Annotated in this window: 49 protein-coding genes (2 of these 49 cut by a window edge); 24 read left to right on the top strand and 25 right to left on the bottom strand. The window is 69.6% G+C overall.

Features of this window, described 5'->3' with window-relative positions:
• On the top strand, positions 1-1,338 hold the 3' portion of the coding sequence (locus OG734_RS33530; RefSeq protein ID WP_330291173.1) for an ABC transporter ATP-binding protein. It extends 396 nt beyond the left edge of the window; 1,338 of the gene's 1,734 nt are visible here — the last part of the coding sequence; the start codon falls outside the window, past its left edge; its stop codon occupies positions 1,336-1,338.
• Entirely contained in the window at positions 1,338-3,272 is a 1,935-nt protein-coding gene (locus OG734_RS33525; protein ID WP_330291172.1) for an ABC transporter ATP-binding protein, read from the top strand. The genes OG734_RS33530 and OG734_RS33525 overlap by 1 nt, the downstream gene beginning before the upstream one ends.
• Positions 3,273-3,408: 136 nt before the next feature.
• On the opposite strand, the gene OG734_RS33520 is transcribed toward OG734_RS33525, so the two are convergent.
• Positions 3,409-4,797: an RNA polymerase sigma factor gene (locus OG734_RS33520; RefSeq protein ID WP_330291171.1), complete on the bottom strand. Its 1,389-nt coding sequence runs from the start codon at positions 4,795-4,797 to the stop codon at positions 3,409-3,411.
• A 165-nt stretch (positions 4,798-4,962) separates the two neighbouring features.
• Here OG734_RS33520 and OG734_RS33515 point away from each other — a divergent pair, with 165 nt between their 5' ends.
• Together OG734_RS33515 and OG734_RS33510 are read left to right on the top strand one after the other, a co-directional pair.
• Positions 4,963-5,640: a hypothetical protein gene (locus tag OG734_RS33515; protein WP_330291170.1), complete on the top strand. Its 678-nt coding sequence runs from the start codon at positions 4,963-4,965 to the stop codon at positions 5,638-5,640.
• Complete coding sequence (locus OG734_RS33510; RefSeq protein WP_330291169.1) at positions 5,637-6,629, top strand: nucleotidyl transferase AbiEii/AbiGii toxin family protein; 993 nt, start codon at positions 5,637-5,639, stop codon at positions 6,627-6,629. Before OG734_RS33515 ends, OG734_RS33510 begins: the two co-directional genes overlap by 4 nt.
• 28 nt (positions 6,630-6,657) lie before the next feature.
• On the opposite strand, the gene dnaG is transcribed toward OG734_RS33510, so the two are convergent.
• From dnaG to OG734_RS33490, 4 genes are all read right to left on the bottom strand, one after another.
• Positions 6,658-8,571, bottom strand: a complete 1,914-nt coding sequence (gene dnaG / locus OG734_RS33505; RefSeq protein ID WP_330291168.1) for a DNA primase — start codon at positions 8,569-8,571, stop codon at positions 6,658-6,660.
• 58 nt (positions 8,572-8,629) lie between these two features.
• The gene (locus OG734_RS33500) at positions 8,630-9,895 is read right to left on the bottom strand and encodes an NAD(P)/FAD-dependent oxidoreductase (protein WP_330291167.1); all 1,266 of its coding nucleotides are present in this window, start codon (positions 9,893-9,895) and stop codon (positions 8,630-8,632) included.
• 183 nt (positions 9,896-10,078) lie between these two features.
• Positions 10,079-11,458, bottom strand: coding sequence for a deoxyguanosinetriphosphate triphosphohydrolase (locus OG734_RS33495; protein ID WP_330291166.1), 1,380 nt, complete (start codon positions 11,456-11,458; stop codon positions 10,079-10,081).
• A gap of 147 nt (positions 11,459-11,605) precedes the next feature.
• On the bottom strand, positions 11,606-12,508 hold the full coding sequence (locus OG734_RS33490; protein ID WP_443064968.1) for a sirohydrochlorin chelatase: 903 nt from the start codon (positions 12,506-12,508) through the stop codon (positions 11,606-11,608).
• 222 nt (positions 12,509-12,730) lie between these two features.
• On the opposite strand from OG734_RS33490, the gene OG734_RS33485 reads away from it, so the two are divergent.
• The gene (locus OG734_RS33485) at positions 12,731-13,435 is read left to right on the top strand and encodes a SanA/YdcF family protein (protein WP_330291165.1); all 705 of its coding nucleotides are present in this window, start codon (positions 12,731-12,733) and stop codon (positions 13,433-13,435) included.
• Between the two features lie 241 nt (positions 13,436-13,676).
• Positions 13,677-15,779: a molybdopterin oxidoreductase family protein gene (locus tag OG734_RS33480; protein ID WP_330291164.1), complete on the top strand. Its 2,103-nt coding sequence runs from the start codon at positions 13,677-13,679 to the stop codon at positions 15,777-15,779.
• Between the two features lie 7 nt (positions 15,780-15,786).
• Here OG734_RS33480 and OG734_RS33475 read toward each other — a convergent pair whose 3' ends face one another.
• The 7 genes from OG734_RS33475 to OG734_RS33445 form a co-directional block, all read right to left on the bottom strand.
• The gene (locus OG734_RS33475) at positions 15,787-16,278 is read right to left on the bottom strand and encodes a GAF domain-containing protein (protein WP_330291163.1); all 492 of its coding nucleotides are present in this window, start codon (positions 16,276-16,278) and stop codon (positions 15,787-15,789) included.
• Between the two features lie 94 nt (positions 16,279-16,372).
• Positions 16,373-17,776, bottom strand: coding sequence for an alkaline phosphatase family protein (locus OG734_RS33470; protein WP_330291162.1), 1,404 nt, complete (start codon positions 17,774-17,776; stop codon positions 16,373-16,375).
• Between the two features lie 20 nt (positions 17,777-17,796).
• Positions 17,797-18,963, bottom strand: a complete 1,167-nt coding sequence (gene eboE / locus OG734_RS33465; protein ID WP_330291161.1) for a metabolite traffic protein EboE — start codon at positions 18,961-18,963, stop codon at positions 17,797-17,799.
• 7 nt (positions 18,964-18,970) lie between these two features.
• A complete protein-coding gene (locus OG734_RS33460; RefSeq protein WP_330291160.1) occupies positions 18,971-19,837 on the bottom strand; it encodes a TatD family hydrolase in 867 nt (288 codons plus the stop codon).
• 2 nt (positions 19,838-19,839) lie between these two features.
• Positions 19,840-20,475, bottom strand: coding sequence for an EboA domain-containing protein (locus tag OG734_RS33455; RefSeq protein ID WP_330291159.1), 636 nt, complete (start codon positions 20,473-20,475; stop codon positions 19,840-19,842).
• Positions 20,476-20,581: 106 nt separating this feature from the next.
• Positions 20,582-21,430, bottom strand: coding sequence for a sugar phosphate isomerase/epimerase family protein (locus OG734_RS33450; protein WP_330291158.1), 849 nt, complete (start codon positions 21,428-21,430; stop codon positions 20,582-20,584).
• Between the two features lie 61 nt (positions 21,431-21,491).
• Complete coding sequence (locus tag OG734_RS33445) at positions 21,492-22,421, bottom strand: SCO3242 family prenyltransferase (RefSeq protein ID WP_330291157.1); 930 nt, start codon at positions 22,419-22,421, stop codon at positions 21,492-21,494.
• A 356-nt stretch (positions 22,422-22,777) separates the two neighbouring features.
• On the opposite strand from OG734_RS33445, the gene OG734_RS33440 reads away from it, so the two are divergent.
• Together OG734_RS33440 and OG734_RS33435 are read left to right on the top strand one after the other, a co-directional pair.
• Entirely contained in the window at positions 22,778-24,400 is a 1,623-nt protein-coding gene (locus tag OG734_RS33440; RefSeq protein WP_330291156.1) for a M4 family metallopeptidase, read from the top strand.
• A 196-nt stretch (positions 24,401-24,596) separates the two neighbouring features.
• On the top strand, positions 24,597-25,394 hold the full coding sequence (locus tag OG734_RS33435) for an SAM-dependent methyltransferase (RefSeq protein ID WP_330291155.1): 798 nt from the start codon (positions 24,597-24,599) through the stop codon (positions 25,392-25,394).
• Positions 25,395-25,472: 78 nt separating this feature from the next.
• Here OG734_RS33435 and OG734_RS33430 read toward each other — a convergent pair whose 3' ends face one another.
• Positions 25,473-25,802, bottom strand: coding sequence for an antibiotic biosynthesis monooxygenase family protein (locus tag OG734_RS33430; RefSeq protein WP_330291154.1), 330 nt, complete (start codon positions 25,800-25,802; stop codon positions 25,473-25,475).
• A gap of 51 nt (positions 25,803-25,853) precedes the next feature.
• On the opposite strand from OG734_RS33430, the gene OG734_RS33425 reads away from it, so the two are divergent.
• Complete coding sequence (locus tag OG734_RS33425; protein ID WP_330291153.1) at positions 25,854-27,491, top strand: recombinase family protein; 1,638 nt, start codon at positions 25,854-25,856, stop codon at positions 27,489-27,491.
• Between the two features lie 315 nt (positions 27,492-27,806).
• On the opposite strand, the gene OG734_RS33420 is transcribed toward OG734_RS33425, so the two are convergent.
• Positions 27,807-28,322, bottom strand: coding sequence for a hypothetical protein (locus OG734_RS33420; RefSeq protein ID WP_330291152.1), 516 nt, complete (start codon positions 28,320-28,322; stop codon positions 27,807-27,809).
• A gap of 201 nt (positions 28,323-28,523) precedes the next feature.
• Here OG734_RS33420 and OG734_RS33415 point away from each other — a divergent pair, with 201 nt between their 5' ends.
• Positions 28,524-29,246, top strand: a complete 723-nt coding sequence (locus OG734_RS33415) for a hypothetical protein (protein WP_330291151.1) — start codon at positions 28,524-28,526, stop codon at positions 29,244-29,246.
• 120 nt (positions 29,247-29,366) lie between these two features.
• Here the strand turns inward: OG734_RS33415 and OG734_RS33410 are convergent, their stop codons facing one another.
• The 3 genes from OG734_RS33410 to OG734_RS33400 form a co-directional block, all read right to left on the bottom strand.
• On the bottom strand, positions 29,367-29,687 hold the full coding sequence (locus OG734_RS33410) for a hypothetical protein (RefSeq protein ID WP_330293887.1): 321 nt from the start codon (positions 29,685-29,687) through the stop codon (positions 29,367-29,369).
• Between the two features lie 130 nt (positions 29,688-29,817).
• The gene (locus tag OG734_RS33405; protein ID WP_330291150.1) at positions 29,818-30,093 is read right to left on the bottom strand and encodes an ArsR/SmtB family transcription factor; all 276 of its coding nucleotides are present in this window, start codon (positions 30,091-30,093) and stop codon (positions 29,818-29,820) included.
• Between the two features lie 170 nt (positions 30,094-30,263).
• On the bottom strand, positions 30,264-30,920 hold the full coding sequence (locus OG734_RS33400; RefSeq protein ID WP_330291149.1) for an NADPH-dependent FMN reductase: 657 nt from the start codon (positions 30,918-30,920) through the stop codon (positions 30,264-30,266).
• Between the two features lie 293 nt (positions 30,921-31,213).
• Between OG734_RS33400 and OG734_RS33395 the strand changes: the two genes are divergently transcribed.
• Both OG734_RS33395 and OG734_RS33390 read left to right on the top strand, forming a co-directional pair.
• Positions 31,214-31,780 (top strand): hypothetical protein, encoded by a 567-nt coding sequence (locus OG734_RS33395; protein ID WP_330291148.1) that lies wholly within the window; start codon positions 31,214-31,216, stop codon positions 31,778-31,780.
• 176 nt (positions 31,781-31,956) lie between these two features.
• Positions 31,957-32,592 carry a class F sortase gene (locus tag OG734_RS33390; RefSeq protein WP_330291147.1) on the top strand — a complete coding sequence of 212 codons (636 nt, stop codon included), beginning with the start codon at positions 31,957-31,959 and terminating at the stop codon, positions 32,590-32,592.
• A 46-nt stretch (positions 32,593-32,638) separates the two neighbouring features.
• Here the strand turns inward: OG734_RS33390 and OG734_RS33385 are convergent, their stop codons facing one another.
• Entirely contained in the window at positions 32,639-33,424 is a 786-nt protein-coding gene (locus OG734_RS33385; protein ID WP_330291146.1) for a sulfite exporter TauE/SafE family protein, read from the bottom strand.
• 305 nt (positions 33,425-33,729) lie between these two features.
• Here OG734_RS33385 and OG734_RS33380 point away from each other — a divergent pair, with 305 nt between their 5' ends.
• The 3 genes from OG734_RS33380 to nirD are packed head-to-tail and all read left to right on the top strand — an operon-like array spanning position 33,730 to position 37,993.
• Positions 33,730-35,004, top strand: coding sequence for an NAD(P)/FAD-dependent oxidoreductase (locus tag OG734_RS33380; RefSeq protein WP_330291145.1), 1,275 nt, complete (start codon positions 33,730-33,732; stop codon positions 35,002-35,004).
• On the top strand, positions 35,004-37,622 hold the full coding sequence (nirB, locus tag OG734_RS33375; RefSeq protein WP_330291144.1) for a nitrite reductase large subunit NirB: 2,619 nt from the start codon (positions 35,004-35,006) through the stop codon (positions 37,620-37,622). The genes OG734_RS33380 and nirB overlap by 1 nt, the downstream gene beginning before the upstream one ends.
• Positions 37,619-37,993 carry a nitrite reductase small subunit NirD gene (gene nirD, locus OG734_RS33370; protein WP_330291143.1) on the top strand — a complete coding sequence of 125 codons (375 nt, stop codon included), beginning with the start codon at positions 37,619-37,621 and terminating at the stop codon, positions 37,991-37,993. Before nirB ends, nirD begins: the two co-directional genes overlap by 4 nt.
• 84 nt (positions 37,994-38,077) lie before the next feature.
• Here nirD and OG734_RS33365 read toward each other — a convergent pair whose 3' ends face one another.
• The 4 genes from OG734_RS33365 to OG734_RS33350 all read right to left on the bottom strand — a co-directional run bounded on the left by OG734_RS33365 (position 38,078) and on the right by OG734_RS33350 (position 42,521).
• The gene (locus OG734_RS33365) at positions 38,078-39,004 is read right to left on the bottom strand and encodes an oxidoreductase (RefSeq protein WP_330291142.1); all 927 of its coding nucleotides are present in this window, start codon (positions 39,002-39,004) and stop codon (positions 38,078-38,080) included.
• A gap of 181 nt (positions 39,005-39,185) precedes the next feature.
• The gene (locus OG734_RS33360; RefSeq protein WP_330291141.1) at positions 39,186-40,028 is read right to left on the bottom strand and encodes an SAM-dependent methyltransferase; all 843 of its coding nucleotides are present in this window, start codon (positions 40,026-40,028) and stop codon (positions 39,186-39,188) included.
• 121 nt (positions 40,029-40,149) lie between these two features.
• On the bottom strand, positions 40,150-41,913 hold the full coding sequence (locus OG734_RS33355) for a SulP family inorganic anion transporter (RefSeq protein WP_330291140.1): 1,764 nt from the start codon (positions 41,911-41,913) through the stop codon (positions 40,150-40,152).
• Positions 41,910-42,521: a carbonic anhydrase gene (locus tag OG734_RS33350; protein ID WP_330291139.1), complete on the bottom strand. Its 612-nt coding sequence runs from the start codon at positions 42,519-42,521 to the stop codon at positions 41,910-41,912. Before OG734_RS33350 ends, OG734_RS33355 begins: the two co-directional genes overlap by 4 nt.
• 282 nt (positions 42,522-42,803) lie before the next feature.
• On the opposite strand from OG734_RS33350, the gene OG734_RS33345 reads away from it, so the two are divergent.
• The 4 genes from OG734_RS33345 (at position 42,804) to OG734_RS33330 (ending at position 47,186) form a co-directional block, all read left to right on the top strand.
• Positions 42,804-43,682, top strand: a complete 879-nt coding sequence (locus tag OG734_RS33345; protein WP_330291138.1) for a response regulator transcription factor — start codon at positions 42,804-42,806, stop codon at positions 43,680-43,682.
• Positions 43,679-45,223 carry a sensor histidine kinase gene (locus tag OG734_RS33340; protein WP_330291137.1) on the top strand — a complete coding sequence of 515 codons (1,545 nt, stop codon included), beginning with the start codon at positions 43,679-43,681 and terminating at the stop codon, positions 45,221-45,223. Before OG734_RS33345 ends, OG734_RS33340 begins: the two co-directional genes overlap by 4 nt.
• A gap of 153 nt (positions 45,224-45,376) precedes the next feature.
• Positions 45,377-46,537, top strand: coding sequence for an alkaline phosphatase PhoX (locus tag OG734_RS33335; RefSeq protein WP_330293886.1), 1,161 nt, complete (start codon positions 45,377-45,379; stop codon positions 46,535-46,537).
• 61 nt (positions 46,538-46,598) lie between these two features.
• The gene (locus OG734_RS33330) at positions 46,599-47,186 is read left to right on the top strand and encodes a hypothetical protein (RefSeq protein WP_330291136.1); all 588 of its coding nucleotides are present in this window, start codon (positions 46,599-46,601) and stop codon (positions 47,184-47,186) included.
• 44 nt (positions 47,187-47,230) lie between these two features.
• Here the strand turns inward: OG734_RS33330 and OG734_RS33325 are convergent, their stop codons facing one another.
• Positions 47,231-47,974 (bottom strand): hypothetical protein, encoded by a 744-nt coding sequence (locus tag OG734_RS33325; protein WP_330291135.1) that lies wholly within the window; start codon positions 47,972-47,974, stop codon positions 47,231-47,233.
• A 434-nt stretch (positions 47,975-48,408) separates the two neighbouring features.
• Between OG734_RS33325 and OG734_RS33320 the strand changes: the two genes are divergently transcribed.
• The 3 genes from OG734_RS33320 (at position 48,409) to OG734_RS33310 (ending at position 50,265) form a co-directional block, all read left to right on the top strand.
• On the top strand, positions 48,409-48,759 hold the full coding sequence (locus OG734_RS33320; protein ID WP_330291134.1) for a VOC family protein: 351 nt from the start codon (positions 48,409-48,411) through the stop codon (positions 48,757-48,759).
• Between the two features lie 76 nt (positions 48,760-48,835).
• Complete coding sequence (locus tag OG734_RS33315) at positions 48,836-49,261, top strand: hypothetical protein (RefSeq protein ID WP_330291133.1); 426 nt, start codon at positions 48,836-48,838, stop codon at positions 49,259-49,261.
• A 95-nt stretch (positions 49,262-49,356) separates the two neighbouring features.
• Complete coding sequence (locus OG734_RS33310) at positions 49,357-50,265, top strand: class I SAM-dependent methyltransferase (RefSeq protein WP_330291132.1); 909 nt, start codon at positions 49,357-49,359, stop codon at positions 50,263-50,265.
• A gap of 228 nt (positions 50,266-50,493) precedes the next feature.
• Here the strand turns inward: OG734_RS33310 and ppdK are convergent, their stop codons facing one another.
• Complete coding sequence (ppdK, locus tag OG734_RS33305) at positions 50,494-53,241, bottom strand: pyruvate, phosphate dikinase (protein ID WP_443064966.1); 2,748 nt, start codon at positions 53,239-53,241, stop codon at positions 50,494-50,496.
• A 429-nt stretch (positions 53,242-53,670) separates the two neighbouring features.
• Positions 53,671-54,882 carry an ROK family protein gene (locus OG734_RS33300; RefSeq protein WP_330291130.1) on the bottom strand — a complete coding sequence of 404 codons (1,212 nt, stop codon included), beginning with the start codon at positions 54,880-54,882 and terminating at the stop codon, positions 53,671-53,673.
• Between the two features lie 119 nt (positions 54,883-55,001).
• Here OG734_RS33300 and OG734_RS33295 point away from each other — a divergent pair, with 119 nt between their 5' ends.
• Together OG734_RS33295 and OG734_RS33290 are read left to right on the top strand one after the other, a co-directional pair.
• A complete protein-coding gene (locus OG734_RS33295) occupies positions 55,002-56,501 on the top strand; it encodes an amylo-alpha-1,6-glucosidase (protein WP_443064965.1) in 1,500 nt (499 codons plus the stop codon).
• Positions 56,498-57,671, top strand: the 5' portion of a protein-coding gene (locus tag OG734_RS33290) for an amylo-alpha-1,6-glucosidase (protein WP_330291129.1). 764 nt of this gene lie beyond the right edge of the window; the window shows 1,174 of its 1,938 coding nt (coding positions 1-1,174); it begins with the start codon at positions 56,498-56,500; its stop codon lies off the right edge, out of view. The genes OG734_RS33295 and OG734_RS33290 overlap by 4 nt, the downstream gene beginning before the upstream one ends.

The raw sequence follows: 57,671 nt of genomic DNA, 5'->3' as shown, positions 1-57,671 counted from the left end.
TTCACGCTGATGGTGTCGGCGCCGATCATGTGCGTGGGCGGCATCGTGCTCGCGCTGGGGCTGGATGTGCCGCTGTCGGGCGTGCTGATCGCCGTCGTGCCGGTGCTGGGCATCTGTGTGACGTTGATCGTGCGGCGGCTGCGGCCGCTGTTCCGGACGATGCAGGTACGGCTCGACACGGTCAACCGGGTGCTGCGCGAGCAGATCACCGGCAACCGGGTGATTCGCGCCTTTGTGCGCGACCAGTACGAGAAGGACCGGTTCGGGAAGGCGAACCACGAGCTGACCGAGGTGTCGCTGGGCACCGGGCGGCTGCTCGCACTGATGTTCCCGATCGTCATGACGGTCGTCAATATCTCGTCGATCGCCGTGGTGTGGTTCGGCGCTCATCGCATCGACAGCGGCGGTATGGAGATCGGCGCGCTGACCGCGTTCCTCGCCTATCTGATGCAGATCGTCATGTCCGTGATGATGGCCACCTTCATGTTCATGATGGTGCCGCGCGCGGAGGTGTGCGCCGAGCGCATCGAGGAGGTCCTCGGTACGTCGTCGAGCGTCGTACCACCGACCGCTCCCGTGACGGAGCTGCGGCGGCACGGGCATCTGGAGGTCCGGGGCGCCGGGTTCCGCTATCCGGGCGCCGAGGAGCCGGTGCTGAGGGCCGTCGACCTGGTGGCCCGGCCCGGTGAGGTGACCGCGGTGATCGGGTCCACGGGCAGTGGGAAGTCGACGCTGCTGGGGCTCGTACCGCGACTGTTCGACGCGACGGACGGGGAGGTGCTCGTCGACGGCGTGGACGTCGCCACCGTAGAGCCGAAGTTGCTGGCCAGGACGGTGGGGCTGGTGCCGCAGAAGCCGTATCTGTTCGCGGGGACCGTGGCGAGCAATCTGCGGTACGGGAATCCGGACGCCACGGACGAGGAGCTCTGGCGCGCTCTGGAGGTTGCTCAGGGCAAGGGGTTCGTCGAGCGGCTGGAGGGCGGGCTCGACGCGCCGATCGCGCAGGGCGGGACGAATGTGTCGGGCGGTCAGCGGCAGCGGCTCGCGATCGCGCGGACGCTCGTCCAGCGGCCCGAGATCTACCTCTTCGACGACTCCTTCTCCGCGCTCGACTACGCCACGGACGCGGCCCTGCGGACGGCGCTCGCGCGTGAGACCGCCGAGGCGACCGTCGTGATCGTCGCCCAGCGCGTGTCCACGATCAGGGACGCCGACCGGATCATCGTCCTCGACGAGGGCAGGGTCGTCGGCACCGGCAGCCACCATGAACTGATGGCGGACAACCAGACCTACCGGGAGATCGTCCTCTCCCAGCTCACGGAAGCGGAGGCTGCCTGATGGCCGGGCCCATGGGGCGCATGATGGCCGGAGGCGGCCCCGACCAGCACTCGCTGGACTTCAAGGAGTCCGGCAAACGGCTCCTCTCCCAGTTCAGGCCCGAACGGGCCACGATGTACGTGATGCTGCTCGCGGTGTTCGTGAGCGTGAGCCTGTCGGTGGTGGGCCCGAAGATCCTGGGGCGGGCGACCGACCTGGTCTTCTCCGGCATCATCGGACGACAGTTCGAGAGCGGTGCCTCGAAGGCCGAGGTCCTCGCCGCCATGCGCAGGCAAGGCCGCAACGGCATGGCCGACATGCTCTCCGGTACGGACTTCACGCCGGGCAAGGGGATCGACTTCGACGCGGTGGGCGAGGTGCTGGGGCTCGCTCTGGTGGTGTTCGTGTTCGCCGGGCTGCTGATGCTGGTGGCCACGCGGCTGGTGAACCGGGCGGTCAACCGGACCGTGTACCGGATGCGCGAGGACCTGCAGGCGAAGCTGTCGCGGCTGCCGCTGTCGTACTTCGACAAGCGGCAGCGGGGTGAGGTCCTGTCCCGCGCGACGAACGACATCGACAACATCGGGCAGACGCTCCAGCAGTCGATGGGGCAGCTCATCAACTCGCTGCTCACGATCATCGGCGTGCTGGCGATGATGTTCTGGGTGTCCTGGCTGCTGGCGCTGGTCGCGCTGGTGACCGTACCGCTGTCGTTCTACATCGCCACGCGCGTCGGCAAGCGGTCGCAGCCGCACTTCGTGCAGCAGTGGCGGACCACCGGCAAGCTGAACGCCCACATCGAGGAGATGTACACCGGGCACAATCTCGTGAAGGTGTTCGGGCGGCAGGACGAGTCGGCGCAGCAGTTCGCCGAGCAGAACGACGCGCTGTACGAGGCCGGGTTCAAGGCCCAGTTCAACAGCGGGATCATGCAGCCGCTGATGATGTTCGTATCGAACATCAACTACGTGCTGGTGGCCGTGGTGGGCGGGCTGCGGGTCGCTTCGGGTGCGCTGTCGATCGGTGACGTGCAGGCCTTCATCCAGTACTCGCGTCAGTTCTCGATGCCGCTGACGCAGGTCGCGTCGATGGCGAACCTGGTGCAGTCGGGTGTGGCTTCGGCCGAGCGGATCTTCGAACTGCTGGACGCGGAGGAGCAGCAGGCCGATCCGGTGCCCGGCGTACGGCCCGAGGAACTGCGGGGGCTGGTCTCTCTGGAGCACGTGTCGTTCCGGTACGAGCCGGAGAAGCCGCTGATCGAGGATCTGTCGCTGGCGGTGGAGCCGGGTCACACGGTCGCGATCGTCGGGCCCACCGGGGCCGGTAAAACGACCCTGGTGAATCTGCTGATGCGGTTCTACGAGGTTTCCGGGGGCCGGATCACTCTGGACGGGGTGGACATCGCGTCCATGTCCCGGGACGAACTCCGGGGCGGGATCGGGATGGTGCTCCAGGACACCTGGCTGTTCGGCGGGTCCATCGCGGAGAACATCGCGTACGGGGCCGCGGGTGAGCGTGAGGTGACGCGCGGGGAGATCGAGGAGGCGGCGCGGGCCGCGCACGCGGACCGTTTCATCCGTACGTTGCCGGACGGGTACGACACCGTGATCGACGACGAGGGGACGGGGGTGAGCGCGGGTGAGAAGCAGCTCATCACCATCGCGCGGGCGTTCCTGTCCGATCCGGTGATCCTGGTGCTGGACGAGGCGACGAGTTCCGTGGACACACGGACGGAGGTTCTCATCCAGAAGGCGATGGCCAAACTGGCGCACGGGCGGACGTCGTTCGTGATCGCGCATCGGCTGTCGACGATTCGGGACGCGGACACGATTCTGGTGATGGAGAACGGGGCGATCGTGGAACAGGGGGCGCACGAGGAGCTGTTGGGGGCGGACGGGGCTTATGCGCGGTTGTACAAGGCGCAGTTCGCGGAGGCGGTGGCTGAGGTGGAGTGAGTTCGCCCCCGCCGCCCCTGCCCGTCCCATCACTGGGGGCTGCCGTCCCCAGACCCCCGCTTCGGCCCTGAAGGGGCCTCGTCCTCAAACGCCGGACGGGCTGAAAACAGCCCGTCCGGCGTTTGGGAGCGGGGTCTCAGTCCAAGTAGCCCCGCAGTTGGTCCGCGAAGGCGTGGTCCCTCAGTTTGTTCAGGGTCTTGGACTCGATCTGGCGGATGCGTTCCCGTGTGACGCCGAAGATGCGGCCGATCTCCTCCAGCGTGCGGGGCCGTCCGTCCGCCAGGCCGTAACGCAGTTGGACGACCTTGCGTTCCCGCTCCCCCAGCGTCGACAGGACCGCCTCCAGGTGTTCCCTCAGCAGCAGGAACGCCGCCGACTCGACCGGCGATGTCGCGTCCCCGTCCTCGATGAGGTCGCCCAGCGCCACATCGTCCTCCTCGCCCACCGGCGCGTGCAGCGACACGGGCTCCTGGGCCAGGCGCAGCACCTCGCTGACCCGCTCGGGCAGGAGGTCCAGGTGGGCGGCGACCTCTTCGGGGGTCGGCTCGTAGCCGCGCTCCTGGAGCATCCGGCGCTGGACGCGGACGACCCGGTTGATCAGCTCGACCACGTGTACGGGGACGCGGATCGTACGGGCCTGGTCGGCGAGGGCGCGGGACATGGCCTGGCGGATCCACCAGGTCGCGTACGTCGAGAACTTGTAGCCGCGCGCGTAGTCGAACTTCTCGACGGCGCGGATCAGGCCCAGGTTTCCCTCCTGGACGAGGTCGAGCATCGTCAGGCCACGGCCCACGTACCGCTTCGCCACCGACACCACCAGGCGCAGGTTCGCCTCGATCAGGCGGCGCTTGGCCATACGGCCCATGACGACCAACTTGTCCAGATCCAGGGCCAGTTGACTGTCCAGGTCGGAGGCGAGTCGCAGTTTCTCCTCGGCGAACAGGCCGGCCTCGACCCGGCGGGCGAGTTCGACCTCCTCGGCGGCGGTGAGCAGCGGGATACGGCCGATCTCGCGCAGATACTGGCGGAACAGGTCGGAGGAGGGCCCGCTGGTGTCGGCGCGGGCGGGGGCCCGGCGCCGTGCGACCGGCTCAATGGACTCCACGGGCTCGATGGGTTCGAGGGGCTCGATGGGTTCGATGAGCTCGACCGGTTCCGTCGTCTCGACCGCGTCCGCCGTGGGTTCGTCCCGTTCGGGCGGGCTGTCGGCCTCGGCCGTCTCGGGGTGGTGCGCTGCGCGACTCTGTGGAGGCACGGCCGCGATGACCTCGGGGGCGTCGGTGACGTCCGAGGGATCGGTCTCTGCGTCGGGCTCCGTCACGGCGGTACTGCTGTCCGTCTGGGTGAGGGTCTGGGTCTGCACGGGGGCGGCCTCCAGGATGATCGCTGCTGAGGCGTACGGCAGCGGTACTCGGGGGGCGGAGTGGGCGGCCTCACCGCTGTCCGTCCCGTACGCGTTGAGCGGAACCGCGGGGGTGTCGGACCCGTTGGGGACGGGTCGGCCGCGCTCCGAGGACTCAGGCACCGGAACCCAGTGTGGAGTACGACACATCGCCGCCACGAGGGGCGTGCGACGACTTTTTGGGCCCGGTCCGTGACCACGTGGTTACCGTCGCGTCAAACCCGGGTGCTTGTTCGGGGTCCGACCTGGCACGATCGGCGCGTGTCCGGTTCCCTCTGCTCAACTCACGTGTACGAAACGCATATCACCGTTCTCTGTGGAACCTCCGCGGAGGCGGAACGGCTGGGCCGCTGGGCGACCGCGGCCGGGCTCAAGTTGACGCACATCGTCCTCGCCCGCGGTCGGATGCCGGCCCAGCCGATGCTCACTCTGACGGGCTCTCCGTCGTACGCCGACGAGTCGGCTCGGGCGCGGGAAGTCTCGGCGCGGCTGCGGGCGGACGGGTTCGAGCCGGTGCGCGTCAAGATCGAGTCGTCGCCGTGGGCCGCCGAGGTGCCGCGTGAACCATGCGCGGACGAACGGTACTTCGAGCACCACGTGAAGCTGCGGCTGCCCGTGGACGCGGATCTCGACGCCCTGGCGGTACGGGTCGTCCCGTACGGCGCGCATCTGTCGTGGAACGCCCGTCGGGTGGCGCGGGGCGGCCGGTGGACCGAGCGGTTCGTGACGCAGCGATGCCGGGGCGTGGACGCGGCAGGGGCGGGAAGGGCGCTGGAGCAGCTGCTGACGGAACTGCGCGGGCACGAAGCGGCTGGGGCCGAAGCAGGCGGGGCCGAAGCAGTCCGGGTCGAAGTAATCGACGTGGAGCGGGAGTTCGTGCTGTACGACAGTGACCTGTCCGTCGATGACGGCTGGATCGAGGAGAGCGGAGGCGCGGTCGTGGCGGCGTCGGAGGTGCGGGGATGAGCAACAACTGGACGTGGCGGGAACGGGTGTGGGCAGGGCTCGACGCACCCAAGGACGGCCTGGACGACAGGACCCGGGAGACTCAGGGGCTGCCCCTGACGCTGCGTACCGTGCCGGGTAGGGACGTGGTGCAGCGGCTGGTCTTCGAACCTGCGCTGAAGCAGCACCACAACGCCTACCGCGCTGCCGACCCGGGCTTCGCCGACCCGGCCCGGGGTGAGGCCTGGCGGGTCGCGCGGCGCCGGGCGCTGGAGTTGGTGCTCGACGCGATCGCCGGGTCCGAGTGGGCACAGGCGCTGGTGCTGCGCGGGAGCGTGCTGATGGCGGCGTGGTTCGGCGAGGCCGCCCGGGAGCCCGGTGACCTGGACTTCGTCGTCGTACCGGACACCTTTGCGATCACGGACGCACGTGCGGGCCGGATGCTCGCCGGAATCGCGGCGGCGGCCGAGGCCGACGGCAACAGCGAGGTGGGGTTCTCCGCGCGCGACGCGGTGATCGAGGACATCTGGACCTACGACCGGGTGCCGGGCCGCCGTATGGTGCTGCCCTGGTCCGCGCCAGGGCTGCCCGGGGGCCATGTGCAGCTCGACTTCGTCTTCAACGAGCGGCTGGCCGAGCCGCCGGTGCCGGTGGAGCTGCCGGGCGGCACGTTGGTGTGGGCGGCGACGCCCGCGCTGTCGCTGGCCTGGAAACTGATGTGGCTGATCAACGACATGTACGCACAGGGCAAGGACCTGTACGACGCCGTGCTCCTGGCCGAGCGGTATCCGCTCCCCCACGAGCTGCTGCACGAGGTGTTCCGGCTCTCCGGCGAGTGGCCCCACGCCGAACGCGAGCACATCCTGCTGGCTGACGTGGTGCAGGCGGTGGGGTACGTCGAGTGGGATCACTTCGTCGTGGAGTACCCGCAACTCGCGGACAGGGAGCGGGAGTTCGTGGACCGGTTGGTACGCGCGGTGACGCCGGCGTTCGACGGGGAGAGGCTCTGAGGCCTCGCTGGGATCCCGGGCGCGGTCCTCAGAGCGCCGCCGCGCCCCGTTCCCGCAGTGCCTGGTCGTACTGCTGGAGTACCCACAGTTCGTTCTGTACGGCGGCCAGTTGGGCCGGGTCGCCTTGGGTGGCCAGGCGGGTGTGGGTTACCTGGACCTCCTGGATGCGGCGTTCCACCGCTCGGCGGCGCACCATGACCAACTGGTCGCTCGCGTACACGTCGTCGACCGTTCTGCGCATGATCGCCTCGACCGCCAGCTCGGTCACCATGGAGCGGACCGTGTTGTCCGGGGCGACCTCACGGACGCGGACCAGGTACTCCTGGGGGTCCTGGACGCCGTACTCCGCGCCGCCCGCTTCCATGATCGCCTGGCGGACCGCCGCGTAGGGGGTGGCCGTGAACTCGTCGATGCCGTAGGCGTCGAAGGCCGGGGAGACCAGGTCGGGGCGCTGGAGGGCGAGTTTGAGGAGTTCGCGTTCGGTGGCGTAGACCGGGTTGCGGAGATTCAGGGCTGGGCCCGAGGGGTTGTTCGCTCGCGTCGTGGTCGACTCGTACCCCTGGGGCCGGCCCTGTTGGCCGGTGGGGGCCGGGCCCTTGCCGCCGCGGTCGCGGGCCCAACGGGCCAGCTGGCCCACCCTCTTGACGACGAACTGGGTGTCCAGGATGCCGAGCATGCCGGCGAGCTGTACGGCCACCTCGTGCTGGGCGCCGCTGTTCTTGATGCGGGCCACGATCGGGGCCGCCTCGTCCAGCGCCGCGGCGCGGCCCGCCGGGGTTTCGAGGTCGTAGCGGGCGGCGATCTGGCGCAGGGCGAACTCGAAGAGGGGGGTGCGGGGTTCGGCGAGGTCGGCGACGGCCTGGTCGCCCTTCGCGAGGCGCAGATCGCAGGGGTCCATGCCGTCGGGCGCGATCGCGATGTAGGTCTCGGCGGCGAACTTCTGGTCGTCCTCGAAGGCGCGCAGCGCGGCCTTCTGGCCGGCCGCGTCGCCGTCGAAGGTGAAGATCACGCGGGCCGAGCCGTTGTCCATCAGCAGCCGGCGGAGGATCTTGATGTGGTCGGTGCCGAAAGCCGTGCCGCACGTCGCGATGGCGGTGGTGACCCCGGCGAGGTGGCAGGCCATGACGTCCGTGTAGCCCTCGACGACGACCGCGCGGCTCGCCTTCGCGATGTCCTTCTTGGCGAGGTCGATGCCGTACAGGACCTGGGATTTCCGGTAGATCGCCGTGTCGGGTGTGTTCAGGTACTTGGGGCCCGTGTCCGCCTCGTAGAGCTTTCGCGCGCCGAAGCCGACGACCTCGCCGCCGATGTCGCGGATCGGCCACATCAGGCGGCCCCGGAAGCGGTCGATGGGGCCGCGGCGGCCTTCCTGGGCGATACCGGACAGCAGGAGTTCCTTGTCCGAGAAGCCCTTGCCGCGGAGGTAGCGGGTGAGGTGGTCCCAGCCCTGGGGGCTGTAGCCGACGGAGAAGTGTTCGGCGGCCGACTGGTCGAAGCCTCGTTCCGCGAGGAACTTGCGGCCCGCGTCCGCCTCGGAGCTGGTGGCCAGCTGCTCCGCGTACCACTGTGCGGCGATCTTGTGGGCCTCGACCAGGCGAATGCGCTCGCCGCGCTGGTTGGCCGGGTTGTAGCCGCCCTCCTCGTACCGCAGGGTGATGCCGGCCTGGCCGGCCAGGCGCTCGACCACCTCGGAGAAGGAGAGGTGGTCGACCTTCATCACGAACGTGATGGTGTCGCCGCCTTCCTGGCAGCCGAAGCAGTGGAACAGTCCCTTGCTCGGGCTGACCTGGAAGGACGGTGACTTCTCGTCGTGGAAGGGGCACAGGCCCTTGAGGTTGCCGCCCCCCGCGTTGCGCAACTGGAGGTACTCGGACACGACGGCGTCGATCGGGACCGCGTCCCGAACCGCCTTCACGTCCTCGTCGTTGATCCTTCCGGCCACGCAGTGATTCTACGGGGGTGGACCGACACTCCTGACAGCCTCAGGGCAGTCGTGGCGGCTACGGGACGAGGCTGTCCAGTGGTACGTGCGGGTCCGCCAGGGCCTCCGTGTCCACCTGGGACCGGGAACGGATGAGCTGCTGGATGGGCTCTGTGACGTCCCACACGTTCACGTTCATCCCGGCCAGCACCCTGCCCTCCTTCACCCAGAAGGCGATGAACTCGCGCTTGCCCGCGTCTCCCCGGATCACCACCTGGTCGTACGAGCCCGGGGGCGCCCAGCCCGAGTACTCCATGCCCATGTCGTACTGGTCGGAGAAGAAATAGGGCACGCGGTCGTACGTCGATTCGCGGCCCAGCATCGCGCGGGCCGCCGCCGGGCCGCCGTTGAGAGCGTTGGCCCAGTGTTCGACGCGCAGCCTGGTGTCGAACAGGGCGTGGTGGAAGGCGGCAACGTCTCCGGCCGCGTAGATGTCGGGGTCGGAGGTGCGCAGACCTTCGTCGACCGCGATGCCGCCGCCGTACGCGCGGTCGGCGAGGGTCAGGCCGGCCGCCTCCGCCAGTGCCGTGCGCGGTGCGGCTCCGATGGCGGCCAGGACGTCGTGGGCCGGGTGCTCCTCGCCGTCGTCCGTACGGGCCGCGAGGACCATGCCGTCCTGGCCGACGATCTCCGTGAGCCGGGCCCCGAAGTGGAAGCGCACGCCGTGCTCGCGGTGCAGCTCGGCGAAGAGGTTGCCCAGCTCGGGGCCGAGCACCGAGTGCAGCGGGGTCGACTCCGGCTCGACGACGGTCACCTCGGCGCCGTACTCCCGCGCGGCCGCCGCGACCTCCAGGCCGATCCAGCCGGCGCCGGCGATCACGATGTGGCCGTTGTCGCGGCCCAGGGCGGCCAGGACGCCCTTGAGGCGCTCGGCGTGCGCGAGGCGGCGCAGATGGTGGACGCCGGCCAGGCCGGTGCCGGGGATGTCGAGACGGCGCGGCTCGGCGCCGGTGGCGATGAGCAGTTTGTCGTAGTGGACAAGGGTGCCGTCGTCGCCGAATCGGACCGTCTTCGCCGTACGGTCGATGGCGTCGACGGTCTGGCCGAGGTGGAGTTCGATGTCGTTGCGCGCGTACCAGGCGGGTTCGTGGACGAAGACGCTGTCGCGCTCCTCCTTGCCCAGGAGGTAGCCCTTGGAGAGCGGGGGACGCTCGTACGGGTGGTCGCGTTCGTCGCAGATCAGTATCACGCGGCCGGTGAAGCCCTCCGTCCGGAGCGTCTCCGCCGCCTTGGCGCCGGCCAGTCCGCCTCCGACGATGACGAATGTCTGATCCGCGTCGACCACTTCATGCCTCCTCGTAATAACGGGTGCCGCGTGTTGCTCGTGTTGCTCGTGTCGCGTGTTGCTCGTGCCTTGTGTACGGATGCCCCCTGGCGAGCGTCCCGCACGGAGTGTGATGGGGGAAGAGGGTGTGGCCCGATCAGGCCACGCAGGGTCACATCTGTGTCATATGCGGGCGCATACGGGTCATATACGGCCCTTCAGGTGCGCGTGCAGCGAACGCGCCGACGCGTCGGTGAGGGACGCGATCTGGTCGACGATCACCCGCTTGCGCGCACGGTCGTCGGCCGCCTCGTCGAACAGCGCGCGGAACTGGGGGTCCAGGCCGTCCGGGGCGCGGGCGGTGAGGGCCTCGGCGAGTTCGGCGACGATGATGCGCTGGTCCGCGCGGAGCCGTTCCTGTTCGGCGCGCTGCATCACGTACCGGTCGGCGACCGCCTTGAGGACCGCGCACTCCAGCCGCGCCGCGCGCGGGACGACCAGTTCCGCCACGTACCGCGTGAGCCGGCCGCTGCCGTACTCCGCGCGCGTGGCGCCCTCCGCGGCCAGGCAGAAGCGACCGATGAGCTGACTGGCGGCGTCCTTGAGGCGGGCCTGGGCGACGGCCGTGCCGTCGTAGCCGTGCGGCCACCACTCCTGGGCGAGGAGGCGGTCGAGGGCCTCGGCGAGTTCGGCGGGGTCGGTGTCCGCGGCCACGTACCGACCGGTGGCGACCTGGAAGATCTCCTGGCGCTCGAGCTCGGCTTGCAGGCAGTTGGGGTCGATGTGACCGGCGTGCAGCCCGTCCTCGACGTCGTGCACCGAGTACGCCACGTCGTCCGCCCAGTCCATGACCTGGGCCTCGAAGGTCGTCCGCGTACCCGGCGCGCCCTGGCGGACCCAGTCGAAGACCGGTCGGTCGTCGTCGTAGACACCGAACTTCGGGGAGGCGGGGTCGGTGGGGTGCGCGCCGCGCGGCCAGGGGTACTTGGTGGCGGCGTCGAGGGTGGCCCGGGTGAGGTTGAGGCCCACGCTGACCAGGTCACCGGCGGTTCCGAATTCGCCCGTGGTTTCGAATTCACCTGTGGCTTCGAGACGGCCACGAGGTACGAAGCGTTTCGGTTCGATCCGGGTGAGGAGCCGCAGGGACTGGGCGTTGCCCTCGAAGCCTCCGCAGTCCGCCGCGAACTCGTTGAGCGCCTGTTCGCCGTTGTGCCCGAAGGGCGGGTGGCCCAGGTCGTGGGAGAGGCAGGCCGCCTCGACGAGGTCGGGATCGCAGCCGAGGGCGGCGCCGAGTTCGCGGCCGACCTGGGCGCATTCCAGGGAGTGCGTGAGGCGGGTGCGGGGGCTGGCGTCCCAGACCTGGCTGCGGGTGCCGGGCGTCACCACCTGGGTTTTGCCGGCGAGCCTTCGCAGGGCGGAGGAGTGCAGTACGCGGGCGCGGTCGCGTTGGAAGGCGGTGCGGCCTGGGCGTTTGTCGGGTTCCGTTGCCCAGCGGGCGAGTGCCGTCGGGGCGTAGGGGGTGGGGGTGGTGTCGTTTTCGGGGGGTTGGGGGGTGGGGGTCGGGTTGGTGCGTGTGCCTTCCATGGTTCGACAGTAAGGGCAGGTACTGACAATTTGGGCGTGTGTGATTTCGCCTGCGCGTCTGCCGGGACTTGTTGTGGGCGGGTGCGGGCGCGTTGTGGCTGATCGCGCCCACGCGGCGGAGCCGCAAATCGATACAGCCCCGCGCCCCTATACAGCCGGGGCCAGTTCCCGGGGCAAGGACGTCTCGGGGGCCGCGATTGCCTGGTCGTAGCGGTGGAGGATCAGGCGGGCCATGGCCGGGTGGGCGCCCAGGGGGGCCGTGGCGATCCAGGGGGCCGCCTCGGCGCACTCCGTGGCGAAGCGGCCCGGGGCGGTGAAGTACGAGGCCACGGCGACCCGGTGGCGGCCACGGGCGGCCAGGGCGCGTACGGCGGCGGGGACGGTCGGCGCGGCGGTGGTGGCGTACGCGGGTACGACGGGCACGCCCAGGCGTTCGGCGAGAAGCTGAGCGGTGCGGCGGGTGTCGACGTCCGACTCCGGGTCGCGGGAACCCGCGGCGGCGAGGACGACCGCGCTAGACCGGCGCTGCTCGTCGGTCATCCGGGTGCGCCAGCCGGCCTCGACGAGGCGGGCGTACAGGGTTTCGACGAGCAGGGGGTGCGGGCCGAGCGGGGTCGCCACGCGCGTGCGTGCCGAGGCCGCCGCGGCCATCTCCGGGATGTCCTGCTTGATGTGGTAGCCGCGGCTGAGCAGCAGCGGTACGAGAACGGCCTCGGCGGTGCCGAGTCCCGCAAGCGTGTCCGGGAGCAGGGGCGCGTTCAGCTCGATGTGCCCCAGGCGCACGGGCAGGTCCGGGCGCAGTTCGCGCACGCGCTCGGCGAGCGCGCTCACGGTGCTCAGGGCACGCGGGTCGCGGCTGCCGTGGGCAACGAGGACGAGTGCGGGCGGGGCGGGGCGTCGGCTGCCGTCGAGCGAGACGAGGCTGAGCTGGCTGCCGAGCTGGCTGGTGATCCGGTCCATGATTTGCGCCGTACTTTCGAGGTGGGCGCCTCCGGTCGGCCGGGGGCTCTGCGGGAGCTGCTCGTCGTAAACAGGGGGCGACGCCGTCATGTACCGATCGTGACGGTACGAGGTTGCCATGCCGTTGCGCATTGGTGACGGGTCTTTTCCGGGGGTTCACGGTGGGATACAGGGGGTGTGTGAGGTGTCTTGACCTGCGGTTTTTTGTGTGGGAGTGAGGCTGGTCACGCCAGGGGCGGTGAACCGGGGCGGTGGCGGGGGCGTCTTTCTTGATCGAAGGCCGCCGAGGGCCACCTGGGAGGGACCCGTCCGATGAGCAGTCCGAAGGCGCGTGGATCGTGGGTGTCCTTGCGTTCGCGTGTGCGTCTGCCTCGTACGCGGGCTGGGCAGCGGCGGGCCGTGCAGGTCGTGATGGCGCTGTGCGTGCTGGCGTTGTTGCCGGCCACGTGGATGTTCGTCGCCGCCGGAGACCGGCTGCGCGATGTCTCGGACGCGCCGCGTACCGACGTCGCCGTCGTGTTCGGTGCCGGGTTGTGGGGCGGGGAGCCGTCTCCGTACCTCGCGCACCGGTTGGACGCGGCGGCGCAGCTGTATCGGGCCGGGCGGGTCCGGGTGGTGCTCGTCACCGGGGACAACAGCCGGGAGGACTACGACGAGCCGGATGCGATGCGGGCGTATCTGACACGGCACGGGGTGCCGGACGGGCGGATCGTGAGCGACTACGCCGGGTTCGACACATGGGACTCCTGTGTCCGCGCGAAGAAGATATTCGGGGTCGACCGGGCCGTGCTGATCAGTCAGGGGTTCCATATACGTCGTGCGGTCGCGTTGTGCGAGGCGGCGGGGGTGGAGTCGTACGGGGTCGGGGTCGAGGCTCGGCATGACGTGACGTGGTACTACGGCGGGGCGAGGGAGATCTTCGCAGCGGGGAAGGCTGCGTTGGATGCGGTGTTCAAGCCTGATCCGCGGTTTTTGGGGCCGGTGGAGGTGGGGGTGCAGCGGGCTTTGCGTGGGTGAACGCCCGGTTTGTTCGCCCCCGCCGCCCCTACCCGTCCCATCCCGTTCCTGGGGGCTGCGCCCCCAGACCCCCCTTTCGGCCCTGAAGGGGCCTCGTCCTCAAACTCCCCCAGAGGGGGCCCCTAGACGGGCTGGGAACCAAGGGACCTCACCGGCGGCTCCGGGCCCCCGGGAGGTCCCCGTGCCTGGTGTGTAACGGGGGGCGTTTCGGGGTGTAACACGGGCGTCGCACGCTGGCGGTATGGAGACCTCCGTGACGCCCACGCACTGCCCGTACTGCGCCCTGCAGTGCGGGATGAACCTCACGCCGGCAGCAGGCGGGGGCGTCACGGTCTCCGAGCGCGTCGACTTTCCGGTCAATCGTGGCGCGCTGTGCGGCAAGGGGCGTACCGCTCCCGCGCTGCTGTCGCCGGCGCTGCGGCTCACCGAGCCGCTCGTCCGGCGTGACGGGGTCCTCGTACCTGCCTCCTGGGAGGAGGCGCTGGACAGGGTCGCCGAGGGACTGACCCGCACGCGTACGGAGCATGGCCCGGACGCGTGCGGTGTCTTCGGCGGTGGCGGGCTGACCAACGAGAAGGCCTACGCGCTGGGCAAGTTCGCGCGGGTTGTTCTCGGGACCTCCCAGATCGACTACAACGGGCGTTTCTGTATGTCGTCCGCCGCCGCTGCCGGGAACAAGGCGTTCGGGCTCGACCGGGGGCTGCCCTTCCCTATGGAGGACATTCCCAAGACCGGGTGCGTCATCCTCGTCGGTTCCAATCTCGTCGAGACGATGCCGCCCGCCCTCCGCTATTTCACCGAACTCAAGGAGAACGGGGGGACGTTGATCGTCATCGATCCGCGTCGGACCCGTACCGCCGAGCAGGCCGATCTGCATCTCGCGCCGCGTCCCGGTACCGATCTAGCCCTCGCCCTGGGCCTGTTGCACCTGGTCGTGTCCCAGGGGCGCACCGACGAGGCGTACATCGAGGAGCGGACGAGCGGCTGGGAGGAGACGCGGGCGGCGGCGATGGCCCACTGGCCGGAGTACGTGGAGCGGATCACCGGGGTGCCCGTGCCCCAACTCCGGGAAGCGGTACGGATGTTCTGCGAGCCGTCCGACGCCATGGTGCTCACGGCGCGCGGGCCCGAGCAGCAGTCCAAGGGTACGGACACGGTGAGCGCGTGGATCAACCTGTGCCTGGCGACGGGGCGTGCGGGGCGGCCGAACTCCGGATACGGGTGTCTGACCGGGCAGGGCAACGGGCAGGGTGGGCGTGAACACGGCCAGAAGGCCGACCAGTTGCCGGGCTACCGCAAGCTGACCGACCCGGAGGCGCGCCGTCATGTGGCCGGCGTGTGGGGCGTCGACCCGGACTCGTTGCCCGGGCCCGGGTTGAGCGCGTACGAACTCCTCGACGCGCTGGGCTCCGACATTCGCTCCCTGCTGCTGATGGGGTCCAATCCGGTGGTGTCCGCGCCCCGGGCCGCGCACATCCAACAGCGCCTGGAATCACTGGACTTCCTCGCTGTCGCGGATGTCGTGCTGTCCGAGACGGCCGCGCTCGCCGATGTCGTCCTGCCCGTGACCCAGTGGGCCGAGGAGACGGGCACGACCACCAATCTGGAGGGGCGGGTGCTGCTCCGCCGGCAGGCCGTCACTCCCCCGGACGGGGTCCGCAGCGACCTGTACGTGCTGCACCAACTCGCCGCCCGCGCAGGCGTGGAGAAGGGGTTCCCGGTCGACCCCGAGGAGGTCTTCGAGGAGTTGCGGCGGGCCAGTGCGGGCGGGATCGCCGACTACTCGGGGATCACCTACCGACGGCTCGCCGAGGAGAACGGCGTCTTCTGGCCGTGCCCGGCGCAAGAGCACGACGACCAGTCGCAGGGTGCCGTGCATCCCGGCTCCCCTCGCCTCTTCCTCGACCGGTTCGCGACCGAGGACGGGCGGGCCCGGTTCGCGCCCGTGACGTACCGGCCGATCGCCGAGGAACCGGACGCCGAGTATCCGGTACTGCTGACCACCGGGCGGGTCGTCGCCCAGTATCAGTCCGGCGCCCAGACGCGGCGGGTCGACGAGCTGAACGCCGCCGCGCCCGGGCCGTTCGTGGAGCTGCACCCCCGGCTGGCCGCGCGGCTGGGAGCCGGCGAAGGGGACGCCATCGCCGTCGTGTCGCGGCGCGGGCGGGCAGTGGCGCCGGCGCGGATCACCACCTCGATCCGCCCCGACACCGTCTTCATGCCGTTCCACTGGCCGGGCGAGGGCCGCGCCAACACGCTGACCAATCCCGCCCTCGACCCCACCTCACGGATGCCGGAGTTCAAGGCGTGCGCGGTACGGCTGGAGGTTGCCGTACGAGAATGACGTCGCTCTACGCGACCGTCAGGACCGTCGCCGCGTCCTCCCCGTATGCCGCCAACTCGTCCTCGGTGAAGTCGCGGGACTCCGTGAAGCCCAGACCGACCACGGCGACGGGTTTCGCGTCCTCGTCCGGGGTGTGGACAGGCAGGGTGAGCGAGCCTCTCGACTGCGCGGCACGGCCCCCGGGGACGGCGACGCCGGTGGTGTCGGCCTGGAAGTCGGAGATGGCCACGGGCTCCCGGCGCTCGGCGGCGGTGCCGGCCATGCCCTTGCCGAACGGGATGGTGGCCGTGCCGTTCTGAACGGACGGCGGCAGGTTGTGGGCGGCGACCAGTACGATCTCGCCCTCTCTCTCGGCAGGTTCGGTCAGGTGGACCGAGCCGACGAATCCGCCGTTGCGTACGACGAACTCGGCCAGCCAGACAGCCACTTCGGGACGGGCGTTCTTCAGGACCGTCTCGTTCAGCGTGAGGGCAGTGGTCATGGGAGTCATGGAGGTCATGGAGGGCTCCTCTTCTACCAGGTGACAGGCAGAGTGCGAGGCCGTGGACGGCACGGGTGATCAGCCGCGGGCTGTCGTCGGTCCATCGGGCTTGTCATCGGCTGTGGCCATCCGTCAGCCCCGCCAGGCGCAGCAGCAGCGGCTTTACGTCTGTCGCCGCCAACTCGGGTTGCGCGGCGGCTGGTTCGGAACACAGCAGTACGGGCCCGTGTTCGGGGTCGGTCGGGAGGCGGCCGTGGCTGCCGCGGACGGCCGTGGGGTCCAGTGGGACCGTCTGCATGCGGTAGCGGAACCCGAGCTTCTTGCGGGCGAGTTGACCGGCTGCATGCAGTTTCACGTTGGGGACGGTGTCGTCCCACAGGAGTTCGGCGGGGTCGTAGCCGGGCTTGCGGTGGATCTCGACCTGGCGGGCGAAGTCGGGGGCGCGGTCGTCGTCGAGCCAGTAGTAGTACGTGAACCAGGCGTCTTCGTCCGCCACCACGACCAGCTCTCCCGAGCGCTCGTGGTCCAGTCCCTGGGCCGCCTTGCCGACCGGGCCCAACACCTCGTCCACGCCGTCGAGTTCGCCGAGGAGCTTGGCGACTTCGCGTACGTCGTCCGGGTCCCGGACGTAGACGTGCGCCACCTGGTGGTCGGCGACGGCGAAGGCGCGGGAGGTCCAGGGGTCGAGGTACTCCATGCCGTCCTGGGTGTGCACCTCCAGCAACCCGGCCCGGCGCAAGGCCCTGTTGATGTCCACGGGGCGGGAGACCGGGGTGATGCCGTACTCGCTCAGCGCCACCACCGTGGCGCCGGCGGCGAGGAAGTGGTCGATCAACGGGCGTAGGGCGTCGTCGAGTTGGCGGGCCGCGCGGATGGACGCCTCGGACTGGGGGCCGGAGCGCTGAGGCTCGTAGTCCATCTGCGGGATGTAGACCAGGGTCAGGTCGGGGTCGTGCTCGTCGAAGATCTGGCGGGCGGCGCCCAGGATCCACTGGGTGGAGGGCATGCCGGCGTTCGGGCCCCAGAAGGTGAACAGGGGGAACGGGCCCAGGCGGTCGGTGAGTTCGTCGTGCAGAGAGGGCGGCCAGGTGTAGCAGTCGGGCTCCTTGCGGCCGTCGGAGTAGTAGATCGGGCGCGGGGTCACCGTCCAGTCGACGTCGGCGCCCATGGCGTACCACCAGCAGATGTTGGCGACCTTGTAGCCGGGCGCCTGCTTTCGGGCCGCGTCCCAGATCTTCTCGCCGCCGACGAGGGCGTTGTGCTGCCGCCAGAGAAGCACCTCTCCGAGGTCGCGGAAGTACCAGCCGTTGGCCACCGCGCCGTGCGTGGAGGGGAGTTCGCCGGTGAGGAAGGTGGACTGGGCGGTGCAGGTGACAGCGGGGAGCGTGGTGCCGAGGCGGGCCTGGAAGCCGCGGTCGCCGAGGGCGGCGACGGCTGGCATATGGCGTAGGAGGGCGGGGGTGAGGCCGACGATGTCCAGGACGACGAGTCGGTTGGTGTTCGGGATTTCGGTCATGAGGGGTTCCTTGAGGCCGGTCACGAGTGGTCCTCTTTTAGACCCAGGCCGGTCAACCGGTCGCGGGCCCAGGCGAGTTCGGCGGCGATGCCGTCGGCGAGGTCGGCGGGTGGGCGGGGCAGGACGGACCAGGTGTACGTCTCGACCTCGATGTGGTCGCAGACGGCGCTCGGTCCGCCGAGAAGTCCGGTGAGGACGGTGGTGAGTTGGTCGGCGGTGGTCCGGAGGGGCGGTTCGGGCTCGGCGTGCAGCGGGGCGTGGAAGTGGGTGCGCCAGGGGCTGCCGGCGCTTGCCGCCGGAAGCCCGTCGCCGTCCAGGGCGTCCGGCAGGTCGTCGACACCAACTACCGTGCCCTCGTCGACCGTTCGGGTCTGGTGCAGGAACCGTCGTTCGGCCAGTTCGCGCAGGGCTGTGCGGGCGCGCGGGTCGGTCGGGTCGGGGGCCTCGACCGCGCAGGACGCCTGGAGCTTGACGACCGGCAGCCCGGCGTCGGCGAGCCGCCCGAGGGCTTCCCCGGGTTCCTCGAACTGGACGGCGAGATGGCAGGCGTCCAGACAGACGCCGAGGTAGTCACGGTCCACGTCGGCGAACTCCCGTACCGCCTGGGTGGTGGTCTCCACGACGCACCCCGGTTCCGGTTCGAAGCCGACCCGGATACGGCGGCCGGAGTCCGACTCCAACTCCGCCAGTCCCACCGCGAGTTGGTCCAGCGCGCGGCGGGCCGTGTCCGCGCGCTCGGCCGGCCATGGGGTGCGCCAGCCGAGCGGAAGGGTGGAGACGCTGCCGCGTCGGGCGTCGTCGGGGAGGAGGGCGGCGAGGACGCGGGCGCAGTCGAGGGTGTAGGCGAGGCGGGCCGGGTCGGCCCAGTCGGGTAGGTAGACGTCCTTCTTGACGACCTCCCGGTGGAACCCCTCGTACGGGAAGGCGTTGAGAGTGACGGTCTCCAGGCCGCGCGCCGCGAGTTCAGTCTTGAGGGTCGTCAACGCCCTCTCATCGGCGGCGAGTTCGGTGACAGCGGTGCGGGCCAGCCAGAGGCCGATGCCGAGCCGGCCGACGCCGAGCCGATTCCGTACGGGTTCGGCGTGGGCGGCGAGCTGGGCGATGACCCCGGCGAGGTCCTCGGCCTGGTGGACGTTGCTGCAGTACGCGAGGTGGACGGGGGTGCCGTCGGGGTGGAGGAAGCGCACGGGCGGCTCACTCTCCCCCGCGCCGGATGGAGTTGCCCTCGAACGACGAGCTCTCGTCGGGCTTCGGCTCGCCCTCCGTGTCTTCGAGGTCGAGGCGTCCGCTCTGGCCGTAGAAGGCGACGGGGTTGCGCCACAGGACGCGGTCGACGTCGTCGTCCGTGAAGCCGTCGGCAAGCATCGCGTCGCCGGTCTTGCGGGTCTTCAAGGGGTCCGAACTCCCCCAGTCCGCCGCCGAGTTGATCAGGACGCGGTCGAGGCCGTGCTCCTGGAGGATGCGGACCATGCGGTCCTCGCTCATCTTCGTCTTCGGGTAGACGGAGAAGCCGGCCCAGCAGCCGCTGTCGAGGACCATGCCGACCGTCAGCTCGTTGAGGTGGTCCAGGACGACGAGTTCGGGGGCGATGCCCGACTCCCGTACGACGTCCAGGGTCCGTCTGGTTCCGGCCGCCTTGTCGCGGTGCGGGGTGTGGACGAGGGCGGGCAGGCCGTGTTCCACGGCGAGTTGGAGCTGACGGGCGAGGACCTCGTCCTCCTCCTTGGTCATCGAGTCGTAGCCGATCTCGCCGACGGCGACGACCCGGTCCTTGGCGAGGTAGCGGGGCAGTTCGTCGAGGACGGGGAGGCAGCGCGGGTCGTTCGCCTCCTTCGGGTTGAGAGCGATCGTGCAGAAGTGCTGGATGCCGAACTGGGCGGCCCGGTACGGCTCCCAGCCGAGCAGCGAGTCGAAGTAGTCGTAGAAGGTGTCGGGCGACGTGCGGGGCTGGCCGAGCCAGAAGGAGGGCTCGACGAGGGCCCGGACCCCGGCCGCGTACATCGCCTCGTAGTCGTCGGTGGTGCGGGAGGACATGTGGATGTGGGGGTCGAAGATGCGCATAATCACACGGTTTCGTCGGAGCTGGAGGTGGGGGCGTCAGTGGTGAAGGGGTGCACGAGGGGGGCGATGTCCTCGGGTACGGGGCGTCCGGCCGCCGTGCGCTCGCGGGCGAAGTCGCTGAGCATGCGGGCGAGTTCGGCGTCGGCGCGGTCGTCGAGTCCGGCGACTCGGTCGAGCGGGATCTCGCAGAAGACGCACTTCAGGACGGCCTGGCGGTACTCGTCCGCGGGGAGGTGGGCTGCCGCGTAGGGGCCGAGTGCGGCCTCGATCAGCGTGTTGTCGTTGCCACGCAGGGTCTGCCGTACGAGGTCCAGGAACCGGCCGGTTCCGTCCGCGTCGACCTGTGTCAACGCCCGTAGGACGGCCCGCTGTTCGGCGGGGTCGCCGTAGCGGTGGAGCGCTGTCACCTCGTCGACGAGGGCCTGGTCGCGCAGGGGCAGCGCGGCCAGGAGCAGGGCGCGGGCGGCTTCGTCGACGGTCCGGCCGTCGGGCAGCGGGGCGCGTCCGCAGTGGCGGCGGGCGGCGGGGAAGAGGGGGCGGATGGTGCGGGGGTCGACGGCGATTTCGGCCAGGGCGGAGTCGAGCCAGGCGCGGGCTTCTGGAGTGAGAGGAAGGGAGGCGGCGTCGGAAAGCGGCATGGCTCGGTTCCAGAAAGGAGTTGGAGAAAAACGGGGGCAGGAAAATGGCAGAAAGGGATCGCAAAATGCTCGTAAACAAACTGGCGTGAGGCTGGAGGAGTGCGGCTCAGGAGGTGAGCAGGCTCCGGGCCTCGGCCCGGCGCAGGAACTCCAGCGAGCTGCGGGCGATGTCGGGGGCGTCCAGGGCGCCGCCCTGGATCTCGACGGACACCAGGCCTCGATGGCCGAGGTCGGTCAGCGCGGCCAGTACCGGCGGGAATTCGATCTCGCCCGCGCCGAATTCCAGATGCCGGTGGACGCCGCGGACCATGTCCTCGATCTGGACGTTCAGCAGGTGCGGTGCGGCCAGGTCGACGCAGTCGAGCAGCGACGATCTCTCCACGCAGTGGGCGTGTCCGATGTCCAGGGTGATGCCCAACAGGTCGTGCCCGCCTACCAGTTCGCGCAGCCTGAGACACTTGGCGACCGTGTCGACGAACATGTGCGGCTCGGGTTCGAAGGCCAGCGCGACCCCGAACGCCTCCGCCGTCTCCAGCGCCGCCCCGACGCCTGCGACGAGCCGCCGCCAGGCCTCCGTCTCGGGTACGTCGTCCGGGGTCGGTCCGCTGCACAACTGGACAGTGGGCGAGCCGAGTTCGGCGGCGATGCGTACGGCGCGCCGCAGCAGGTCGACCCGGCGTTCCGGTTCGCCGGTCATCAGCGTCGGCTGGTGCTTGCCCCAGGGGTCGAGAAAGTAGGGCGCCCCGGTCTCGACCGTGACGGTCAGCCCGAGTCGCGCCAACCGCTCCCGCAGGCGGGTGACTTGGCGGTCCAGGTCGTCGGCGTACGGGTCGAGGTGGTTGTGGTCGAGGGTGAGGGCAACGCCGTCGTAGCCCAGGTCGGCGAGGATGCCGAGGACGTCGGAGAGGCGGTGGTGGGCGAACCCGTTGGTGCCGTAGCCGAATCTCAGACCCACGGTCCGCCGCCCTTCGTCACATGGCTCGTCACACAGCCCATGGCATGTTTCAGGACATGACTCATGTCGGGGACACCCGTCTCGCCAGGCGCTGCGCCACCGGGTGCACGGCACCCAGGAGCGCGGCGGCGACGGGCGCTCCGGCGCGCGCCGTGAGCGCCGTCTGCAAGGGGACCAGGGCAAGGATGCCCGCCCCCACCGCGCGCCGTACAGAAGTCCCGCTTGGATCACGCACGGCACGCACCTGGGCCCGCCCGTACGTCCCCAGGTAGGCGAGAACTCCGGCCGAGGCGACGGCCGTTCGGGCGACCGCCTCGCGGGGCATGGCCTGCCGGGGTGGCAGAACGGCCGGGAGCAGGGAGGGCAGCACCGTCGACAGTGCCGTTGCCGACGACACGGCCAGCGTCTTGGCGGGCAGCCGCGCCGGCGCGCCGGAGATCTCGTGGCGGCTGAGGACGGTGAGCGTGTAGGTGTGCACGCCGGTGAGGAGTGCGGGGACGGCACCGCGAGCGAGCGCCCCGGCCGTGCCACCCCCACGGGACCTGTGCCACGGGGGGCTGCCGCCGCCCGCCACCGCGCCCACCAGCACGTCGAGCACACGTGCGCCCGCCATCGCCGCCGGGCCGGCCGGAGTCGACTTCAACTTCAGGTCGTACGCCCAGATCAGCGCCGTCAGCGGCACGGCGACGCCGAGTCCGCGTCGGCCGCCCGACAGCGCGGCGAGGCCCAGGCCGGCGCCGGTCAGGCCGGTGGCGACGGCCAGCGCGGTCCGGCGCGGCACCCGGCCGGAGGGCACCGGACGGGCGGGCCGTTCGACCGAGTCGACGGCTGCGTCGGCGTAGTCATTGAGGGCCATGCCGGCCCAGTAGAGACAGACGGAGGAGGCCATCGCGCCGGCCGTCCGGGGGCCGAGGGGACGGCCCGCCGCAGTCGCGCCCGCCAGGATGTCGCCGGGGACACTGAGCGCGGCGGGGGCTCGGACAAGACTCAACAGGTCGGTAAGTGGGGGTAGTTGAAATCTGGTGCTTTGTAGGGGTTGTTGGGAACCGGCGGGGGGAAATGCTTTCCGGTCACTCATGGCCCAATCATTACCGAAAACGTTTCAAAGCTAATACTTTAAATGGATGTTGATCCTTGTGAGGAACGTGACAACAACATCGTATTGACACGGTCTCCTCAGGAAGCGCACGGAAGATCCACACCAGGGTTCCGCGCCAGGGTTCATGTGGGGACGGGGAAACGATTCTCGCCATAAGTCGAGGTGAAGGCGCATGCGCTATGGACACGGCATGTCATGAACTCTTAAATCTGAGCGATCCCCGCCGCCTTCGTCCCCCAAGGAGACCGATGACTTCCCGTCTCGCCGCGGCCGGCGTAGCCGCCACCACCGCCACCCTGCTCGCCGCCGCACTCTCCCCCACCGCCGGCGCGGCCGACAGACCGACGCGGGAAACCGCGATCAGGAACGCGGTGACGGCACTTGTGGACCAGGCCGCCCACCTGGGCCTGACCTCCGTACAGGGCACCACAGTTCGAGACATCATCGTCGACAAGGACGGTACCCAGCACGTCCGTTACGACCGCACGTACCACCAACTCCCCGTGCTGGGCGGCGACTTCGTGGTCCACCTGGCGCCAGGCGGCGCCTACCGCAGCGCGAGCCGCGCCACCACCCGCCCGATATCCCTGTCCACGATCAGCCCGGCGGTTTCCGCCCCGAAGGCAGCCGACCTGGCGACGTCGGCGCTGCGCGCGGCGAATCTCGGCGAGGTGCTGAATAAGATAACTTCCAAGCCACAGCTAGTGGTTGACGCCCTGCACGGCGCCCCCAAGCTCGCCTGGCGGACGAACACGGCGGCACTGGACTCGGCCGGCAACCCGGTCGCCCGTACGGTGGTCACCGACGCGCGGACCGGCGCCCAGATCGACGCCTGGGACAGCATCGAGACGGCGACGGGCGACGGCAAGTCCCTGTACGGCGGCACGGTCCCGTTGGAGACGACGGTGTCCGGATCGACGTACCAGCTGAAGGACCCGACGCGCGGCAACACGTACACGGGCGACGCCGAGAACGGCACCGACCTGTGCATCTTCGGCATCTGCATCGTCCGGGCACCCGCCACGCTCTTCACGGACGCGGACAACCACTGGGGCACGGGGGCGACGGCGGACCGGGCCTCGGCGGCGGTGGACGCGCAGTACGGCACCGACGAGACGTGGGACTACTACAAGGACACGTTCGGGCGCAGCGGCATCAAGGGGAACGGGGTCGGCTCGTACAACCGCGTGCACTACGGCAACAACTACAACAACGCCTTCTGGGACAACACTTGCTTCTGCATGACGTACGGCGACGGTGACGGGACGACGTTCGGTCCGCTGGTCTCGCTGGACGTGGCCGGCCACGAGATGACGCACGGCGTGACCTCGTCGACAGCCAACCTGACGTACTCGGGCGAGCCGGGCGGCCTCAACGAGGCGACGTCGGACATCTTCGGCACGTTGGTGGAGTTCAACGCGGCCAACTCCACTGACGTCGGGGACTACTTGATCGGCGAGAAGATCGTCAAGTCGGGCTTCGGCCGGACGGCACTTCGCTACATGGACCAGCCCTCGAAGGACGGGAACTCGGCCAACTGCTGGAGTTCGGGCGTCGGGAACCTGGACGTCCACTACTCCTCCGGCGTGGCGAACCACTTCGCGTACCTGCTGGCGGAGGGCAGCGGTGCGAAAACGCTGAACGGCGTCAGCTACAACTCCCCGACGTGCAACGGCTCTTCGGTCGCGGGCATCGGCCGGGCCAAGCTGGGCGCGATCTGGTACAAGGCGCTGACCACGTACATGACGTCGTCGACGAACTACGCGGGCGCGCGCACGGCCACGCTGAACGCGGCGCGGGATCTGTACGGGGCGAGCAGCACGGAGTACGCGGCTGTGGCGGCTGCGTGGAGTGCGGTGTCGGTGGGCTGAGCAAGGAGGCTCAGCAACATGACTGAGCAGGAAGACTGAGCAGGAGATGTGCGGCTGGTGGCCACCCCGAGAAGATCCCGGGGTGGCCACCGGTTTGCGTGCTGGCTCGGCATGGCGGGATACGTATGGTTGACCTTGGGCCTTAAGTTGAACCCTGCACCAACGCGTCCGCTGCGACCGAGGAGACGATGCCACCATGTCCGCACCCGAACAGCGAATCGATACCTCGGTACCGCACTCCGCCCGCATCTGGAACTACTGGCTGGGCGGCAAGGACAACTACCCGGTCGACGAGGCGGCAGGCGACGCGTACACGGCCGTCTTCCCCGGCATCGTCACGATCGCGCGCAGCAGCCGCGCGTTCCTGGGCCGTACGATCCGCCACCTGGCCGGGGAGGCGGGCATCCGCCAGTTCCTGGACGTCGGCACGGGCCTGCCGACGGTCGACAACACGCACGAGGTCGCCCAGTCGGTCGCCCCCGACGCGCGCATCGTGTACGTGGACCACGACCCGCTGGTCCTCACCCACGCCCGAGCGCTCCTCACCTCGACCCCCGAGGGCGCGACGGACTACGTGGACGCCGAGCTGTACGACACGGACCGCATCCTGGAAGCGGCGGCGAAGACGCTCGACCTCGCCCGCCCGACAGCCCTGATCCTTAGCGGCATCCTGGGGCACGTGGCGGACCACGACGTGGCGCGCGGAATCGTCCGCGACCTGATGGCAGGCCTTCCGTCGGGCAGCCACCTGTCGCTGAACGAGGGCTCGCGGGGCACAGATCCGGCTTACGAGGCAGCGCAGGACGCCTACAACGAGACGGGCGCTGTGCCGTATTTCCTGCGGCCGGTGGACCAGATCGAGGCGTACTTCGAGGGGCTTGAGCTGGTGGAGCCGGGGGTGGTCTCGGTGCCGCTGTGGAGGCCGGAGACGAGCGCGTCGGGGGTGGCGGCGCCGGCCATCGGTCAGCATGGTGGGGTGGGGCGCAAGCCCTGACCCGACCCGGTCGTGCGTTGTGGCGCGCCGAGTACGGCTGTTGCGGCTCGGCGCGCCGGAGAATCAGAAGTCGCGGGCTCAGCCCTGCTTCGGGGCGGCCTGCTGGACCACTTCGAAGGACCAGAGCGTCGATCCGGAGGCGGCGGGCTTGGGCTGCTCCCCGCCCGGGGACGCGGGGCGGTGCGCCGACTGCATCGGGCCCGACATCCAGGCCTGGAAGTCCTCTTCGCTGCGCCACCGCGTGTACACCAGGTAGCTGTCGGTGCCCTCGACAGGCCGAAGCAACTCGAACCACTCGAACCCGTCCGACCCCTCGACGGCCCCGGCCCGCGACGCGAACCGCTTCTCCAGCACCTCGCGCTGCTCTTCAGGAACCGTGAGGACGTTGATCTTTACCACGCTAGGCACATGACACCTCTCACAAAGGGGGGCCCCAGCTGGGCCCCTAACCTGGACCGTGTGCGCGCAGTCTCCTACATCCGCCAGTCAAAGCGTCGTGAGGACGACTCTGCATCGTCGCCCGAGGCGCAGCGAACCAAGTGCGAAGCGCTGATCACCGCAAAGGGTTGGGACAGCGCCGGTCACTTCGCTGACGTCGGCAAATCAGGGTGGGACCCGAAGGTGGTCCGGCCCGAGTTCGAAGAGATGATGGCAGCTATTCGCGCTGGTCAAGTAGACGCCGTGGTCGTTTTCTCGCTGTCTCGACTGACCCGGCAAGGCGCCCTTGAGGCGATGCTGATCAACGAAGAGTTGGCCAAGCACGGCGTACTTATCGTCAGCGTGGAAGAGCCGTACCTAGATACGTCCAACCCCATGGGTGTCGCAATCTTCGGCCTCATCGCCGCACTGGCTCAGCAGGAGTCAGACCTGAAGTCGGCGTACATCACGGCGACGAAAGAGACGCTCCGTGCCGCTGGCTCCCACGTGTCCGGCACGGCGCCGTACGGCTTCCAGTCAACACGGGAGCCGCGCGGTGAACTCGTAGTGGTGAAGCTGATTCCAGACCCGGCTGAAGCCCCGCACGTCCGCGACATGGTTTCTTGGGCGCTTGCCGGAATGAGCGCATCGGCCATCGCACGCAAGCTGAACACTGAACGCGTGCCGACCAAGGCAGCGGACATGACAGCCCGAGTGGCTGCACGTCGGGCCCGGGGCATCAGCGCGCCCCTGGAGCGAACTGCGTGGGTGTCCTCCACCGTGCTGCGCATCCTGCGTGACCCGCGTCTCGCTGGCTACGCCGCTGAGAACCAGGGCGTTAAGCGTGCCGTGGTCCGCGATGACACCGGAGCGCCCCTTGTGGCGCATGAGGGCATCGTCCCCGCCGATGACTGGTGGAGGCTGCAAGACGTGCTCGACGGGCGTACGCCGCAGATTGTGAAGCAGGGGGGCCGCTCTGTTCCGTCGCTGCTTGGTTCCGCCGGGATGCTGTTCTGCGGGGTGTGCGGCTCGACCATGGTCACGGACAACCGAAACGGAAAGCCGCTCTATCGCTGCAACCGTGCCGTGTCCGGCGCCGTGGAGGGACACGGTGGTCTCGCGATCAACATGGACGTCACTGATGATGTTGTGGCACGTGTCGTGTGGTCGCGTCTGACAGCGCTGGACCCCGAAGACCCGGCCGATTTGGAGTGGCTTGCCGAGGCATCGCGCCGGTTCGCCGCCCAGGCTGATACGGGCGAACGGCAGGCTGAACTAGCAGCAGCACGAGTCGAGTTGGAACACGTACGGGAAGCCCTCCGCACGTTGTACACCGACAGGCAGGCAGGGCTGTACGCGGGCGCAGTGGGCGACGCGATGTTCGCGGAGTCGGTGCAGCGGCTAACAGCCCATGAGGCACGTACAGCGGGCCGCGTAGAGGAGCTGCGAACCGTCGAAACGGGCGCGATCGCGATCCCGTCGGAATGGACCGCTCCCGAGGGAGACCCACTGGGGCCGGAGTCGACATGGGGCGGATGGGACTTGGTAACACGGCGTGAATTCCTGGCGCTGTTCATCGACCGCGTGACCGTGGCCAAGGCCAACGGCAGGGGCCGGAACGCGAAAACAGCGGAACGGGTGACCGTGCAATGGCCTAAGGCGCCCGGTCGTAGCATCTAGCAGTTACGCGCCGTGAGGGCCGGAGACGGCAACACACGAACAGCGAGAGCGCATAGGGCGGCTTGAGGCGCCCCAAGAGGCACTCATGGGTTTCCCGGAGGCTCTTGCTGCGTAGCACCACCAGGCCCCGTCAGGCAGCAATGCCCGGCGGGGCTCTTTCTTGGAAATAATGGGGATGTTCGCGCGCGCTCACGCGAGATAATCCAGGAGTCGACGAAAGGGCACCCACAAGCACTTGATGAGAGGGCACCCTCGCCCGAGGTCAGGAGACGCACGCCGCGCAAGCGGCGTGATCACGGCAGACCGCATCCGGCGCTAACCGTCCTTGCAGGCCCTCGCCTTGAACTCCGTCACCGGGACGATGACCGCGGATTCGACGCCGTCGTAGCGGACCATCCCGGGGGTGAGCCGGTCCCGGTCAGGCAGGGTGAAGGAGACGCTGCTCGACGACCACGAGTTGTCCTTGGTCCAGCCGTACAGGGTGTACGTGGTCTTGGCGGTGAGCGGTTTGAGAGATGTGGTCGCGGTCCAGCCGGCGGCAGGCGCATCGAGGGTCCAGGTGGCGAGACCGGCCTTGAGGGGTCGGGCTGCGGTCCATGAACCGACCGTCACCTGCTTGTCGGCGTCATCGCTGTCCACGTAGAGCATCGCGCCGTCGATGTGATGTCCGCAGACCATCATGACGCCGACCAGATGGCCGTCGTCGGTCACCGAGATGCCGGCGACAGCGTCAATGGGAACCGTGCACCCCGAGGTTGCCGCGAGGGCCGCGCAGGCCGCGAAAGCGCCGGCGAGGCGCTGGACAATGGGCCATGAAACGGTCGACTGCACGGTGTCCCCCTGACCCGGGGGTCGCTTTTTGTACCCCTGTACGCCGGATGGTAGGGACGATCCGCGTCGAGTTGCGGCGCCGCCGCCGACCCGTTGTGCGCTCGTTGTGGCCTCGTAGCCACAGTCCTGATAGATCACCAAGGCGTCAGAGCTGCGTACCGAGTGTCTCGGTCCCGCCTGAAAAAGTATGAACAGCACTGCATGAAGAGGAAGTTGATGCAGAAAGCGGGATGGATCGGCTTCATCGACTCGGCACGAAGGCACATGTCGGAGCCGTGCGGCAGGATACGCGTACGCGGGTGGGAGGGGATTGCTGTGGGAATCGGCTACAAGACGTCCTGGCTGGCTGTGCCCGGCGGTGACAACGAGCAAGTCGCCGACGCGCTTGGGTTGCTTTCGCGAGTGACAATGGACTGGGAGTCGGGGACAGAAGCGGCGTACCGGCGAGGTGTCTTCGTAGCCTCTCCCGTGGACGGCTGGACGCTGGCTCACGGCCGGATCCACCTCACAGTCGGAGTTGTGGACAACGGTCCATCCCTCCTGTCCTGGCTTCGGTCACTCGGCCTGCGCCTGGGCGACTTTCAGTACTTCCACACCGATCGCATCGGCGAGTACCACGTCTGGGCGAGAGTGGAGGCCGGCCAGGTCGTCCGGGTCTATGGCTATAACAGCTCAGACAGTGACAGCCCCTTGCGAATCGGTGAGCCGACAAAGATCGAGCGCCAACTCGATGTCGGCATCAGGGGCGTGGAAGAGGGGATGAAATCCTGGAGCGAATCCGACTGGGATGACTGGTTTGCCGACATGCCAAAGGAGAGGCACGTCATGGCCATCGCCAAGGACTGGGGAATCTGCCCGCTCGAGATCCCGGATGCGCCACCGGCGGGCGTCGGCATCTACGGCTTTCCACCCGGCGCCGAGTGACTCCGTAGGCGCCGCGAAAAGCAGCCCGTTCACACCGGCCGTGTGCCGCGACCCCGCCTCTCCTCCCCAGCGCCGACAGCTGGTACCGCAGGTCCGGTTGAGCGCGAGCCGACGCCGTTCCTATGTGGCGTCGGGACCCTCGAGGAAGCGCGACAGCACCGCGGCCTCCGCTCGGAGCCGTGCGGCCCGGTCTGCGTGTGCCGGTGTGGTCAACTGCGCGGCTGCCTCCAGTCGTTCGGCGACCTCGGCGCGTACGACATCCTCCGCACCGCTCTCGCTCAGCTCGCGCCGCGCCGCTTCGGTGGCGCCTGCGCCGGCCGGGGACTGTTCGAGGGCCACGCCGCGGAGTTCCGCTTCGCCCACGGGCACCGCCTCGGCGTTGTCCAGCGCGCCGAGTGTTGCGCGCAGGGCGCTCACCGCGACCTTGTCACGGGCGCGCATCGCTTCCGGGAGTGCTTGACGCATACGAAGACGTACAGACATGCCGACGATCCTATCGGTGCCCAAGGACTCGCTCGGCGGTCAACGGACTTCCGTCGCACAGGTGTTGGGGAGGACGTACAGGTGCCGTCTAGGACGTGTCATCGCCCGCCCCCGTTCGCAACAGGGCCGCTCCGAGCGGGGTCAGGGTGTGCAGGACCGTGTTGGCGTGGCGGTGGCTGGTGATCAGGCCGGCGTCGCACAGTACGGCGGTGTGATGGCTGGCCGTTGTGGGTGTCACGCCTGCCCGGCGGGCGGCCTCGGTGGTGGTGGAGCCGGTCGCGCTGGCTCTCAGGATGGCGGCGCGGGTGGGGCCCAGCAGCACGTTCAGCGGCGGGGAGTCGGGGTGCGAGGTCGGCGCCGGCACGTGGTGGAGGGGGTAGAGCAGGACGGGCGGGAGTCCGGAGTCGGCCAGGGCTATGGGTGCGTGCCAGCATGACCGGATGACAGCTCGGCGGGCCCCTGAGTTCCGGGGCCCGCCGATGCGTGCTGTTCACACAGTGGCGCGGTGAACCCTGAGGCTTCCTCAGAGCGCCACTACGCCCCGTACGCCCGAACCGCCCGCCCCTCCCTCAACGTCCGTCCCCACCACACCACTTGACCCAGCATCGTCTTCGCCGCCGCGTCCGGTCCCGACGGATCCCTCAGTCGGCCCTCCTCGTCGAACGACGCCCCCGCGTTGTGGAACGACACCGTGTCCCGGACCGTCGTCGCGTGGAGTTCCGCGAAGACCTGGCGGAGGTGTTCGACCGCGCGGAGGCCTCCGGAGACGCCGCCGTACGAGACGAAGGCGACCGGTTTGGCCTGCCACTCCGTGTAGTGCCAGTCGATGAGGTTCTTGAGGCCGGCCGGGTAGGAGTGGTTGTACTCGGGGGTCAGGACGATGAACGCGTCGGCGGACGACAGTTTCGGCTTGATCGCCGCCAGCTCGGACTTCGCGCCCGCGTCGGTCGCGAACGTCGTCGGGAGCGCGGTGTCCGCGACGTCCACGACCTCCGCCACGAGGTCGTCTCGGGTCCCGATCCGGTCCAGGAGCCAGTCGGCGACCACTGGGCCGAAACGGCCCGCACGGTTGCTGCCGACGACGACGGTCACACGTACGGGTTCGACGGACTCGACGGGTTCGACGGATTCGGTGGGTTCGACGGACTCGACGGATTCGGTGGGTTCACTGGCTTCAGTGTGTGTCTGCATGCGGCACAGCCTCTTACCTCAAGCATTCTTGAGGTCAAGCCCTTCATTCGCCTCCGCCTCGGTCACCCGTTCACACCCCCGGCCCCAGCCCATCCGGATCTCTTCCGCGACACTCCAGCCGTACGGCGATGACCTGCCGAAATGCCGATGCGCGGAACGCTCCCCGTCGTCCCGGGCCACCCGTTCACCGTATTTCTGACGGCCCCTCAGGGAGCGCGTCCGGGCCCCTGCCACTTACCTCGGTAGCAGACCACCCCGTTCGCAAGCTCTCGGATCTCGGAGGAGCAAGCCCGATGCGACGCACCGCCGCCCGCCTGCTGACCGGTACCGCGCTCGCCGTCACCGTCGCGGGATCGGCCGTGACCGTGGCCTTCGCCGCGCCCGCCGCGCCCGCTTTCGCCGGCACCGGGAGCAGTGGTAACGGTGCGCTGGAGGTCTACCCCGCGACCGTCACCCCCGGTACCCAGGTCACCGTCAACACGACGGCCTGCGGAGCGGGCGGTACCGCCGCCGGTGATGCCAGTGCGGTGGGTGCCGGGGCCTTCGTCCTCGCGCCCGGTACGCACGAGGAGGTCGCCGTCGGGCAGTTCCGGGTGCCGCCGGGCGCGCAACCGGGGACGTACGAGATCGTCGCCCGGTGCGATGGAGAGGTGAGCGGGCCACAGGTCAGCGGTGATCTTGTCGTCACGCTCACCTCGACCCGGCCGCCCGTGCGCCCCAGGGGGAGTGTGAAGACGGGGGTCGGTGGCGCGCTCGGTCCCGACCCCGTGCAGACCGCGGCCGGCGTGGCGGCTCTCGCCGTCGCCGCCGCGGGCGGTACCTGGCTCCTGCATCGCCGGGCGAGAGGCGACAGGATCTGACGGACACCCTCCGCAGTCCGTCGCCGGTACCGCATGTCCCCCTCCCTCCGGGCCCGATGCCCCTCGCGGCCCGGAGGGGGGCCAGGGTGAAACACCAGAGCAGATGTCAGGGTGAAATCCGGGGCGAACACCAGGGTGGAAGCAGGGGCGGAAACAGGGGCATCCAGGAGGCTCGCGTGCGCAGATTCACCAACCTCGTCATAGCCGTCTTCACCGTCGTCGCCGTCTGCTCCGGCGCCTGGCTGGTACGCAGCGGCGGCGAGACCCACGCCCCACCGCAGCCGTCCGCCGCCCAGGCCCGTACGGGTTCACCCGACTCGGGATCCGCCGTACCGAAGCCCGTCGCCCCCGCGCTCCCGCCCTCCCCGCCCCTCCGTATCCGCATCCCCGCCATCGGCGTGAACGCCCCGCTGATGGGTCTCGGCCTCACCCCCACCGGCAGCCTGGACGTACCGCCCGCCGAGCGCGAGGACCTCGCCGGCTGGTACGAGGCCGGCACGGCCCCCGGCGAGACGGGCACCGCGATCGTCGCCGGGCATGTCGACAACGCCGACGGGCCCTCCGTCTTCTTCCGCCTCGGCGCCCTGAAGAAGGGCGGCGCGATCGAGGTCGAGCGGAGTGACGGAAGCACCGCTCTCTTCACGGTCGACGCCGTCGAGGTGTACGACACGGACCGCTTCCCGGACGAGAAGGTATACGGCGCCGCGTCCCGGCCCGAGCTGCGCGTCATCACATGCGGCGGCCGTTACTCACCCCGGACGGGGTACGAGGGCAACGTCGTCGTCTTCGCCCACCTGACCGGCAGCACCTGACCGGCAGCAGCTGACATCCCCCGAGCGTCGCTGTGCCGCCCCGCCGCTACGCCACCCACTGCTGGTACGCCAGATTCGCCACCAGCGTGAACACGACCACCAGCAGCACCCCCCGTACGAACCCGCTCCCCTTCTTCAGCGCCGTATGCGCCCCCACCGTCCCGCCGACCAGGTTGAACGCGGCCAGCAGCGCGCCCAGCTGCCAGTACACCGTGCCCTGCCAGGCGAAGATCGCGAGGGCGCCCGCGTTGGTGCAGCAGTTGACGATCTTGGCGGTGGCGGAAGCGGTCACGAGGTCGAGGTGGAGCAGCGCGGTGAGCGCGAGGACGAGGAACGTGCCCGTGCCGGGGCCGATGAGGCCGTCGTAGAAGCCGATGCCCAGGCCCGCGAGTCCGATCGCGGCGAGGACGCGGCGCGCGGAGACCGGGGTGGTCGCAGGGGCCGTACCGAAGGCAGGCCTGAAGATCACGAAGGCGCCGACGCCGAGCAGGACGACCATGATGACCGGCTTCAGGGTGTCCGTGCTCATGCCGGCCGCGACGAACGCCCCGGCCGTCGACCCGGCGACCGCCGCCAGCCCGATGCGTACCGCCAGGCGTACGTCCACCGGAGCCTTGCGTGCATACGTCACCGCCGCGCCCGTGGTGCCGACGATCGCCATGGCCTTGTTGGTGCCGAGCGCGTACTGCGCCGCCGACGACGTGTCCGGGAGCCCGAGCAGCAGTACGGGCATCATGAGGAGGCCCCCGCCGCCCACGACGGCGTCGATCCAGCCGGCCGCGAGGGCGGCGAGACAGAGGGCGGCGATCATGGGCAGCGATATGTCAGGCATGATCGCGAGCTTAGGTCGCGCATCCGCCGGCAAAAGAGACGGGATACCTTTCGGCCGTAGCGGTGGAGCCCCTCTCGGCCATAGTGTTCACGCACCTAACGGCCGTATCGTTCACGCGCCCCTCCGCCGTGGCGTTCACGCACCTCACAGCCACCTCTCGGCCGTATCGTTCGTGCACCTCACAGCCCCCTTCCGCACGCCCACCGAACCCTCACACCCATCCCCCGCCCCCGCTGAGGGAAGCGTGCCCCCCGGGAAACAGACGTGATGCTGCCGGGTAACACCGGCAACGCACGCTGCAGTACATGACCTCGAATGCGCGTGTGGTGGTGATCGGCGCCGGGCTCGCGGGCGTACGGCTCGCCCGGCGGCTCGGTGAGCTCGGCCTGTCCGCCTCGGACGTCGTGCTCGTCGGCGAGGAGGAGCACCGCCCGTACAACAGGGTGCTGCTCGCCGAGGTCCTCGCCGGGCGGTACGCCCCCGAGGTGATCGCCCTGCCGACGCCGGACCGGCTGGTCCGCGCCCGGGTCGAGCACATCGACCGCGCCGACCGGACCGTGCACTGCTCCGACGGGTCGTCGATCACATACGAAACGCTGGTGCTGGCGACGGGCTCCAACCCCGTACTCCCGCCCCTGCGCGGGCTGTTCACCCCGGACCACGAACTCCCGGAAGGCGTCCACGCGTTCCGCACCATGGACGACTGCCTCGGCCTTTCCAAGGCGGTGCGCCCAGGGTCGCGGGCCGTCGTCATCGGCGGCGGGCTCCTCGGTGTCTCCGCCGCCCGCGCACTCGCCGTACGCGGCGCGCAGGTCGTTCTCGCCCAGCAGGGTGAGCGGCTGATGGAACGTCAGCTCGACCCCGGCGCCTCGGACTTGGTGCTGCGGCACCTCAAGGAGCTGGGCGTCGAGGTGCACACCGAAAGCCGGGTACGGAACGTGCGCTGCGTGGGCGGCAGGGTCCGCTCGGTCGAGATGGCCGACCACTACACCCTCGACGCCGACCTCGTCGTACTGGCCTGCGGTGTCCACCCCCGTGTCGGACTCGCGCGCGACGCGGGGCTCGCCGTGCACAAGGGCATCCTCGTCGACGACGAACTGCGCACCTCCGACCCGCACATCCGGGCCCTCGGGGACTGCGCCCAGCACCAGGGAATGATCTACGGTCTGGCCACCCCGGCCCTCGAACAGGCCGAAGTCCTGGCCGAGTTGATCGCAAGCGAGTCGGGCGAGGCGGGTGCGTCGGGTGCGTCGGGTGATTCCGCCGCCCGTTACACCGGCACCCGTTCCCTCACCCGTCTCACCCTCACGGACTTCACCGCCGACACCGGCAACCCGTTCGATCTCGCCGCCTTCGGCGAGCCCACCCCCCGCCCCGGCGACGACGTCATCCAGCTCGCCGACGCCACCCGGGGCACCTACCGCAGGGTCGTCGTCCGCGACGACCGGCTGGTCGGCGGGGTGCTCGTCGGCGAGCTCGGCACCGTCGGCGCCCTCGCGCGCGCCTGGGAGGGAGCAGAGCCGCTCCCCACCGACGGCGGCCCCTTGCTCCACCTGCTCACCAACGATGGAGGCTCCTAATGACCGCCACTGATGGGGCCACCCCCACGATCGTCCTCGTCGGCCACGGCATGGTCGGCCAGCGCTTCCTCGAAGCGCTCGCCGAGCGCGGCCTGACCGCCGCGCACCGCGTGGTCGTACTGTGCGAGGAGCCGCGTCCGGCATACGACCGAGTTGCTCTGACCTCGTACTTCTCGGGCAAGACGCCCGAGGACCTCTCGATGACCGACATGGCGTTCATCGAGAAGGAGGGCATCGAGCTCCACATCGGCGACCCTGCGGAGACCATCGACCGCGAGGCGAAGCGGGTGACCTCCCGCTCGGGCCTGGTCGTCGACTACGACGTCCTCGTCCTCGCCACCGGCTCCTACCCCTTCGTACCGCCGGTCCCCAACAAGGACGCCAAGGGCTGCTTCGTCTACCGCACCATCGAGGACCTCCTCGCCATCGAGGAGTACGCGAGCACCCGTACGACGGGTGCCGTGGTCGGCGGTGGTCTGCTCGGACTTGAGGCGGCCGGCGCCCTGAAGGGCCTCGGACTCACCTCCCACATCGTCGAGTTCGCGCCGCGCCTGATGCCGGTACAGGTCGACGACGGCGGCGGCGCGGCACTGCTGCGCACCATCGAGGACATGGGCCTGTCCGTCCACACGGGCGTCGGCACCCAGGAGATCGTCGTCGACGAGGACGGCGCGGTCACCGGTATGAAGCTGTCCGACGGTTCCGAACTCGCCACCGACCTGGTGGTGTTCAGCGCCGGTGTCCGCCCCCGCGACCAGCTGGCCCGCGAGTCGGGCCTGACGGTCGGCGAGCGCGGCGGCATCGCGGTCGACGAGCAGTGCCGTACGGTCAACGACCCGCATGTCTTCGCGATCGGCGAGTGCGCGCTCGCCTCCGACGGCCGGGTGTACGGCCTGGTCGCCCCCGGTTACGAGCAGGCGGAGACCGCCGCCGCCGCCATCGCCGCGGACGAGGAGGCCGAGGAGCTGACGTTCACCGGCGCCGACCTCTCCACCAAGCTGAAGCTGCTCGGCGTCGACGTGGCGTCCTTCGGCGACGCGCACGGCGCGACCGAGGACTGCCTGGACGTCGTCTACTCCGACTCCCGCTCGGGTCTGTACAAGAAGCTCGTCATCGGCCGCGACGGCAAGCTGCTCGGCGGCATCCTCGTCGGCGACGCGGAGGCCTACGGCACGCTGCGCGCGTTCACCGGCACGGTCCCGCCGGTCTCCCCCGAGTCGCTGGTGCTCCCGGCCGGCGCCGGCGGCCCGGTCCAGCTCGGCCCGACCGCACTGCCGGACGCCGCGATCATCTGCTCCTGCAACAACGTCACCAAGGGCACGATCCGCGGCGCGGTCACCGAGCACAACTGCACCACCGTGCCCGAGGTCAAGAAGTGCACCAAGGCCGGTACGACGTGCGGCAGTTGCGTCAAGGTCCTCGGCCAGCTCGTCACCGCCGAGCTGGAGGCGAGCGGTGTCGTCGTCGACAAGGGCCTGTGCGGCTGCTTCTCGCAGACCCGCGAGGAGCTGTACGAGATCGTCCTCGCCCTGCGCATCAACACCTACCAGGACCTTCTCGACCGCTACGGCCGCGACAACGCCAAGGGCGGTGACGGCTGCGACATCTGCAAGCCGGCGGTCGCCTCGATCATCGCCTCCCTCGCCCCGACCATCGGCGCGAGCGGCTATGTCCTCGACGGCGAGCAGGCGGCGCTGCAGGAGACCAACGACCACTTCCTCGCCAACCTGCAGAAGAACGGCTCGTACTCCGTCGTCCCGCGCATCCCCGGCGGTGAGATCACCCCGGAGGGCCTGATCGTCATCGGCGAGATCGCCCGCGACTTCGGCCTCTACACGAAGATCACCGGCGGTCAGCGGATCGACATGTTCGGCGCGCGGGTGGAACAACTCCCGCTGATCTGGACCCGCTTGGTCGACGCGGGCTTCGAGTCCGGTCACGCCTACGGCAAGTCGCTGCGTACGGTGAAGTCCTGCGTCGGCCAGACCTGGTGCCGCTACGGCGTCCAGGACTCCGTCCGGATGGCGATCGACCTGGAGCTGCGCTACCGGGGCCTCAGGTCGCCGCACAAGCTGAAGTCGGCGGTGTCGGGCTGCGCCCGTGAGTGCGCCGAGGCCCAGTCCAAGGACTTCGGCATCATCGCCACCTCGGGCGGCTGGAACCTGTACGTCGGCGGCAACGGCGGCGCCACCCCGCGCCACGCGGACCTGCTGGCCCAGGACCTGAACGACGCCGAACTGATCAAGCTGATCGACCGGTTCCTGATGTTCTACATCCGTACGGCGGACCGGCTGGAGCGCACGTCGACCTGGCTGGAGCGGATCCCCGGCGGCCTGGACCACGTACGGGACGTGGTCGTGGAGGACTCCCTCGGCATCTGCGAGGAGCTGGAGTCGCTGATGACCGACCACGTCGCCCACTACCGCGACGAGTGGTCCGACACCATCAACGACCCCGAGAAGCTCGCCCGGTTCGTGTCCTTCGTGAACGCGCCGGACACCCCCGACCCGGTCGTCGGCTTCGTCCCCGAGCGGGACCAGATCAAGCCCGACCTGCCGCTGCTGTCCATCGGCCTGCGCCCCGCCGATGACGTCCTGGAAGGAAGCGCCCAGCGATGACCCTGGCACCCGAGACGACCGACCTGAAGATCCAACTGCGGATCGACAACAACGCCGACAGCGCCGACGACAACTGGTTCACGGTCTGCGACCTGAGCCTCCTGCTGCCGGGCCGCGGCGTGGCGGCCCTGCTGCCGGACGGCCGGCAGGCGGCCATCTTCCGCGACCGCGCGGGCAGTCTGTACGCCATCGACAACCGCGACCCGTTCGGCGGCGCGGCGGTCCTCTCCCGCGGCCTGACCGGCACCCACCAGGGCCGCCCGTACGTCGCCTCACCGCTCCTGAAGCAGCGCTTCGACCTGGAGTCGGGCCGCTGCCTGGACGACGAGACGGTGGCTGTGACGGCGTACGAGGTGCGCACCGCCGCCTGACACACCCCCGACTGATGCTGCCCGTGAGCGGCGCCCCGGCCCTCCACCGGCCGGGGCGCCGCTCACGTTCATGACTTCATGACGTCATGACTTCAGGCCCTCGAACGTCACCCCGGTCAGCTGCTCGGATGCGGCCCAAAGCCGTTCCCCCGCACGGTCGTTGAGCGTCCAGGAAGCCCGCCACGACTTGGCGGGCGAGCCCCGCCAGCCCAGGAACCTCGGTCCGACGAACGCGTCGGGCCGTACGTCCGGTGCGGTGGCCGCGTACAGCGTGGGCAGGGCGCCCGCGTCGGCGGACTGGGCGAAGTACCGGTTGCCGATCTCCATGAACCGCTCGGCGCCCTTGTGGCCCTGCATCTTCGGCGCGGCGGTCTGGAGGTTGGTGGCGGCGTACCCGGGGTGAGCCGCGGCGACCACGACACCGGAGCCGATCGCGGCCAGCCTGCGCGCCAGCTCGTGCGTGAAGAGCAGGTTGGCCGTCTTGGAACGCCCGTACGCGGTCCAACGCCGGTAATTACGCTCGCTGTTGAGGTCGTCGATGTCGATGTTGCCGAGCGCGTGGGCACCACTGGAGAGGTTCACGATCCGGGCGCCGGGCGTACCGAGCAGCGTCGGGAACAGCAGCCCGGTGAGCGCGAAGTGCCCGAGATGGTTGACCCCGAACTGCGTCTCGAACCCGTCCGCCGTCGTCCCGTACGGCAACGCCATCACGCCCGCGTTGTTCACGAGGAGGTCGAGCCGCTCGTACGGAAGCTCCTCCGCGAACTCCCGTACGGAGCCCAGGTCTCCGAGGTCCAGCGGCCAGAACTCGGCGATGGCGTCCGGCACTTCGCCCAGCAGCCGCCCCACCGCCTCGTTCCCGCGCGCCTCGCTCCGGCAGGCGAGCACCACCCGCGCCCCCTTGCGCGCCAACTCCCGCGCGGTGACGTACCCGAGACCACTGTTGGCACCGGTGACGACGGCGATCCGGCCGCTCTGATCGGGAATGTCCTGCGCGTTCCAGCCCGGCATGTTCGGGTTACCTCCATGGGCGACGAGTCCGACGAGTCGGGCGGCTCTGGCGAGTACTGCGGTTCTGGTGGATCCAGAACCAGATCAGTGTCCCGATCAGTGTCCGGGTCCGGGTCCGTGTCCCAGACTGCGCCGGATCGGCCCCCATGGCCAGTTCTACGCTCTACCTACGCTCTGTACGTCAGGGCTTGCGGCCCACTCCGCAGTAGGCGTCGACAGCCGCGGCGGGGCCGGCCGGGACTCGGAGGTCGGGGCGCCACTCGGGTACCTGGACGACGCCCGGGTCCACCAGGTCGAGGCCGTCGAAGAAGGCTGCGATCTCCCCGATGCTCCGTACGTAGTACGGCACGGCGCCGCTCGCGTTGTACGCCTCCGACGCGGCGATCATGCCCTCGCTGGTGGCGGTGCTGTCGCTGATCACCAGGTGGCTGCCCGACGGCAGGCCCGCCATGAGCCGGCTCACCAGGTCGCGCGCCTGGTCGTGGTCGGCGACATGGCCGAGCGTGTTGAGGACCATCAGGGCGACCGGCCGGGAGAGGTCGAGGGTGTCGGCCGCCGCTTCGAGGATGGTCTCGGGCGCGTACAGGTCGGCGTTCAGATAGACGGTCCGGCCCTCGGGGGTGCTGCCGAGCAGGGCGTCCGCGTGGGCCAGCACGATGGGGTCGTTGTCGACGTACACGATCCGGGCGTCCGGAGCGGCGCGCTGCGCGACCTCGTGGGTGTTGTCCGCGGTCGGCAGCCCGGTGCCGACGTCCAGGAACTGACGTACGCCCTGCTCGTCGGCCAGGTAACGGACGGCGCGTCCCAGGAAGTGCCGGCTCGTGACGGCGACGTCGACGAGACCGGGGAAGATCTCCTTGATGTGGTCCCCGATCTCCCGGTCGACCTCGTAGTTGTCCTTGCCGCCGACGAAGTAGTTCCAGAAGCGGGCCGAGTGCGGCTTGGACGTGTCGATATGGGTCCGCGCGCGGGCGCCGGTACCGGCCGAGGAAGTGGGGGTGACGGTGGGGTCGTCGTCTAACACGGCAGAGTCTCCTGAGTTCCGGTGCTGATCATTAGGCATCAACGTAGGTGAACTCATGCTCACCGCAACGGAGTTGTGGAGATCCACGCTCACGTACCGTAGGGTTTTGGCCATTCGGTTCTCAGCGCACCATCGGTGCCCGCTCCGTGTAGGCATGGTCATAGGCATGGGCGTAGGTGTCGGGGACCGGTCCCGTGTCCAGGTAGAACCACTCGGCGTCGGGGCCCGGGACCGGCGGCATCAACGTCCCCTCGATCGGGTCGGCGGAGGCTGTCGTCGTGGCCTGGCCCGGCATCAGCAGTTCGACCCGCGTTCCCAGTCCCCGCTGCTGGGCCGTGAACTCCTCGACCTGATTGCGGCAGGCGTGGTCCAGATGGGTCACACCGGTCAGGTCGAGGCGGATGCGGGGCCTGCCCGACGCGGCGGCGGCCTCCAGCGCCTCGATGACCTGCGGCAGGCGCAGGAAGGTCGCGTTGCCGGCCATGACGACCTGGGCGACGTCGTCGTCACCGTCGAGATCCTGGCGGATGACGGTCCGGGACATCCGCAGGGCGGCCAGCACCACCCCGGCGGCGAGGCCGATGAGCACGCCCTCCAGCAGCGCGGTGGCCACGATGACCAGCGTGGTGAGCGTCATGACGGCGAACTCGCCCCGGTCCTGACGCCACATCTTCGGGAACTCCTCGGGCGCGAACAGTTTCCAGCCGCTGTGCACGAGGACGCCCGCGAGCACCGAGATCGGGATCAGCGCGAGGACCTGCGGCAGCAGCAGTGCGAAGGCGAGCAGCCAAAGTCCGTGCAGCGTACGGGAGATACGGGTCTTCGCCCCGGCCTGCACGTTGGCCGAACTGCGCGCCACCACCGCCGTGATGGGCAGCGCGCCGAGGAGCCCGGCGACCGTGTTTCCCGCGCCCTGCGCGACGAGTTCGGCGTTGTAGCGGGTACGCGGGCCGCTGTGCATCCGGTCGACGGCCGCTGCCGTGAACAGGCTCTCCGCCGAGGCGATGACCGTGAAGGTGAGGATCGCGGTGAGAATGCCGACGTCGGCCAGCCCCGCCAACTGCTCGCTCCCCGGCACCTGTACGGAGGCCAGCAGGTTGCCCACCTGAAGTGTCTTCACGTCCACGCCGGGCAGCGCGGCCACACCGATCCCGATCCCCACGGCGACCAGCGCGGCCGGGATCTTCTTCACCGGGCCCGGCATCTTCTTCCAGAGGAAGCTGAGCACGATGGTGACGACGCCGAGCAGCGCGGCGGTCATCGCCTGGGGGTCGGCGAGGGTGTCCGCGAGCAGTCCGGGCACACCGGCGATGTTCTCCAGGGGGGTGCCGGGGGCCTTGGCGTCGGACATCGGGTACAACTGGCCGAAGATCAGGGGGAGTCCGATGCCGGCCAGCATGCCCTGGACGACGGCGAGCGAGATGGCCTGGAACATCCGGCCGAGCCGTACCAGGCCGAGGACTATCTGCAGGATCCCCGACCCGAGCACGATCACGCCGAGCATGGCGACGCCGTACTCCCCCACGGTCTCGGCGACCAGCGCGGCGAGTCCGGCGGCGGGCCCGCTGACCTGCAGGGTGCTGCCCCGGGCCGCCCCGACTACCAGCCCTCCGATGACCCCGGAGATGATCCCCAGCTCGGCGGGCACCCCGGAGGCCACGGCGACACCGATACAGAGCGGCAGCGCCACGAGGAAGACGACGAGGGAGGCGGTGATCTCCGTGGCGAGGTCGACGCGTCCGGCACCGCCTTTGGCCCCTCCTGGGGACGAAGTCTCCTTGCGCGCAGGGTGGGTTGGAGCCTGTGCAGGGTCGGCCGGAGCCGGCGCCGGAGCTTTCGGGCGCGCACGGGTGCTCTGTGCGTGGCGTGCGTGCTGGCCGCTCATGACGCGTGCACCCGGAAGCGGTCGTCCTCGTCCAGCTCGGACACCCGGCCGGTGTCGATCTCGTAGTACCAGCCGTGCAGCCACAGCCGGCCCTCGTCGAGCCGTTGCCGCACCCCTGGGTAACTCCGCAGTACGGCAAGCTGGTTGACGACGTTGCGCTGCACCACCTCGGGCAACGCCGACGGGTCGTCGGAGGACTCGGTGAGCACCGGGGCCAGTTCCGGGCGGGCCAGCTGCAGCCAGGCGTCCACGCCGGGCAGCGCGGACAGGTCGTCGCCTGACTTCAGGGCGCCCATCGCCCCGCAGTGGGAGTGGCCACAGACGACGAGGTGTTGAACGCCGAGCACCTCCAGTGCGTACTCGATGGTGGCGGCCTCACCGGAGGCGGCCCCGTACGTGCTGTGCGGGGGCACGATATTGCCCGCATTCCGCAGCTCGAATATCTCGCCGGGCCGCGCCCCGGTGATCAGTGCGGGTATTACCCGCGAGTCCGAGCAGGTAATGAACAATACCTCCGGATATTGCCCTTCGGCCAGTTTCCGGTATTCGCCGCTCTCGAAGTCGACGTGCCGCTTGAACGACCTGGCGCGGTCCAGCAACGCCTTCATGATCCCTCCAAGTGATGCTTGACATGGGGTTATCCATGCCACGATGAACGCTAGAGGAGCGATGGCCAGAGGAAGGTTAGAGGAACACTAAATCGGGACCAGGTTTCCCACAGTTTTCGGCCGAACGACCCCCCAGTCGGCTCCCCAGAAGACCGTGAGGGGCTTTTCACATTGGCCTGGATCCGCTCGGAAAGGATTCTTGAGTCTTGTAGCGTGTCGACCTCGGGAATTCATGAGTGGCAATGAGTGTCACGGGTGTCGTGGGAGTGGGAGACAGGACGTATGGGCGTACGAGTGCTGCTCATCGAGGACGACGAGACGATCGCCGAACCGCTGGCCGAGGGCCTGCGGAACTTCGGGCTGACGGTCGTGCACGTCGCCACCGGCGCCGAGGGCCTGAGAGGACCGCACGGCGACGTCGTCCTGCTGGACCTGGGCCTGCCGGACATCGACGGCATCGATGTGTGCCGGGGCATCCGCCAGACCTCCGAGGTCCCGATCATCATCCTCAGCGCGCGCGGCGAGGAGGCCGACCGTGTCCTGGGCCTGGAACTGGGCGCCGACGACTATCTGGCGAAACCATTCAGCATGCGGGAACTGGTAGCCCGGGTACGGGCGGTGACACGACGCGCACGACGCCCGGACCCGACGTACGAGGTTCCCGCGTACGCGTCCCCCGCGGTTCCCGTGTACGCGTCCCCCGGGCCCCCTGCACCTCCCGCACCCACTCCCCCGTCCACCTCCTACGAGGCGTACGAATCGTTTGATTCATACGCCTCGCACACCTCGCACACCTCGTACGCCCCGCCCGAAGCACCCCCAGCACCCCCAGCACCCGAGTCCGCCCCGGCCCCCGGCCCCCTCGTGGTCGACCGCCGCACCCGGCAGGTGTGGGTGGGAGACGTGCCCGTCGCGCTGACGCCCAAGGAGTTCGAGCTGCTGGCGCTGCTCTCCGAGGACCCGGGCGCCGTGTACTCACGGCGGCAGATCCTCACCCATGTCTGGGACACCCACTACCAGGGACCGACCAAGACCCTGGACGTCCATGTCGCCACGCTGCGGCGGAAGTTGGGCGACCCAGCGTGGATCCAGACGCTGCGCGGAGTCGGCTTCCGACTCGCTGTACGCACCCCCGGCGCGCCCCGGGCCGCAGCCTCATGACCCGCCGCCTACTGATGAGTTACCTCAGCCTCGCCGCCCTCGTCCTCCTGGGCCTGGAGATCCCGCTGGGCATCGTCTACTCACGGGCCGAGCGGGAGCGGATCGTCAACTCCGCCAACGAGGAGGCCGAGTCGGTGTCGGCGTTCGCCGCGCTGTCCCTGGCGTCCGGGCGCGCCGACGAGCTCGCCGCCCGGGCCGCGCACTGCGCTCAGCGGATCGGCGGCCAGGTGTTCATCGTCGACGCGCGCGGCCAACTCATCGCCGGGTCACACCGGTTGACGACTACGGAACAGGGCGAGCTGACGACCCGCCCGGAGGTGACGGCCGCGCTCGCCGGTACGGCGACGACCCATGTCCGTACGTCCACGATCGGCGGGGTGCAGTACCTGTCCGTAGCGTCCCCGGTCGGGCACGGGACCGGACAGGTCAGGGGCGCGGTACGGATCACGCTCCCCACGGAGATGGTGCGGGCCGGCGTGCACCAGGTGTGGCTGCTGCTGGCCGTCGTCGGGCTCGGGGTACTGACCGCCGTGGCCGTCGTGGCGTTCGCGTGCGCGCGGTGGGCGGGGCGCCCGATCCGTGAACTGGAGCGGGCCACACACGAGTTGGCGGACGGTGGCGCGGCAACGCCGGTCGCGGTGACGTCCGGCCCGCCCGAAGTACGGAGCCTTGCAGCCGCGTTCAACCGCACGGCCGCCCGGCTCGCTCATCTCCTCGCCTCACAACGGGCGTTCGCTGGCGAGGCATCGCACCAGCTGAAGACTCCGCTCGCGGCGCTGCGGCTGCGTCTGGAGAACCTGGAGCCCGATATCGCCCAGCACGCCCGGGGCAGCCTCACCGCCGCGATGACGGAGACGGACCGGCTGGCCCGGATGGTCGAGGGGCTGCTCGCGATGGCCCGCCTGGAGGAGGACGCGGCGGACCCCGGCCCGGTCGACCTGGCCGGCATCTGCGCGGAACGGCACGGCACGTGGGCTCCACTGTTCGAGCAACGGGGCGTGTCCCTGGTCCTGTTCACGGGCGGATCGGGACCGGTGGGCCCGGCGCTGGCGCTGCCTGGAGCGGTGGAGCAGATCATCGACAATCTCCTGTCGAACGCCCTGAGAGCATCACCCGCGAACAGCACGGTGGCCATGGAGCTCCGCTCGATCACTCCTCCCCACCCTCGCCGCCCCCACCTCAACCACTTGAGCCACCTCAACCACCGTGAGAACCGAGCCACTTGGATCGACCTGCACATCACCGACGAGGGCCCCGGCATGACGGCGGAACAACGCGGGCGCGCCTTCGACCGCTTCTGGCGTGCGCCGGGCGCCCCCAAGGGCGGTACGGGCCTGGGCCTGGCCCTCGTACAGCGGCTCGCACTGGCGAGTGGCGGGGAGGCGAGTCTGCGCGAGGCGGCAACAGGAGGCCTGGACGCGGTGGTTCGGTTGCCGTCGGCCCAACATGCCGTACAGGGGCAGTCGTTCGGCGGCCGGACGGGCTCGGGCCGCGAAGGCATGGGAGTACGGCGAAGGGAGACGTCGGCGCTGCGCGCGTAACAGGTATGACGAACGGCCGCCACCGTCAAGGCAAGACGAGGCGACATCGCGCGTACATGACAATTTCACTCCGCCGCCCTAGGGTCCCTGACGTCACGGCACGTCAGGCCACCCCCCTTTGGAGCGAGAGTGGACGCACGAGTCAACGCACACGTGGAACGCCGCACCCTCCTGCGCGCCGCCGTCATCGGCGGCTCGGCGGCCGTCTTCGGCGGCACCCTGTGGCGCGGCGCCGCCCACGCGGCTCCCGCCCAGCCGGGCGCGGGCCCGTACGGAGCCCTCGCCGCACCCGACGCCAACGGCATCAGACTCCCCGCCGGCTTCACCAGCCGGGTCGTCGCCCGCTCGGGCCAGAGCGTCACCGGAACGTCGTACACCTGGCACAACGCCCCGGACGGCGGGGCCTGTTACGCCGACGGCACGGGCTGGATCTACGTCTCCAACTCGGAGATCAACCCGTCGGGCGGCGCGAGCGCGGTCAAGTTCTCCTCCACCGGCACCATCACCTCCGCGTACCGCATCCTCTCCGGCACGCGCCAGAACTGCGCCGGCGGACGCACCCCCTGGAACACCTGGCTGTCCTGCGAGGAGGTGTCACTGGGATACGTCTACGAGACCGACCCCTGGGGCACGAACGCGGCGACACAGCGACCCGCGATGGGCCGCTTCAAGCACGAGGCGGCGGCAGCGGACCCGGTCCGCAAGGTCGTCTACCTGACCGAGGACGAGACGAACGGCCGCCTCTACCGCTTCGTCCCCACGACTTGGGGCGACCTGTCGTCCGGCACCCTCCAGGTCCTGGTAGCCGGCACGGCCACATCCGGCTCATACACCTGGACGACGATCCCCGACCCGGACGGCTCCCCCACGACCACCCGCACCCAGGTCTCCGGCTCGAAGTCCTTCAACGGCGGCGAGGGTTGCTACTACGCCGACGACAAGGTCTGGTTCACCACGAAGGGCGACAACAGGGTCTGGCAGCTCAACCTGCTGACGAACACCTACGAGTTGGCGTACGACGACTCCCTGGTCACGTCGGGCACGGCCCCCCTGACCGGCGTCGACAACATCACCGGTACATCGTCCGGCGACCTGTTCGTGGCGGAGGACGGCGGCAACATGGAGATCTGCGTGATCACGCCGGACGACGTGGTCGCCCCCTTCCTCCGCATCGACGGCCAGTCGGGCTCGGAGATAACCGGCCCGGCATTCTCCCCGAACGGCAGCCGCCTGTACTTCTCCAGCCAGCGCGGCACGAGCGGCAGCTCCTCGGGCGGCATCACGTACGAGGTGACGGGCCCGTTCCGCTCGTAACCACCGTCGTACGTTCGTACTGCGCACCGGGGTTGTCAGTGGTGCGCAGTACGTTGCGGTCATGGGCGTTTACCTGGTCGATGTCAGTGCGGAGGGGTGGTTCGATGAGGGCGAGGAGGGGCGGGCGGAGATCGCCGCGGGCCTGAACACGGAGCTGGTACGACGGGGCCTGCCCCGGTACGACTCCGTACCCGCGGCAGCGGACTTCGTACGCGGTTCGGGCCGGTCCTTCGAGGAGAAACTGGTCCCGCCGATGAACACCTTCATGGCGCTGTGCGAGGCACACCTCTCGAAGGCGGAGACGGAGATACTCCTCGGCTGGACGGTACTGGTGCCGGTGTCCCTGGACGAGGAGATCGAGCTGCCGGTCGAGTCGTCGTACTCCGACGACACCGTGATCGCGGGTGCACCCCAGATCCTGGCGATCGCCGAGAAGTTGGCGACGGCGGTCGCACTACCGCCCGAGGTCCCGGAGATGTGCGACAACCTGGATCTGACCAGCTGGTTCATGGACGGCACGGCGGAGAAGGTCTCGGCCACCGCGCCGGGCCCGTGGAGCGAGGACCTGGACGCCTCCTTCTACGTGGCGCTGTACTTGCGGGCGGCACAGCACTCGCTCAGACGGCGGTGCCCGATGGTCTACTGCTGACGGTCGCCGCCGGCGCCACTGGGCGGGTGGGCGCCTGGGCGCCCCTACTGCGGTCGCATCAGGCCCAAGTCCTCACCCCATGCATCCAGCACCGCGCCGTGCCCGGCCCGCCGGGCCACTGCCTCGACCTGGGCGAAGAGCCGACGCTGTGTGGGCACGTCACCCGTTCCTGAGATGCGGTCCGCGGCGTCGAGCAGCGTGGCGGTGTCCCAGCCGGGCAGGGGGAATCGGGCGAGCTCCCATTCCAGATACTTGTTGTAGGGGCGGGGACGACGGTCCAGCGCGAAGAGCAGCTCCAGCAGGAACCGGATGCTCTCGGCGGCGTCGAGTCGGGCCGCGAGCGCCTGTCCGTCGCGGTCGTTCTTGACCGAGCGGTAGAGGGAGTTGGCGTAGGCATCGAGCCACCCACCCGCCTCCCGGAAGGCCTCATCGGCGTCGAGCCGTGCCTTGTCGGCCAGGATCCGGGCGATGCCTCCGTCGAGCCGGTCGAGCACGACCCGGGCGCGGGCGAGAGCATACCGCTCGAAGCCGGGCATTCCGGCGGCACGGAACTCATCGAGGGAGAGGACGACGAGGTCGAGTTCCGGGGTGCGGTGACCGGTGAACCTGGTGAGGGTGGTTGTCGCGCGATCGTCGACAACGACATACAGATCGTGGTCGGAGTGCTCGGTGGTCATGCCCTCATGGGCCCGGGAACCCTTGAGGACCAGGCCGACGACAGCTGAATCAGCGGCAGCGAGTTCGACGAACGCGTCGTAGTCGTAGGCGATGGGCTTCTGAACAGTCATTGCGTGATCTCCGGTGTGGTGACGACGGATACACGAACCGGACGGCCCCGAACACATCGGGGTCGCCCGCACCGTCTGCGGCGGGGCGCTCGGCCGCCGCTCGGAAGATCAACGCACGGGAGGACTCTACCGCCGGGCCATCGAAGAGATTCGACCGTCCGGCGACGCAGTTCATGGAGACCATGGACGCCGTCGTGCCTGGACCGGACATCATCGCCGCAGTCCGGCAGGCCTCCGCCTACTCCGGTACCGCAGCGACGCACTCGACGGCTGCCTCACCAGCACCGGACTTCGCCCCGCCCCGCCATGACGATGTCCGCTGCCAAGCAACTCAGTCGTCGTGTCATCGAACGCAGTCGAAGGTCTTCTTGGACCGAGCGTGCCAGGATGCCGAGGACACGACCGCGAGCACATCGACGGGGCAGGAGCAGGCAATGATCAGCGGTGCACATGTCATCCTCTACAGCCAGGACGCCGAGGCGGACCGCGCCTTCCTCCGTGACGTCCTCGGCTTTCCCGGCGTCGACGCGGGCGGCGGCTGGCTCATCTTCAAGCTGCCCCCTGCCGAGGTGGCCGTGCACCCGACCGACGGCCCGCCCCAGCACGAGTTCTACCTGATGTGCGACGACCTTGATGCCCAGCTCGGCGAGTTCCGCGCGCAGGGCGTCGAGATCACCCGCCCGGTCAGCGAACAGCGCTGGGGCAGACTGACCGCGATCCGGCTCCCCAGCGGCGCCGAACTCCCGCTGTACGAACCGCTTCACCCCATCGCCCACAGCCTTTGACCCCAGCACTTGGCTCAGCGAGACGAATCTCAGGGTGGCCGCGGAACGTCGGTGGCGCCACCGAAGGGAGCGACCAGTGATCACCACCGCTCAGGGCGTGAAGCTCACATCGCAGTGCGAGAGCTGCGGTGGCGAACTGGTCCGCGACGTCGGCCAGTTCATCGACCGCGGTCGGTTGCGGTGGAGCGTTGAAGGACAGTGCCAAACCTGCCCGAACGCATGGTGCGAGATGGACACAGGCCCAGCCCCCGAAGAGATCAGGCAGGCCCTACTGGCCGAACACGGGCATGCTCGGCTTCGCCTTGCGGACAAGAACGCAAGCTTCGTTCCTGTGCTGCGGGCCCTGCGCGAGATGCAGAACCTTTCGCTGGGCGAAGCGCGGAAGGTGGTCGCCGACCTTAGAGAAGTCGGCGTGGTCGGCACGTCCGTGGAAATGGCCTACCTCGCTGAGGGGCTACGCAACCGGTTCGTCACCGTAACCATCACCTCGTCGCCTACCTGACCGGGATGGGTTGACAAAGGTCCATCGACAGTAGCTGCCCGAAGCGCAGGAAAACCGGTGGAGCGGTCGGAGTATGTGTCCGTACCGTCCCTGGGATGACCTATCTGAGTTCCCTGGGATATCTGCTGGGCATCGAGGGTGCCGCCTTGCTGCGCGGCTTCAGGGAGGGAAGCGCCGACCGGGCGTTCGTCGAAACCCGGATCGCCGAAATCCGCGCCCTGCTGGACACGCCGGCCCTCGCGCACGCCGAGGGGGTCACGGCGAGTCCGGGCACGATCAGCGCGGCCGACGTCTACCAAGCCTGGGCCCCGCACTATGACGCCCCTGGCAACCAGATGATCGACATTGAGCAGCCCGTTGTCCGGCGCATCCTGGACGGCCTGCCCGTCGGCACAGCGCTGGACGCGGCCTGCGGCACCGGCCGTCATACCGCCTACCTGCGGGAACTCGGACACGACGTGATCGGCGTCGACGCCTCACCGGAGATGCTCGCCCAGGCCCGCAAGCGCCTGCCAGATGTCGCCTTCCACGAGGCCGACCTGCACCGGATCCCGCTTCCCGACGACGCGGTCGACACCGTCGTCTGCGCGCTCGCCCTGGCTCACGTCCCCGATCTGGCCCCCGTATTGGCGGAGTTCGCGCGTGTCCTGCGCCCTGGCGGGAACCTTGTGATCTCGGATGCCCACCTGCTGGTGTCCTACCTCCGGCCGACCCTGGCCCGCCGTCCCGGCCCGGACGGCCGCCCGTCCCTCCTCGCCGAATACCACCGCCCGCTCAGCGCCTATCTCGCCGCAGCCCTCCCCCTGGGCTTCCAGGTCCGGCACTGCGAGGAACCCCACCGCCCGCGCCACTCCCTCGACCCCGACACCGCCCCGGACCCACTCCCGACCTACATGTCCTGGGACCTGTTGCACTGGTGCTCGGAAGCGTCGGCTGCGGCCTTGGACGATTCCCCGATCGTGGTCGTCTGGCACTTCCAACTCGACGGCACCGGGAAGGGCTGAGCTCGTTCGTCAGGGGGTCGGGCGAGTACTGGGCGGCGCGGCGGGCGTACGGATTGCGCGTCGGCATGAGCACGGGCAGCGAGAAGGCGGCACCCCCCGCACAGGGGTGCCGCCCTCTCTCGTGCTCCGGAGCCGCTGCCGTGTCGCTGAGGGTCGGGGTGACAGGCAACGGTTCCGGCGTCTTCGGGGGCCTCCTGGAACCGCCAGTGCCCCTAACCAGTGATCGCTCTACCGATGATCACTCCCCGCCGAAGAAGAAGCCGCCCGCCCCGCCTCCAGCCTGGCCACCGGGATCCGGAACGGCGAGCAGCTGACGTAGTCCAGCCCCACCTCGTGGAAGAAGTGCACCGACTCCGGGTCTCCCCCATGCTCGCCGCACACGCCCAGCTTCAAATCAGGACGCGTCGCGCGGCCCGCCTCCACCGCGGATTTGACCAGCGCGCCGACCCCGTCACGGTCGATCGTCTCGAACGGGGACACCCCGAAGATGCCCTTCTCCAGGTAGGCCGTGAAGAACGAGGCCTCCACGTCGTCCCGGCTGAAGCCCCACACCGTCTGGGTCAGGTCGTTCGTGCCGAAGCTGAAGAACTCGGCCGCCTCGGCGATCTGGCCGGCCGTCAGCGCGGCCCGCGGCAGCTCGATCATCGTGCCGATGGCGAGCTTCAGCTGCGTGCCCGTCGCCGCCTCGACCTCGGCGATGACCTGGTCGGCCTCCTCGCGGACGATCTCCAGCTCCTGGACGGTGCCGACGAGCGGGATCATGATCTCCGCGCGCGGGTCGCCCTTCGCGTTCTTCCGCTCGGCCGCCGCCTCCGCGATGGCCCGCACCTGCATCGTGAAGAGGCCGGGGATCACCAAGCCCAGCCGCACACCCCGCAGCCCCAGCATCGGGTTCTGCTCGTGCAGCCGGTGCACCGCCTGGAGCAGGCGCAGCTCGTTCTCGTGCGGGTCCTTGCGGGACTCGGCGAGGGCGACTCGCACCGACAGTTCCGTGATGTCCGGCAGGAACTCGTGCAGCGGCGGGTCGAGGAGACGGACCGTCACCGGCAGGCCGTCCATCGCCGAGAACAGTTCTACGAAGTCCTGCTTCTGGAGCGGGAGAAGCGCCTTCAGGGAATCCTCGCGCTCGGTGTCCGTGTCGGCCAGGATCAGGCGTTCCACCAGTTCGCGCCGGTCGCCGAGGAACATGTGTTCCGTACGGCAGAGGCCGATGCCCTGCGCGCCGAACCGCCGCGCCCGCATCGCGTCCTCGGCGTTGTCCGCGTTGGCCCGGACACGGAGCCGGCGCTTCCTGTCCGCGAAGGCCATGATCCGGTGGACCGCCTCGACGAGTTCGTCGGCGTCGTTGGCGCCCGCGTGCATCCGGCCCTCGAAGTACTCGACCACGGGGGACGGCACGACCGGGACCTCGCCCAGGTACACCTTGCCGCTCGAACCGTCGATGGAGATGAGGTCGCCCTCCTCCACCACATGCCCGCCCGGTACCGTCATCCGGCGCCGTTTCGTGTCGACTTCGAGCTCCTCCGCGCCGCACACGCACGTCTTGCCCATCCCGCGCGCGACCACGGCCGCGTGGGACGTCTTGCCGCCACGGCTGGTCAGAATGCCCTCGGCGGCGATCATGCCGTCGAGGTCGTCGGGGTTGGTCTCCCGGCGGACCAGGATGACCTTCTCGCCCGAACGCGACCACTTCACCGCGGTGTACGAGTCGAACACCGCCTTGCCGACCGCCGCACCCGGCGACGCCGCGATGCCCCGGCCGACCTGTGCGACCTTCGCCTCCTCGTCGAAGCGCGGGAACATCAGCTGGGCCAACTGGGCGCCGGTGACTCGCTGGAGTGCCTCCGCCTCGTCGATGAGGCCCTGGTCGACGAGCTGTGTGGCGATACGGAAGGCGGCGCCCGCCGTGCGCTTGCCGACGCGGGTCTGGAGCATCCACAACTGGCCGCGCTCGATGGTGAACTCGATGTCGCAGAGATCCTTGTAGTGGTTCTCCAGGGTCTCCATGATCTGCATCAGCTGGTCGTACGACTTCTTGTCGATCTGCTCCAGCTCGGCGAGCGGGACCGTGTTGCGGATGCCCGCCACCACGTCCTCGCCCTGCGCGTTCTGCAGGTAGTCGCCGTACACGCCCTGGTGGCCGCTGGCCGGGTCGCGGGTGAAGGCGACTCCCGTGCCCGAGTCGGGGCCCAGGTTGCCGAAGACCATCGAGCAGATGTTGACCGCCGTGCCGAGGTCGCCCGGGATGCGCTCCTGGCGGCGGTAGAGCTTCGCGCGGTCCGTGTTCCAGGAGTCGAAGACCGCGTGGATCGCGAGGTCCATCTGCTCGCGCGGGTCCTGCGGGAAGTCGCGGCCCGCCTCGGTCTTGACGATCTTCTTGAACTTGGTGACCAGCTTCTTGAGGTCCGCAGCCTCCAACTCCGTGTCGACCGTGACCTTCTTGGCCGTCTTCGCCGCGTCCAGCGCGTCCTCGAACAGCTCGCCCTCGACGCCGAGGACCGTCTTGCCGAACATCTGGATGAGGCGGCGGTACGAGTCCCACGCGAAGCGCTCGTCGCCGGCCTGCTTGGCGAGGCCCTGGACCGACTTGTCGGAGAGGCCGATGTTCAGCACCGTGTCCATCATGCCCGGCATCGAGAACTTGGCCCCGGAACGGACGGACACGAGGAGGGGGTTGTCGGCCTGGCCGAGCTTCTTGCCCATCGCCTCTTCGAGGGCCGCGAGGTGCGCGCTCACCTCGTCACGCAGTGCCGCGGGCTCGTCGCCGCTGTCGAGGTATGTCTTGCAGGCCTCGGTGGTGATCGTGAAGCCCGGAGGCACCGGAAGGCCCAGGTTGGTCATCTCGGCGAGGTTGGCACCCTTACCGCCGAGAAGGTCCTTGAGGTCCCTGTTGCCCTCGGTGAAGTCGTAAACGAACTTCACGCCCTCAACACTGTTGCTCTGCTGAGCTACGTGGGGATCTTTGTTTTCCGACACGGGTCCCAACTCCTTGAGGACGCGGTGGCTGCCCTGACGGCCAGGAACATACCCAGATCGAAGGCGTCTGGGTACGTCCACTTGCGCGTCATGCGCCTGTAACCATCCGTCCGCCAGCAGATCCAAAGTCAAAGCTTGGCAAGCAGCAGGATCGGTATGTTTTCACTTCTTGAAGACAACCGCCCTCGCATACGCATTTTGTCGCTCAGGTGAGCGCATAGTGGCACGCCTGAGTTCTATCGATGAACGATCAAACGGTGGCACTCAGTGCCATCCTTTGAGAAGTGCAGTCGCTCATGATCCGCTCATCTGAGCGCAACCCCTATCAAGGGTGGCGAGAATCACGCGCGAAAGCCCGCCCGGATTTCACCATGCGGACGCCGACCCGAAGGGGAAACACGCCTGTCACAGGCCCCCTCACCCCTCGCCTCACACCCCGAGCGCCGCCAACCGCTCCTCGACCCGCTCAGGCGCGTACAGGTACTCCACGACCATCGCCCCGGCCCCCACCAGCCCCGCCCGCTCCCCCAGCCTCGACGTCACCACGTCCAGATGAGCGGTCGAGCGCGGCAGCGCCCGCTGGTACAGCAGCTCCCGTACGCCCGTGAGGAACGGCGTGCCCGCCAGGTCGCCCGCGATCATCAGCACGCCGGGGTTGAGCAGCGTCACCACCGTCGCCAGTACGTCCCCCACGCTCCGGCCCGCCTCCCGCGCGAGCGCGACCGCCCCCGGGTGCCCGGCCGCGAGCAGGTCCCGTACGTCCGAGCCCGACGCCGCCGGCACCCCGGTCTCGGCGAGGCGGCGGGCGACGGCGCCACCACTCGCGATGGCGGCCAGACACCCGTACGACCCGCACCGGCACAGCGCCTCGGCGCCCTGCGGAACGCGGATGTGCCCGATGTCCCCGGCGCCGCCGTCGATGCCCCGGAACACCGAGCCGCCGACCACCACTCCCGCGCCGATGCCCGTCGAGACCTTCACCAGGACGAAGGCCGAGCAGTCAGGGTGTCCGGTGCGCTGCTCGCCGTACGCCATGAGGTTGGCGTCGTTGTCCACCAGCACCGGGACCCTCGCCGCAGCCAGCTCGCCCGTGTGTTCGGCGAAGGCGCGGGCCAGGCGGGATCGTATGTCGTAGCCGTCCCAGCCGGGCATGATCGGCGGCTGGACGACGCGGCCGGTGTCCGTGTCGACCGGGCCCGGTACCGCGAGGCCTATGCCGCAGACCTCGGACGGGCGGTGGCCGGTCTTCGTCAGGAGCTCCGCGAGCCAGCGGCCGACTTCGCCGAGTACGGCGTCGGGGCCGTCGTCGACAGCCAGCGCGCCCGAATGTTCCGCCAGGAGTTCACCCGTGAGAGTGAGAACGGCGGCACGGGCATGACGGGTGTCGAGGTCTGCGGCGAGGACGACGGCGTGGGCGTCGTCGAACTCCAGCGTGATCGACGGGCGACCGCCGAGCGGCGAGTCGACCGGCCCCGAGGCACCCTCGCGCAGCCAGCCCGCCCGGAACAGCCGGTCCAGCCGGTGCCCGACCGTCGCCCGTGAGAGACCCGTCACTTGCTGCAGGGCACCCCGGGTCGTCGCGCGCCCACTGCGTACCAGTTCGAGCAGATCGCCGGCGCTCGCCTGAGCACGACCACTCATGCGCACCCCCTTGTGTTTCTCAAGCTTGCATTACATATTGAGTTATGCGTGTTAAATAGACGTAACCCTACGGTAGCCAGTACCGAACTGGCAGGACGAGCGTCAACGGGGAGTACCGAGTGGACCGCACAACCCAGCTCACCGCCCGTCGCACGGGAAACCTGGACCCCGTACGCACCACATCCTCACCTCCCTTTTCCGGTCATGGTGAGGTATCGGGCTCGGGGGGCGTTGTATACGACCTGGCGGCTCGCGCTGGTTCTGTGCACGTCAGGGCGGCCGAGGTGCTGGAGGCCAACTGGACCGGCACCTCGACGGTGCCTTCGCACGGCCTGTATCCGCACCAGTGGTCCTGGGACTCCGCGTTCATCGCGATCGGTCTGCGTCATCTGTCGCCCCTGCGCGCGCAGACGGAGCTGGAGACACTGCTCTCGGCCCAGTGGGGCGACGGGCGGATCCCGCACATCGTCTTCAATCCTTCCGTCCCGCTCGACGCGTACTTCCCGAGCCCTGACTTCTGGCGCTCCTCGACCGCGGGGCGCGCTGCGGGCGCCCCGCGCACCGTACAGACGTCCGGCATCGTGCAGCCACCGGTGCACGCGCTGGCCGTCTGGCTGGTGCACCAGGCCGACCCCGGGCTGTCCCGCTCGCGCGGCTTCCTCGCCCGCGCCTACCCGCGACTCGCCGCCTGGCACCGCTATCTCCTGCACCGCCGCGACCTGGGCGGGGGCGGCCTCGCGTCGGTCGTGCACCCCTGGGAACAGGGTATGGACAACAGCCCTTGCTGGGACGCCCCGTTGAGCCGCGTCACCCCGGCCCCGGCCCGCTCCTTCCGTCGCGCCGACCTCGACCACGGAGCCGCCGAGGACCGGCCGACGGACCTGGACTACGGACGGTACGTGCGACTGGCCACGGATTACCGGGACGGGGGGTATGAGGACGGGGCAGGCGAGTTCGCCGTCGAGGACCCCTCCTTCAACGCGCTGCTGATCGCCTCGGAGCACGCCCTGGCGCGCATCGCCCGTGAGCTGGGCGCGACGGGGACAGCCCGGAACGCCCGTGCGGAACGCCTGACGGCGGCCCTGGTGGAGCGGCTGTGGGACCCGGCGGAGGGGATGTTCTTCTGCCGCGACGTGAAGGACGGTTCCCTCGTCCCCGAGCGCAGCGTCTCCGGGATCGTCCCCCTCCTCCTGCCCACGCTCCCCCGGGACATCGCCGCCACCCTCGTCCGTACCGCGCGTGGGCCGCATTTCGAGGTCGGCGGCGCCGCCCGCCTCGTGCCGTCCTACGACCTGCTCGGCGAGGCCTTCGACCCGCACCGCTACTGGCGCGGGCCGGCCTGGTTCAACACCGGATGGCTGGTGGAGCGCGGGCTGCGGCAGCACGGCGAGCGGGCCCACGCCGACGCGCTGCGCACGGCGCTCCTGGAGACCGCCGACGCCACCGACTTCGCGGAGTACGTGGACCCGTACACCGGCGAGGCCTGTGGGGCACTCGGCTTCGGCTGGACCGCCGCGCTCACCCTCGACCTGCTCCACCAGCAGCCCATCGCCGACATCGCCGACTTCGGTGCTGTCGACGCGTTCGACATGAGTGACAAGGGAGGGGAACGGCGATGACGGACCGGCATCATCTGCTCGTGCACGGCGGGACGTTCGCGGCCGTCGGCGACGGCGGGGACATCAGCGGCGTACGCGGCGGCAGCCAGCCCGACGGGCTATTCGTACGCGACGCACGGCACTTGAGCCGGTGGCAGCTCACCGTCGACGGCGCTGTGCCCGAGACGCTCAGCCCGGTCTCCGGCGGGGACACCGCGCGCTGTGTCCTCGTACCGCGCGGGGGCCGTCAGGAGCCGCCCGCCTACACCCTCTTCCGTGAACAGGCCGTCACGGACGGGGCGTTCGTCGAGGCGCTGCGGGTGACCAGCAACCGTCCGGGGCCGACGACGGTCCGGATCGCGGTCACCGCCGACGCCGACTTCACCGACCAGTTCGAGCTGCGCTCCGACTACCGTACGTACGTCAAGTCCGGCGCCGTCCGGGGGCGTGAAGTCCTCGACGACGGCGTCGAGTTCAGCTACCGGCGCGGTGAATGGCTGTCCTGTACGACGGTCACCGCCGAGCCTCCTCCCGACGGTGTCGAGGAGACCGGCACCGGCGCCCGGCGCCTCGTCTGGACCCTGGACCTCGAACCACACGGTTCGGCGGAACTGACGCTGCGCGTCGCGGCCCGCCCGCACGGGGCGACCAAGGAACCGCTCGTCCCCGCCTCGCCCTCCGCCGCCAATGACCAACTCCTCGCTCTGGAAGGGGAGTTCGTCGAGGGCGTCGCCTTCCCCACCGGCTGGCCGGAACTGGCGGCGGCCTGCGCACGCGGCCTCTCCGACCTGGCCTCGCTGCAGGTCCCCGCGACGGGACCCGACGGCGAGGAGCTGCGCGTACCGGCCGCCGGCGCGCCCTGGTTCCTCACCCTGCTCGGCCGCGACGCACTCCTCACCTCCCTCTTCGCACTCCCCTACCGCCCCCAACTCGCCGCCGCCACCCTCCCTGCGCTCGCCGCGACCCAGGCGACCGAGGTCGGCCCGGACTCCGTGGCCCAGCCGGGCAAGATCGTGCACGAGGTACGGCACGGCGAGCTGGCGCACTTCGGGCAGGTGCCGTACGGCCGTTACTACGGCTCGGTCGACGCGACCCCGCTGTTCCTGGTGCTCCTGGGCGCGTATGTCGAGCAGACCGGCGACACGGCCCTGGCCCGCCGCCTGGAGGCCAACGCCCGCGCGGCGATCGGCT

Source organism: Streptomyces sp. NBC_00576 (assembly GCF_036345175.1).
Lineage (GTDB): Bacteria > Actinomycetota > Actinomycetes > Streptomycetales > Streptomycetaceae > Streptomyces.
This window is presented reverse-complemented; position numbering and strand designations above follow the sequence as displayed.

Excerpts from the sequence above, each read along its gene's own strand:
- OG734_RS33525 (WP_330291172.1), top strand. The coding sequence starts at position 1,338 with ATGGCCGGGCCCATGGGGCGCATGATGGCCGGAGGCGGCCCCGACCAG.
- OG734_RS33510 (WP_330291169.1), top strand. The coding sequence starts at position 5,637 with ATGAGCAACAACTGGACGTGGCGGGAACGGGTGTGGGCAGGGCTCGAC.
- OG734_RS33495 (WP_330291166.1), bottom strand. The coding sequence starts at position 11,458 with ATGGAAGGCACACGCACCAACCCGACCCCCACCCCCCAACCCCCCGAA.
- OG734_RS33490 (WP_443064968.1), bottom strand. The coding sequence starts at position 12,508 with ATGACGGCGTCGCCCCCTGTTTACGACGAGCAGCTCCCGCAGAGCCCC.
- OG734_RS33485 (WP_330291165.1), top strand. The coding sequence starts at position 12,731 with ATGAGCAGTCCGAAGGCGCGTGGATCGTGGGTGTCCTTGCGTTCGCGT.
- OG734_RS33480 (WP_330291164.1), top strand. The coding sequence starts at position 13,677 with ATGGAGACCTCCGTGACGCCCACGCACTGCCCGTACTGCGCCCTGCAG.
- OG734_RS33475 (WP_330291163.1), bottom strand. The coding sequence starts at position 16,278 with ATGACCTCCATGACTCCCATGACCACTGCCCTCACGCTGAACGAGACG.
- OG734_RS33470 (WP_330291162.1), bottom strand. The coding sequence starts at position 17,776 with ATGACCGAAATCCCGAACACCAACCGACTCGTCGTCCTGGACATCGTC.
- OG734_RS33460 (WP_330291160.1), bottom strand. The coding sequence starts at position 19,837 with ATGCGCATCTTCGACCCCCACATCCACATGTCCTCCCGCACCACCGAC.
- OG734_RS33455 (WP_330291159.1), bottom strand. The coding sequence starts at position 20,475 with ATGCCGCTTTCCGACGCCGCCTCCCTTCCTCTCACTCCAGAAGCCCGC.
- OG734_RS33440 (WP_330291156.1), top strand. The coding sequence starts at position 22,778 with ATGACTTCCCGTCTCGCCGCGGCCGGCGTAGCCGCCACCACCGCCACC.
- OG734_RS33435 (WP_330291155.1), top strand. The coding sequence starts at position 24,597 with ATGTCCGCACCCGAACAGCGAATCGATACCTCGGTACCGCACTCCGCC.
- OG734_RS33415 (WP_330291151.1), top strand. The coding sequence starts at position 28,524 with ATGAAGAGGAAGTTGATGCAGAAAGCGGGATGGATCGGCTTCATCGAC.
- OG734_RS33410 (WP_330293887.1), bottom strand. The coding sequence starts at position 29,687 with ATGCGCGCCCGTGACAAGGTCGCGGTGAGCGCCCTGCGCGCAACACTC.
- OG734_RS33400 (WP_330291149.1), bottom strand. The coding sequence starts at position 30,920 with ATGCAGACACACACTGAAGCCAGTGAACCCACCGAATCCGTCGAGTCC.
- OG734_RS33395 (WP_330291148.1), top strand. The coding sequence starts at position 31,214 with ATGCGACGCACCGCCGCCCGCCTGCTGACCGGTACCGCGCTCGCCGTC.
- OG734_RS33385 (WP_330291146.1), bottom strand. The coding sequence starts at position 33,424 with ATGCCTGACATATCGCTGCCCATGATCGCCGCCCTCTGTCTCGCCGCC.
- OG734_RS33380 (WP_330291145.1), top strand. The coding sequence starts at position 33,730 with ATGACCTCGAATGCGCGTGTGGTGGTGATCGGCGCCGGGCTCGCGGGC.
- nirB (WP_330291144.1), top strand. The coding sequence starts at position 35,004 with ATGACCGCCACTGATGGGGCCACCCCCACGATCGTCCTCGTCGGCCAC.
- nirD (WP_330291143.1), top strand. The coding sequence starts at position 37,619 with ATGACCCTGGCACCCGAGACGACCGACCTGAAGATCCAACTGCGGATC.
- OG734_RS33365 (WP_330291142.1), bottom strand. The coding sequence starts at position 39,004 with ATGCCGGGCTGGAACGCGCAGGACATTCCCGATCAGAGCGGCCGGATC.
- OG734_RS33355 (WP_330291140.1), bottom strand. The coding sequence starts at position 41,913 with ATGAGCGGCCAGCACGCACGCCACGCACAGAGCACCCGTGCGCGCCCG.
- OG734_RS33350 (WP_330291139.1), bottom strand. The coding sequence starts at position 42,521 with ATGAAGGCGTTGCTGGACCGCGCCAGGTCGTTCAAGCGGCACGTCGAC.
- OG734_RS33345 (WP_330291138.1), top strand. The coding sequence starts at position 42,804 with ATGGGCGTACGAGTGCTGCTCATCGAGGACGACGAGACGATCGCCGAA.
- OG734_RS33340 (WP_330291137.1), top strand. The coding sequence starts at position 43,679 with ATGACCCGCCGCCTACTGATGAGTTACCTCAGCCTCGCCGCCCTCGTC.
- OG734_RS33330 (WP_330291136.1), top strand. The coding sequence starts at position 46,599 with ATGGGCGTTTACCTGGTCGATGTCAGTGCGGAGGGGTGGTTCGATGAG.
- OG734_RS33325 (WP_330291135.1), bottom strand. The coding sequence starts at position 47,974 with ATGACTGTTCAGAAGCCCATCGCCTACGACTACGACGCGTTCGTCGAA.
- OG734_RS33320 (WP_330291134.1), top strand. The coding sequence starts at position 48,409 with ATGATCAGCGGTGCACATGTCATCCTCTACAGCCAGGACGCCGAGGCG.
- OG734_RS33310 (WP_330291132.1), top strand. The coding sequence starts at position 49,357 with ATGACCTATCTGAGTTCCCTGGGATATCTGCTGGGCATCGAGGGTGCC.
- OG734_RS33300 (WP_330291130.1), bottom strand. The coding sequence starts at position 54,882 with ATGAGTGGTCGTGCTCAGGCGAGCGCCGGCGATCTGCTCGAACTGGTA.